Origin of the sequence: Pseudomonas sp. RtIB026, assembly GCF_016861355.2 — a bacterium.
Taxonomy (GTDB): Bacteria; Pseudomonadota; Gammaproteobacteria; order Pseudomonadales; family Pseudomonadaceae; genus Aquipseudomonas; species Aquipseudomonas peradeniyensis.
This window is the reverse complement of the sequence record NZ_AP023348.2, coordinates 3,167,265-3,224,935: the sequence shown is the minus strand read 5'-3', so window position 1 is coordinate 3,224,935 and position 57,671 is coordinate 3,167,265. Positions and strand designations below refer to the sequence as shown.

Below are 57,671 nucleotides of genomic sequence, written 5' to 3'. Positions count from 1 at the left end.
AAGCCCACACCCTGGACGAAAGCCGCCAGGCTGCCGGCTTCGCCGGGCGTGCGCAGGTGCTCCAGGGTCAGCGTCAGGCTCAGGCTGAAGCACGCGCCCAGGCCCAGGCCGATCAGCGCCACCCACAAGCCCATGTCGCTGGCCGGCGCCAGCAGCAGGCCAAGGAAGCCAGCGAGCTGGATCAGCAAGGCCAGCCACAGGCCCGGCCGCCGATCGACCAGTCGCCGCAGCAGCAACGGCAGGCCCAGGGCACCGCAGACCTGGAAGATGGTCATCAGACCAACCAGCTCGCCGCCACCCTGGGCCGTGCCGCCGTGCTCGAGGTGATAGGCTGGCAACCAGGCGACCATGCTCGTGTAGCCACCATTGATCAGCCCGAAGTAAAGCGCCAGCAGCCAGGCCCGGCGGTTGCCGAACCAGTGCCCGCCGCCACCACCGGCCAGGGCCGGTGTGTCCTGGCGCGGACGCAGGACAGTCCACGCCACGATCGCCAGCAGCGCCGGCAACGCCCACAGGCCAAGGCCGAACTGCCAATGGCCAAAATACGCGGTGATCGATGGGCCAAGCACCGCCGCCAGGCCACCGCCGCTCATCAACGCCGCCGAATACAGCCCCATGGTCGCCGCCAGGCGGCCGGGGAACCAGCGGTTGACCAGCCCCGGCATCATGCCCTGCACCACGGCGACACCGAGGCCTGCGACCACCGCGCTTACGATCAGCGCCCAGGCGCTGTCCAGCTGCAGGCGCCACAGGCACGCCAGGGCGATGGCCGCCAGCCCCGCCAGCATGCCGCCATGCTCGCTCAGCCAGCGCCGCAGCCAGGGTTGCAGGAGCGGCACCAGGCCCATGCACAGCACCGGCAATGCGGTCAGCAGCGCCGCCTGCTGGTAGCCCAGGCCAGTGCTCTGGCGCATCGGTTCGAGCAGCGGGCCAATGCTGGTGAGAATCGGCCGCAGGTTCAACGCCAGCAGCACCACCAGCAACAGGTTCAACGCGCCCCTCATGCTTCGCCGGCCTGCTGCCATTCACGGTACAGGCCGCTTTCACCCGCCGGTTTCAGCGGGCGCAGCGGCAGGCTCTGCTGCTGTGGCGGGCGGGCCATCTGCGCATAAACCGCCGCGGTGGACAAACCATAGGGCTCGCCCTCGTCATTGTCGTAGGCAAACCAGGCGCGCTCGATGCCGCACAAGTGCATGGCGGCCAGGCACATCGGGCACGGATGGCCACTGGCGTATATCTCGGCCCCGTCCAGGCGCGCCCGGCCGAGCACCTGGGCGGCCTGGCGGATGGCCTGCATCTCGGCGTGGCTGGTGGGGTCCTGGGTGCTGTGGATCTGGTTGACGGCACGGGCGATTACCTGCCCCTGGTGGACCAGCACGGCGCCAAAGGGGCGGCCACCGGCCTGGATATTGGCGCGGGCAAGCTCGAGGGCCTCGCGCATGAATCGATCTGCGGACATGAAACGGTTCTCAGGTGAAGACCTGCCCATTATCCCGCCTCGGCCGCCCTGGCAGAAATGAAGAGATTGGATGCCTGTCAGTGCGCATCCGAATGGTGGATTGGCCTCCTGGCAAAGCGCGGGATTGGCTATTCGGCGCGGCGCGGCCTGGCGCTAAGGTAGTGCCACTTTCCTCTTGTCGAACTGGAGCCTCACCATGCATGACCGTATCGAATGGGCCAAACACTCGCCGGAAGCCTACAAGGCCATGATCGGCCTCGAGCAGGCGCTGGTCGCCTCGGGCCTGGAGCATTCGCTGCTCGAACTGATCCGCCTGCGCGCCTCGCAGATCAATGGCTGCGCCTACTGCGTGAACATGCACGCCAACGATGCGCGCAAGGCCGGTGAAACCGAGGCGCGCCTGCAGACCCTGAGCGTCTGGCGCGAGACCCGCTACTTCAGCGAGCGCGAGCGAGCCGCCCTGGCCTGGGTCGAAAGCCTGACCCGCCTGCCCGAGCATGGCGCGCCGCAGGACGAATACCAGGCGCTGCTGGAGCACTTCAGTGCCAAGGAGATCGCCAACCTGACCCTGGCCATCGCCACCATCAATGCCTGGAACCGCTTCGGCGTGGGCTTTGCCATGGTGCCGGCATAACCGCTCAGGGCGCCTGCAACAGCACCGCCCGGGCCAACTGCTCACGCAACCACTGATGTGCAGGATCGCGGTGCACCCGCTCCGGCCACAGCATCAGCATCTCGAAGCCCGGCACCGCCAAAGGCGCCTCCACCACCCTGAGGGCCGGATTCCCGGCCACCAGGCGCTGCGGCAGCATGGCCACCAGGTCGCTGTCGACCAGCATCGCCGCAAGCCCCGAGAAGCGCGGTACCGACAGCACCACATTGCGCGCCAGGCCCTGCTTGGCCAGGGCGTCGTCGGTGGGCCCCGTGAAACCTCCACCGTCGGGCGAGACGATGACATGCTCCAGCGCACAGAACTGCTTGAGCGTTGGCCGACGCCTGAGGCGCGGGTGATCGACACGCCCGGCCAGCACGTAGCGGTCGGCGAACAACGGACGCTGGCGCAAACCAGGCGGTGCATCGATGGCGATATGGAAGGCCAGGTCCAGCTCACCCTGCTCGGCCTTGCGCACCAGCGTCGGCGGGTTCATGTCGACGATCGCCAGGCGCGTGCCGGGGGCGGCCGCGCGCAGTGCGCCCAGCGCAGGACGCAGGATGGTCGCTTCGGTGTAGTCGGTCGCGGCCACCCGCCAGGTCAGCTGCGCCAGGGCCGGGTCGAATGGCCGCTCGGCGGCGATGGCCAGGCGCAACGCTTCCAGGGCCTGGCTCAAGGGCTCGCGCAGCACCAGGGCGCGGGCGGTCGGGCGCATGCCGCGAGCCCCCGGCAACAGCAACGGATCGCCCAATGCATCGCGCAGCCGTGCCAGCTGCACGCTGACCGTCGGCTGGGCGAGGTGCAGGCGTTCGGCGGCGCGGGTGACGTTGAGTTCGGCAAGCAGCGCGTCGAGGGTGACCAGCAGGTTCAGGTCCAGACTTCGCAATGAATCATGCATGGCAATACCTGCAATTTCATCTATTCATTTCAACAATATTCCGGGTATCCGCATGCTTTGGCCATCCCCTACTGGAGCCCGACCATGAATATCCTGATCGTCTACGCCCATCCCGAACCCCGCTCGCTCAATGCCGCCCTCAAGGACTTCGCCGTCCGTCATCTCGAAGACCAGGGCCACCATGTCCAGGTCTCGGACCTCTATGCGATGAAGTTCAAGGCCGTGCTGGACGCCGACGACAGCGTCGAACACCCCGCCGATGAACGCTTCAGTCCCTCCGACGCCTCGCGCCGGGCGTTCGCCGACGGCACCCAGGCGGCCGACATCGTCGCCGAACAGGCCAAGCTGCAGTGGGCCGACGCAGTGATCCTGCAGTTTCCGCTGTGGTGGTTCGGCCTGCCGGCGATCCTCAAGGGCTGGGTCGAGCGGGTGTACGCCTATGGCTTCGCCTTCGGTGTCGGCGAGCACTCCGACCGGCACTGGGGGGATCGCTACGGCGAGGGCCGGCTGGCGGGCAAGCGCGCCATGCTGATGGTCAGCATGGGTGGCTGGGCCTCGCACTACAGCGAGCGCGGCATCAACGGGCCGCTCAACGATGTCCTGTTTCCGATCCAGCACGGCATCCTGTTCTACCCGGGGTTCGAGGTGCTGCCGCCGTTTGCGGTGTACCGCACCAGCCGGGTCGATGAGGCGGGCTTTGCGGCGGCGTGCAAGGCGCTGGGCAAGCGGCTCGATGGATTGTGGCGTGATGCGCCCATTCCGTTCCGGCGGCAGAACGGCGGGGATTATGCGATCCCGGCGTTGACCCTGCGGCCAGAGCTTGCGCCTGGCCGGGATGGATTGGGTGTGCATGTTGCCGACTAGGTGCCCGCCACAACCCTTGCAGCGCCTGTGAGATCGAGCGCCGCCCGCGCGGCGCATCGCGGCACAAGGCCGCTCCCACATCTGTTTCGGGCCAGTCAATCCTGTGCCATTACCTGGTCCGCCTTGTGCGTACGACGCGGTTTCAGTGTGGGCACCACTGGCGCCTCACCTGCCTCAAGACATGCACCAAGGCGGGCAACCATGGCCTGACAGGTTCGGCACGTTGCAACAAATGTGGGAGCGGGCTAGTCCCGCGATGCGCCGCGCGGGCGGCGCTCGATCTCATAGGCGCCACAACCCTGTCGGCGGACACCATCGATCACCACTCTGACACAATTATTTTCACCATATTGATTAATGAAATATTTCATGTCATTTTCTTCTCCGTGCCCAGGCCCCTCCCAAACAGGGTCCTGGACGGTACGCCCCACCCACCGGAGTCAAGAACATGAACAAGACAGGACTTCTCGGCGCGCTGGCACTCTGTGCCTGCAGCGTCTTCGCCCAGGCCGACGACGCCAGCCTGCGCCTCGGCATCGAGGCCGCCTACCCGCCCTTCTCCTACCGCACCCCTGAAGGCGAGCTCGCCGGCTTCGACTACGACATCGGCAATGCCCTCTGTGCACAGATGCAGGTCAAGTGCCAGTGGGTGATCCAGGAGTTCGACGGCATGATCCCGTCGCTGAAGGTGCGCAAGATCGACGCGGTGCTGTCGTCGATGTCGATCACCGAGGATCGCTTGAAGTCGGTCGACTTCACCGACAAGTACTACCAGACCCCCGGCAAGTTCGCGATGAAGGCCGGCAGCCGGCTCGACACCCCGGCGGTGGACCTCAAGGGCCGCAAGGTCGGGGTGCAGCGCTCGTCCACCTATGACCGCTTCGCCACCGAGCAACTGGAGCCGGCGGGGGTCGAGATCGTCCGCTACGCCTCGCAGAACGAAGCCTTCCTCGACCTGGTGTCCGGGCGCCTGGATGCCACCCTCGCCGATATCGTCAACACCGAGGAGAGCTTCATCAAGACCCCGGCCGGCCAGGGCTTCGCCCTGGTCGGCCCGGACATCGCCGACCCGCACTACTTCGGCCGCGGCGCCGGCATCGCCGTGCGCAAGGGCGACAGCGCCAACCTGGCGCGGCTCAACGCCGCCATCGCCGCGATCCGCGCCAATGGCACCTACCAGCAGGTGCAGCGCAAGTACTTCCCGTTCGACATCTACGGCCAATAGCGCAGGCTGACGAGGGTTTTCATCATGCTTCACGGCTACGGATCGAGCATTCTCGATGGCGCCTGGCTGAGCATCCACCTGGCCCTGCTGGCGATGGCACTGGCCATCGGCCTGGGCCTGTTCGGTGCGGCCTGTCGCCTGTCCCCCCTGAAATGGCTGGCGGTACCGGGCGAGGTCTACACCACGGTGGTGCGCGGTATTCCCGACCTGGTCCTGATCCTGCTGGTGTTCTATGGCGGCCAGGACCTGGTCAACCGCCTGGCGCTGGCACTGGGTTACGAGCAGTACATCGACATCAATCCCTTCGTCGCCGGGGTCTGCACCTTGGGCTTCATCTTCGGTGCCTACCTCTCGGAGACCTTTCGCGGCGCCTTCCTGGCCATCCCCAAAGGCCAGGCCGAGGCCGGTATGGCCTACGGCATGAGCGCCCTGCAGGTGTTTGTGCGGATCAGCCTGCCACAGATGGTGCGCCTGGCGCTGCCGGGCTTCACCAACAACTGGCTGGTGCTGACCAAGTCCACCGCGCTGATCTCGGTGATAGGCCTGCAGGACATGATGTTCAAGGCCAAGAACGCCGCCGACGCCACCCACCAGCCGTTCACCTTCTTCCTCGCCGTGGCGGCGCTGTACCTGCTGCTGACCAGTGCCTCGCTGCTGCTGTTGCGCGGCGTGGAGAAACGTTACTCGGTCGGCTTCAAAGCCGCCGAGCTCTAGGGGATCTGCCCGATGACACTCGACTATCCGCTGATCTGGCAGAACCTGCCGTTGTACCTCAACGGCATCGCCCTGACCCTCAAGGTGCTGTTGATCTCGCTGGCTTGCGGCCTGGCCCTGGCGATCCCGCTGGGGTTGATGCGGGTCTCGCGCGCGTGCCTGCTGCGCTACCCCGCCTGGCTCTACACCTATGTGATCCGCGGCACGCCGATGCTGGTGCAGCTGTTCCTGATCTACTACGGGCTGGCCCAGTTCGAGGCGGTGCGCCAGAGCCCGTTGTGGCCCTACCTGTCCAGCGCCACGTTCTGCACCTGCCTGGCGTTCGCCATCAACACCAGCGCCTACAGCGCCGAGTTGCTGGCCGGGAGCCTGCGCGCCACGCCGCGTGGCGAGGTGGAGGCGGCCCGCGCCATGGGCATGTCGAGGCTGACGCTGTACCGGCGCATCCTGCTGCCCTCGGCCTTGCGCCGCACCTTGCCGCAGTACGGCAACGAGGTGCTGATGATGCTGCAGACCACCAGCCTGGCCTCGATCGTCACCCTGGTCGACATCACCGGCGCGGCGAAGACCTTCAATGCGCGCTACTACCTGCCGTTCGAGGCGTTCATCACTGCGGGGCTGATCTACCTGGTCCTGACCTTCCTGCTGGTACGCCTGTTCAAACTGGCCGAGCGCCACTGGCTGGCCTACCTCGCCCCCCGCAAGCACTAAGGAGCTTTCATGCAGCACATCGACCATATCCTGCCCTGGAGCGCCTGCGGGACCCAGCGCTCCCTGCGCGTGCTGCGCTTTGGCAGCGGCCCGCGCAAGGCCTACATCCAGGCCTCGCTGCACGCCGACGAGCTGCCGGGGATGCGCGTGGCCATCGAGCTCAAGCGCCGCCTGCTCGAACTCGAGGCGCAAGGTCGGCTGGCAGCAGTGATCGAACTGGTGCCGCTGGCCAACCCGATCGGCATCGGCCAGATGTTCCAGGCCACCCACCAGGGCCGCTTCGAGTTCAACAGCGGCAAGAACTTCAATCGCGACTTCCCGGCGCTGACCGAAGCGCTGGCCGCCCACCTCGAAGGCCGCCTGGGCAGCGATGGCCAGGCCAACGTGACGACTATCCGCCGGGCCATGCTCGAACTGCTCGATGAACTGCCCGCGCCCGACTCGGAGCTCGACGGCCTGCGCCGCCTGCTGCTGCGCCACGCCTGCGACGCCGACCTGGTGCTGGACCTGCACTGCGATTTCGAATCGGTGATGCTGCTGTACGCCATGCCGCAGCACTGGAACCAGCTGCGCCCGCTCGCCGCCCGCCTCGGCGCACAAGTGGCGCTGCTGGCCGAAGGCGCCGGCGGCGATGCCTTCGATGAAGCCTGCGCGGCACCGTGGCTGCACCTGCGCGAGTACTTCCCCGAGGCCGAGATTCCCCTGGCCTGCGTGGCGACCACCATCGAGTTGCGCGGCATGGCCGACACCGAGCGCGAGCAGTGCCAGGCCAGCGCCGAGCAGATCCTCGGCTACCTCGCCGACCAGGGCCTGATCAGCGGGCCGTGGCCGGCCGCGCCGGAGCATTGCTGCCAACCCACGCCCTTCGCCGGCGCGCAGTATGCCTACGCCGAGCACCCGGGGGTGGTCAGCTACCTGCAGCCGCTGGGCGCGCAGGTGCGGGTCGGCGATCCGCTGTTCGAAGTGCTCGATCCGCTCAGCGACCGCCACAGCGTGGTCAGGGCCACCACCGACGGCATCCTCTATGCCCGCGAACGCCTGCGTTTCGCCCAGCCCGGCCTGTGGCTGGCCAAGGTCGCCGGCAGCACCTCCATCCGCCAAGGTCGCTTGCTCAGCGACTGACCCCTGCGAGTACCGACTGATGAACAAACTGCAAATCCACGACCTGCACAAAAGCTACGGCAACCACCAGGTGCTCAAGGGCGTTTCGCTGCAGGCCGACGCCGGTGATGTGATCAGCATCATCGGCTCCAGCGGCTCGGGCAAGAGCACTTTCCTGCGCTGCATCAACCTGCTCGAGCAACCCAATGCCGGGCAGATCCTGGTCAACGGTGAACAGCTCAAGCTGCGCGAGTGCGCCCGCGGCGGGCTGCGCGCGGCAGACCCGCGCCAGCTGCAGCGCCTGCGCGCGCGGTTGAGCATGGTCTTCCAGCACTTCAACCTGTGGTCGCACATGAGCGCCCTGGACAACGTCATGGAAGCCCCGGTGCACGTGCTCGGCATCAACCGCAAGGAGGCCCGGGACAAGGCCGAGCACTACCTGGCCAAGGTCGGCGTCGGCCATCGCCGCGACGCCTACCCCGCGCACATGTCCGGTGGCGAACAGCAACGGGTGGCCATTGCCCGGGCCCTGGCCATGGAGCCCGAGGTGATGCTGTTCGACGAGCCGACCTCGGCGCTCGACCCGGAGCTGGTCGGCGAGGTGCTCAAGGTCATGCAGGACCTGGCCCAGGAGGGCCGCACCATGGTCGTGGTCACCCACGAGATGGGCTTCGCCCGCGAGGTGTCCAACCAGCTGCTGTTCCTCCACCAGGGCCAGGCCGAGGAGCGCGGCGACCCACGCGAAGTGCTGGCCCGGCCGCAGTCCGAACGCCTGCGCCAGTTCCTCGCCGGCAGCCTGAAGTAAGCGCCAGGGCGCTCAACGGCTCCGCCGCCGGGCGCCTTGGGATACACTACCGGCAACTTTCAGGGAGCGTCGCGCCGGATGTCGAGCCATACCAGGAACACCACCGTCTACGCCTCTGCGGTCATGCGCAAGCTGTCGCAGAGCCTGGGCGAACTGCCGCCGTCCCTGCGCAAGGTCGCCGATTACATCCTGCGCCACCCGCTGAAGGCCGCGACCCTGACCATCGAGGAGATGGCCCAGGCCACCGCCACTTCGCCGGCCGCGGTCAACCGCCTGGCCAAGGCCCTGGACCTGGGCGGCTACAGCGGCATGAAAGCCGAGCTGGTGGCGACCCTGCAACAGATGGTTTCGCCGGTGGACAAGCTGCGCAACGAACTGGCCCAGCGCCCGGGTGGCGAGTTCGGCCTGCATGAGCAGATCCAGAGCGCCAGCAGCAACCTGGCGACCACCGCCAGCAACAACCAGGCCGACGCCTTCGAGGCGTTCGTCGGCTGCCTGCTCGAGGCGCGCAAGGTCTATGTGCTGGGGTTCGGCAATAGTGTCTACCTGGCGGGCCTCGCCGCCTCGACCCTGGTGCCGTTCTGCAAGGACACCTGCGCCATCAGCATGGAAGGCGGCAACGAGAACGCCGCCTACCGCCTGGCCGCGATCACCGAACAGGACGTGCTGCTGGCCATCGCCCTGCCACGTTACTCCCAGGACACCCTGCAGCTGTCGCGCTTCGCCCATGAGCGCAAGGCCACCGTGCTGGCCATCACCGACTCCCCGGCCTCGCCGCTGGCGCCGCTGGCCCGTCACGTGCTGTATGCCACCGCCGATCATCCGGTGCTGACCAGCTCCAACATCGCCGTGCTGGCGTTGATCGAGGGCCTGGTGGCCGGGGTCATGGCGCGCAACAAGGAGGCGGTGAAACTGGCCACCGAACTCACCGAAAGCGTGATGTCGTATCTGCATGTGCCAGGTGACAAGTTCAGCAGAAAGTAGGTGCGCCAGACAGCTGGGTAGATCCCCGTGAATTTACTCCGCTCTCCCTGAGCAGCCTTCGGCACTCAATCGGGGCAACAGGTAATCGAGCAACGCCCGTACCTTGGGCAACCCCTCCCGCCTTTTCAGCCAGACCAGATTCATCGGCAATCCCTGCGAGGTGAGCTGCGGCAACACCTCGACCAGCGTGCCACCCTCGATATGCGTTCGGGTCAGCCAGGTCGGCAGCTGGCCGATGCCCAGACCCGCCAGGACCGCGTCGAGCATGCCTTCGCCATCGCCGATGGCCAGGTGTGGCTGGACGATCCTCTGCCTGATCTCGCCCGGCAACCCACCGCCCAGGTACCACGGCGTGACCAGACCTGTGGCCTCGCCATAGCCGATGCACAGGTGGTGCTCCAGGGCCTGCTCGTCCTGTGGCGTGCCGTGTCGCGCCAGGTAGTCGGGCGAGGCGCAGAACGCCAGGCGCTGGGCACCGAAATACCGGTGCCCCAGGGCCGCAGGCCAGGCTTGCGCGCCGCCGATGCGCACCAGGATGTCCACGCCCTCCTGCACCGGGTCGATGTAGCGGTCGGAAAACGACACATGCGGTTGCAACCGCGGATGCGCCTGGGTGAACGCCACGATCAGCGGCAGCACATGCAGTCGGCCAAAGGCGGCCGGCAGATCGATGCGTACCTTGCCGTGGGGGGTGTCGCTTTCGGCGAAGATGGCCTGCTCGGCCTCTTCCAGATCGGCCAGCACGCTGGTGCAGGTCTTGTAGAACAGCGCGCCCGCCTCGGTCAGCGACAGCCTGCGGGTAGTGCGGTTGAACAATCGTGCCCCCAGGCGCGCTTCCAGCCGCGCCACCCCCTTGCTTACCGCCGAGCCACTGAGACTCAGGCGCTCGGCGGCAGCGCTGAAGCTGCCCATCTCGGCCACCGCGACGAAGACGTCGATTCCCTTCAACCGTTCGGATGCGTACATCAGCCACTCCATTGATGACGAAAATTCCGCTACCTGCGGAATTTATCGCCCAGATCAATCCTGGGTTCTCCAATAGGCTACGGCAAAAGCAAGGTGGCCCCAAGCGCCTGCCTGCCCCTTTCACCTGCCCAGGGACCTGGACCATGACCATTGAAACGCAACCTGCACAGCACACGGAAACCGGCCGCTTGCTACCGGTGGCCACCGCGGTGTTCCTCGGCCTGATGACCATGGGCATGCCGCTGGCCAGCGTGCCGCTGTGGGTCCATGGGCAGTTGGGCTACGGCATGCTCATGGTGGGGTGCGTCATGGGCGTCGAGTCGCTGGCCACCCTGCTCACCCGTCATTTCGCCGGGACAGCCGCGGATCGTCGCGGCCCGAAACGGGCGGTGGTTCTGGGTCTGCTGGGCAGCGCGGTCTCCGGCCTCTGCTACCTGCTGGCCGCGCAACTGCAGGACACCCCTGCGGCCAGCCTGGCGGCCGTCATCGCCGGGCGAATCGCCATGGGCTTTGCCCAGAGCCTGCTGTTTACCGGTGGCAGTACCTGGCCGATCGCCCTGTTCGGCGCAGAGCAGGCCGGCAAGGCGCTGTCCTGGATCGGCATCGCCATGTTCGCCGGCATCGCCTGCGGCGCGGCGGTGGCAGCGCAGCTGGGTGAAGTCGCAAGCTTTGCCTGGGTGTCGGCGGTGACGGCGATCATTCCGCTGTTCGGCCTGCTCGTTGCACTGCGCACGCCGGCGGCCCGCCTCGTCCACGCGTCGGGCGCGTCGATGCCCCTGGCGGCGCTGCTGGCCCGAATCTGGCACCCTGGCCTGGTGTTTGCGCTGGCGACCGTGGGCTATGTGTCGGTGTCGTCGTTCATCACCCTGACCTACGCGCACCATCAGTGGAACGGCGCCGGCTATGCCCTCGCGGCGTTCGGCGCCGGTTACGTCTGCGCCCGCCTGTTGTTCGGCGCTCGGGTGGACAACACCGCGGGGCCGGGCATGGCCTTGTCGATGCTGGCCATCGAGGCCATCGGCCAGTTGCTGCTGTGGCTGGCGGCAAGCCCCGCCCAGGCGATGCTGGGGGCGGCACTGAGCGGCTTCGGCGTGTCGATGATCTATCCCTTGCTGGCGCTGGTGGCGCTGCGCGCGGTGCCATTGCACAGCCTGGGGTTGGCCATCGGCTTCTATGACGCCTGCTTCGATATTTCCATCGGCCTGACGGCACCGCTGGCCGGCCTGCTCGCCCGCCAGCAGGGGATACCTGTGGTATTTCTGATCGGCGTGCTGGCCTCGCTGGTGGCGATGCTGGCCGCGCTTTGCGCCTATCGTCACGTGGTCGATGATCCCCGGGCCAGTTGCTCACGCAACCACCCGGGTTGACCCCTCTACTACCACTCGCTGGACAGATCGGGAGGCATTGCAACCTCAGGCGCCGATAGCGGAGGAGAAACGGATTTATCCATGACGCGCCCGGCTTCGCGGGTGCTCGCGGATAAACCCGCTCCTGCAGATCCGCGCCGCTCAGTCCTTGAGCTTCGCCGCCAACTCCCGGACCCGCTCGAGGTCGGCCTTGGCCACCTTGGCCAGGCCGGTGCCGTAGTCCGCATCCGCCTTGTAGAAGAACGACAGCATGATGTAGCGGCTCTGCTCGTCCGCCGTCGCCAGGGCCTGGCCGAGGCTGTTGATCAGGTCGGTCTGGTCCTTCTTGCCGTAGGAACGGAACAGCTCGCCCGCCTGCTTGAAGTTCTGCTCGCGCTGGATCTTCGCCTGCTGGGTGCTGCCGCTCAGCGGGGCCTGCACATAACGCGCGTCGGCCTGCTCGTCACGCGGCTGGCGGCGGCTCGGCTGGTAGTTCACGCCGCTGTCGGTGTGCCCGGCGTTCATCGCGCCATCCTGGTTGACGGTGTTGACCTCGGCCCGCGGGCGGTTCACCGGCAGGCTCAGGCCATTGGCGCCGACCCGGTACATCTGGGTATCGGCGTAGGCGAACAGGCGCCCCTGGAGCAGGCGATCCTCGGACGGCTCGATTCCTGGTACCAGGTTCGACGGCGCCATGGCCACCTGCTCGGTCTCCTGGAAGAAGTTGTCGACGTTGCGCTCGAGCACCATCTGGCCGATCTTGCGCTCCGGCACGTCGGGCCAGATCTTGGTCGCGTCCAGCGGGTCGAAGTCGAACTTGGCCAGCTCCTCGGGCTTGAGCACCTGGATGTACAGGTCCCATTTCGGCAGCTTGCCCTGGTTGATCGCGCTGACCAGGTCGTGGGTCATGTGGCTATAGTCGCGGCCCTGGACCTGGGCGACCTGTTTCGGGTCGAGGTTCTTCTGCCCTTGCAGACTCTTCCAGTGGAACTTCACGTAGTGCACCTGGCCCTTGGCGTTGACCAGCTTGTAGGCGTGCACGCTGTTGCCGTCCATCTCGCGGTAGCTGGCCGGCGTGCCTTCGTTGGAGTACAGCAGGGTCAGGGTGCGGGTGGCTTCCGGTACATGGGAGAAGAAATCGAAGCGGCGCGAATCGTCATCGAGGTTGCTGCGCGGGTCCGGCTTGAAGGCGTGGACCATGTCCGGGAACTTGATCGCGTCGCGGATGAAGAAGGTCGGGAAGTTGTTGCCGACCAGGTCCCAGTTGCCATCAGCAGTGTAGAACTTGGTGGCGAAACCGCGCGGATCACGCAGGGTTTCCGGCGAGTGGTTGCCGTGCACCACCGAGGAAAAGCGCACGAATACCGGGGTCTTCTCGCCGGGGCGGAACACCTTGGCCATGCTCAGGTCGCTGATGTCGGCACTGGCGGTGAACTGGCCATGGGCGCCGGTGCCGCGGGCGTGCACCACGCGCTCGGGGATGCGTTCGCGGTCGAATCGCTGCAGCTTCTGCAGCAGTTGCACGTCCTGCAACAGCACCGAGCCGTTGGGGCCGGCTGTCTGCGAGTTCTGGTTGTCGCCGACCGGCGCGCCGTTGTCACGGGTCAGGGTGGCGGCCTGCACGGATAGCGACAGCAGACTGGCGGCGAGGCTGCCCGCCACCAGCAGGCGACCGGGTTGGAACAGCTTGAGCAAAGGGATCATGGGGTACTCCTAAGGGTTCTTTCAGGCGTCTTGATGCGCCTCGAAAAGGGTAAGGAGCCCGTGACCGATCACTAAATTGATCCTGCTCATCAGTGCAATTGGTAATTTCAATCCTGTTTTTTATTCATGAATGCTATAGGCAAGCATCGCTGCCCTGGCATTGAGTCCTAGAAGTCCACCTTGCCGCGCCCTGCCTTGATCGTCCCACGCCTGGACTTCGAATCGAGGCGGCGGGTCTTTGAACCGAGGGTCGGCTTGGTCGGCCTGCGCTTCTTCTCGACCTTGCCGGCGCCGATGATCAGCTCGGCCAGACGCTCCAGCGCGTCCAGGCGGTTCTGTTCCTGGGTGCGGTACTGCTGGGCCTTGATGATCAGCACGCCGTCAGCGGTAATGCGGCTGTCGCGCAGCGCCAGCAACCGCTCCTTGTAGAACGCGGGCAGCGACGAGGCCGGGATGTCGAAGCGCAGGTGCACGGCGCTGGAGACCTTGTTGACGTTCTGCCCGCCGGCGCCCTGGGCGCGGATGTAGGTCAGTTCGATCTCGGCATCCGGCAGATGCACATTGTTGGAGATAGTCAGCATGGTGCGCCTCTTGTGATAGCGCGGCCATTATCGCATCTCCTTGGCGTCCCGGGGTGTCAGGCCTGCGCCATGCGCCGCCGGTACTGCCTGGCGCGCACGGCGTCGGTCCATTGCTGGCGCAGCAAAGCCCACAATGGAGATACACCGGGCTCGGGCGCCTTGGCCTCGCTCAGCCTGCGCAGCTGGAACTTGACCATGGCCATGTTGCCCAGCGAAGCCAGCGCCTTGTTCTTCCAGGTGATCGGGCGCAGTTCCGGCACCACCGTCTCCCCCGCCTGCCAGGCGCGGGGCAAGGCCGGCGCGATGGCCAGGGCGGTGCCGATGCCGACCATCTCGACGCCGCTCTGCACCACCTGCTCGGCGACCGGTCGACGGCGGATGCCGCCGGTGACCATCACCGGCATCTTCGCCACCGTGCGGATGTCCCGGGCGAACTCCAGGAAGTACGCTTCACGCGCAAGCGTGCGGCCATCCCGGGCCTGGCCCTGCATCGCCGGCGCCTCGTAGCTGCCACCGGACAGTTCCACCAGGTCGACCGCCAGCTCATTGAGCAGGCACACCACCTGCCGGGCATCGTCGGCGCTGAAGCCGCCACGCTGGAAGTCCGCCGAGTTGAGCTTGACCGCCACGGCGAAGCCGGGCGACACCACCGCGCGTACCGCCTTGACGATCTCCAGCAGCAGCCGCGCGCGGTTGTCCAGGGAGCCGCCCCACTGGTCGGTGCGCTGGTTGCTCAGCGGCGAAAGGAACTGGCTGAGCAGGTAGCCATGGGCCGCATGGATCTGCACGCCGCTGAAGCCGGCCTGTTCGGCAAGCCGCGCGGAGCTGGCGAAGCGCCGGATCACCTCGTCGATCACCTCGGCAGGCATCGCCCGCGGGGTGGCGAAATGCCTGGACATGTTGCCCAGGTCCAGCGCCACGGCCGAGGGTGCCCAGGTCTGCTGCCCGAGGCTCGCCGGCATCTGCCGGCCGGGGTGGTTGATCTGCAACCAGAACTGCGCCCCCTTCGAGCGGCCGATGGCGGCCCACTGGCGAAAACGCTCCAGGTGCCGGTCATCTTCCAGCACCACGCCGCCGGGGCCGGTCATGGCGCGCCGGTCGACCATGACGTTGCCGCTGATGAGCAGACCGGCGCCGCCCTGCGCCCAGGCCTGGTACAGGCGCATCAGCCGGTCCGAAGGTGCATGGTCGGCATCGGCCATGTTTTCCTCCATGGCGGCCTTGGCGATGCGGTTGGGGACGACCGCGCCATTGGGCAGGGTAAGGGGGGAGAACACGTCCATCGGCAATACCTCGAAAAGTGGTGTGCCGCAGACGTTAGCCTTGAAGTCAACTTTAAGGTCAAGCCCTGGGTTGGCGAAAATTTGATCATTGACTCTCAAGTTGGGTTGAACGTTAGGGTGATTGCGCAGCGACAGCCCTTACCCCCCTGGAGATACCGCACCGTGAAACTCGCAAGCGCAACCGCCTTGGCCGGCGCCCTGCTGATGCCCGTCACCCACGCCGCCAATGGCCTCCCTGAACACGCCGAAACCACGCAGATCGACATCGCAGGGCTCTCGGTGCCAGTGCTCAAGGGCGGGCTGTACGACCGTTACCGTTCCAACCCGCCGCTGGCCGTGATCCAGGCCGAGGCGCCGGGCATCGACCTGAGCTGGTTCAAGGGCCTGGAGAAGACCCGGGTCGACATGGGCTTTACCTCCTACTCGCCGAACTTCTACTACAGGAACAGCCGCGTCACCGCCGTCTATACCGCCGACCTCGACCGCCTGCGCGCCCTGATGCCCGCCGAAGTGCTGGAACAAGTGCAACCGTTGCAGGTGTGGCCGGGGCGCGGGCTGGTGGCGTTTACCGCCTACACCTACGACTACTGCGACAACGACAGCTACAACGAGATCGCCCTGTCGATCATTACCAGCAAGCCCGGCAAGGCTAATCTCGGGCCTTTCTCCCTGGTCGGCCAGTCGATGGCCAAGGATTTCTGGGGTTATGTACTCAAGCTGCCGGTCAATACCGAGCTGGCGCGGGTGCGCGGCGTGGTGGGCTACAACCTGCCCAAGTGGCTGACCGCGATCGACCGCCGCGAGGATGCGCGGGCCGTGACCTACGACATCGGCGACGCGCAGAGCGGCAAGGTGGATGTGATCTTCAGGGCGAAGAAGCTCGAGGGGCTGTCCGCTGAACCAGGCCTGGTGACCAACAGTTTCACCAACCTCGACCACCAGGGCCGGCTGGCCTACGGCTACGCCACCTCGCGCCAGACCCTGCATGCCTCGAGCATGAGCGGGGATTCGGCGCAGCTGGTGCTTGGGGATGGCGAGCTGTCGCGCTATATCCGCGATCTGCAGCTGGGACGGATGGTCAAGTACGAGTATGTGCCTGAGTTCCAGAGCGCGCTGTATGCACCCAGGCCGCTGGCGGCGCTGGGCTCGAGCGACTGAGACGGAACTGACGGTGCTCGATTCCTGTAGGAGCGGGCTTGCCCCGCGATGAGGCCGGCCATGACTATGCAGTGGCATGGCACCGGCCGAGGCCGGTGTTCGCGGGGCAAGCCCGCTCCTACAAGTCAGTAGCTTGCCGGGCCTTGTCCTGGGCAAGCTCCTCGCGCAACCGCTCCAGCACCCGCTGCGAGTTGTCCACGCAGGGCATGCCTTCAGGCTTGCTCTCGATCCCCTCGATCACCAGCAGCAACTGCGCCTTATTGCGCGCCAGGCGCTCCTGCAGTCGCTCGATCTCCTCGACCTTGCGCCTGAGCCCGCCGAGCAGTTCGTCATGCTGCCAGCCCTTGCTCTTGGCAGGCAGCAACTGGCGGATCTCCTCCAGCGAGAACCCGGCAGCCTGGGCGTTGGTGATCATTTCCAGCACCCATACCGCGTCGGCATCGTAGTCGCGATAGCCATTGGCCTTGCGTTCGACCGAGCTGATCAGCCCGCTGGCTTCGTAGAAGCGGATACGCGACGCGGCCAGCCCGGTAAGTTTGGCCAACTCTCCTATTCTCATCCGGCACCTTTGAAATTGCATTGACCTTCAAGCGCACTTTAATCCTAGTGTTGTCCGGTGGCCAGTGAACCATCACCGGCCTGCCCGCTCCACACCCTAGAGACAGGAGAAGCGAAATGGGATACGTCACAAGCAAAGACGGTGTCGAAATCTTCTACAAGGACTGGGGACCCCGTAACGCCCAGGTGATCTTCTTCCACCACGGCTGGCCACTGAGCGCCGACGACTGGGATGCCCAGCTGCTGTTCTTCGTCGCCGAAGGCTATCGCGTGGTCGCCCATGACCGCCGTGGCCACGGTCGTTCGAGCCAGGTCTGGGATGGCCACGACATGGACCACTACGCCGACGATGTGGCCGCCGTGGTCAAGCACCTGGGCGTCGAGGGTGCGGTCCATGTCGGCCACTCCACCGGCGGTGGCGAGGTGATCCACTACATGGCCCGCCATCCCGAAGACAAGGTGCCCAAGGCCGCGATCATCGCCGCGGTTCCGCCGCTGATGGTCAAGACCGACGGCAACCCCGGCGGGCTGCCCAAGTCGGTGTTCGATGATCTGCAGGCCCAGCTGAAAGCCAACCGGGCGCAGTTCTACCACGATATCCCGGCGGGGCCGTTCTACGGTTACAACCGCCCCGGGGCCAAGGCGGACCAGGGGGTGATCCTCAACTGGTGGCGCCAGGGCATGATGGGCGGCGCCCAGGCACACTACGACGGAATCGTCGCGTTCTCCCAGACCGACTTCACCGAGTCGCTGAAGAAAGTGACCGTCCCGGTGCTGGTGATGCATGGCGACGACGACCAGATCGTGCCCTACGAGAACTCGGGGCCGCTGTCGGCCAAGCTGCTGCCCAAGGGCATCCTGAAGACCTACAAGGGCTACCCCCACGGCATGCCGACCACCCACGCCGACGTGATCAACAAGGACCTGCTGGCATTCTTGCGCAGTTGAGATACCCGTCGGGGGCCGCCGCGCCCCCGACGAGTACTTGATCGAGTAACAACTTTAAAACTTTTTACATATTGGCTACGTGCACTTACAGCTGTTCAACACCCATTAAAATACTTTCACCAAAAACCTCCATATCGGCCACAACTGTTAATTGAATTAACAGGCCATGGGCCAGACAATTAAATACCCCTGCCCCTGGTAACGTCCCGCGTTACCTGGGCATGGTGGTTTCAAACCAACCAGGTACGGCTGCCTTCTCTTGACTCAAGAGTGCGTATGGCTGTGCGCCTGAAACTGCTGTTCGGCCCAACTTTCACACGACTTCTACACCCCGTCACGGGGTGTAAGCCGGGCCCGTCATTGACCGAGGAAACCTATGAACACCCCTGCCACCGTCGCGCTCGACGCTGTCCCTTCAACCCAGGAACGTATCCTGCTGACCGGCGCCACAGGTTTTCTCGGAGGCGCCGTCGCCGCCCGGATGATCGCCGAAAGCCATGCCGGCGCCCTGTGCTTCCTGGTCCGCGCCGACAACCCGGCCCAGGGCCTGCAACGCCTGCGCGACAACCTGAGCCAGCATGGCGTCGATGAGCGCCAGGGCCTGGCGCTGAGCGAGGCGCAGATCATCTGCGGCGACTTCCTCGACACCGCCTGGCTGGCCCGCGAGACCCCGCGGCTGATGCAGGTCGACAGGGTAATCAACTGCGCCGCCGTGGCGTCGTTCTCGAAGAACCCCAATATCTGGCCGGTGAACGTCGAGGGCACCTTCGCCTTTGCCCAGGTGCTGAGCCGCTCCGCGCGCCTGAAGCGCTTCCTGCACGTGGGCACCGCCATGTGCTGCGGCCCGCAGCGCGAGTCGCCAATCAGCGAGTCCTGGGAATTCCCCGAGGCCGCCCAACAGCTGGTGGACTACACCGCCTCGAAGGCTGAGGTTGAACGACGTCTGCGTGAGGAGCTGCCCGCCCTGCCCCTGGTGGTGGCGCGGCCGTCCATCGTGGTCGGCCACCGCAGCCTGGGTTGCCAGGCGTCGGGCAGCATCTTCTGGGTGTTCCGCATGGGCTTCGCCCTGGAAAGCTTCACCTGCGGCCTGGACGAACAGATCGATGTGATCCCGGTGGACTATTGCGCCGAGGCGCTGATCGGCCTGACCCTCAAGCCGCGCCTGAGTCACGACCTGTACCACATCTCCGCCGGCCATCACTCGGCCTGCACCTTCGCCGAGATCGACGAAGCCTTCGCCCTGGCCAATGGCGCGCAACCAGTGGGCGAGCGCTATCGCAAGGTCGATGTCGACGACCTGAAGTCGCTGGCCAGCCGCTTCGAAGCCCGCATCGGCCCGGCCAACCCGCGCCTGGTGCTGCGCGCACTGCGCCTGTACAGCGGCTTCGCCGACCTCAACTACCTGTTCGACAACAGCCGGCTGCTGGAAGAAGGCATCGCCGTGCCGCCACGCTTCACCGACTATCTGGACGTGTGCGTCAGGTCGTCCAGCGGTGTGAGCATCGCCACGCAGATGCAGTGGGATTTCAAGTAAAAGCCATTCGCCATCCCTGTAGGAGCGGCCTCGTGCCGCGAAAGGGCCGCGCAGCGGCCCCAGCGAATTCTGCCTCTACGCTGAGATCCTGGGGCCGCTGCGCAGCCCTTTCGCGGCACAAGGCCACTCCTACAGGGAGTGCAGCCGCTGGCGGTGATTTACTTAACATGTTCATGAGGCGCATGATCACCACACCTCCTGTGGAGGTCATGCTGTCGCCGTACGCCCTCAGAGATGGACACACTTGGCAGCCTGAAGCAAAACCCTGGCAGCCCCAGGCAAGACACCTACCTGTCGTTAGGTGCTCAATGCCTGCAACCGCCAGCGCTTGTGCAAGCCCTGCTGTCCAACAATTCCAACTGTCCAGGCTGCGCCATGATCAACATCGAAACGCCCACGTACTACACCGCCACCAAGAAGTACAACCTGAGCTTCCCCACCCTGGAAAGCGACATCGACGCCGATGTCGTGGTGATCGGCGGCGGCTTCTCGGGCATCAACACCGCCCTGGAACTGGCCGAGAAAGGCATCACCAACGTCGTCGTGCTCGAAGCCCGCTACCTGGGCTTCGGCGGCACCGGCCGCAATGGCGGGCAGATCATGGCCGGCATCGGCCACGACCTGGAGAAGATCAAGGGCAGCGTCGGCGAGAAAGGCCTGCGCGAGATCTTCGAGATCAGCGAACTGGGCGCCGGCATCATCAAGGAGCGCATCGCCCGCTACCAGATCGACGCCGACTTCTGCCACGGCTACGGCTACATGGGCTTCAACGCCCGCCAGGAAAAGACCCTGCGCGCCTGGGAAAAAGACTTCAAGGCGATCAACGGCAAGGATGAGATCCGCTTCCTCGGCGGCTCGGAGGTCAAGCAGATCATCGGCTCCGACGCCTACAGCAGCGCGCTGCTGCACATGGGCGGCGGCCACGTGCATTCGCTGAACCTGCTGCTCGGCGAAGCCCAGGCCCTGGTCGGCCACGGCGCGCGGATCTTCGAGCACAGCCCGGCCCTGGAGGTGCACTACGGCGAGCGGATCACCGTGCGCACCGGACGCGGCTCGGTCAAGGCCAACAAACTGCTGTGGGCCTGTGACAGTTTCCTCAACAAGCTCGAACCCGAGCTGCATGCGCGCACCGTCAACACCTACGCCTTCCAGCTGATGACCGAACCGCTGTCGGACGAGCAGATCCTGCGCATCAGCCCGATCCGCGGTGCCTACAGCGACATCCGCCCGGTGATCGACTACTACCGCGTCACCCGCGAGAACCGTCTGCTGTTCGGCGCCGCCACCCCGTTCGTGGAGCACATCCCGAAGGACCTGAAGGCCTGGAACCGCAACCTGATGCTGAAGATCTTCCCCTACCTCAAGGACGTGCGCATCGACCTGGCCTGGGGCGGACCGATGGCCACCAGCGCCAACCTGTTCCCGCAGATCGGCACCTTGAGTAACCGTCCCAACGCCTTCTACGTGCAGGGCTATTCGGGCTTCGGCGTCACCCCCAGCCACATCATTTGCAAGATCCTCGCCGAAGGCATGAGCGAAGGCTCCAGCCGCTACGAGCTGATCAGCTCGGTCAAGCATGCGCGCATCCTCGGCAAGGACCACATCCGCCCGCTGCTGCTGACCGCCGGCAAGACCGTGCATCAGCTGTCGGGCTTCTTCAACGGCCGCCGTTGATTCCTTTTGAACAACACCAGGAGAACCACCATGACCCTTACCGCCGTCCGCCAGGGTGTGCAACTGTCCGAACTCGACGCCTGGGGCACCGTTGCCGACCTGGGCTCGACCATCCTCGAAGGCGAGGTCAAGTGCTACGGCAAGATGACCCACGGCGCCCCCACCGACCCGGTCAGCAGCGCCTACTTCGGTACCACCCAGGGCAAGTTCCGCATGGTCTACCCGTTCAGCGAGCAGGCGGTGATCGTGACCGGCGAGATCCAGCTGACCGATGAATCCACCGGTCAGGTGACTCGGTACAAGACAGGCGATGCCTGGTTCGTGACCAAGGGCACGCCGGTGCTGTGGGAAGTGCTGAGCGAGACCTTCGTCAAGCATTACCTGGCGATCGCCTGACGAAACGCCCCCGCGATAGCGGCCGCCGATACATCCTCGTCAGGCAGATTAATACTATCGCGGGGCAAGTCGCATCGGCGCACCGCCGCTCCCACGGGTTCGATGAGTACCTTGTGGGAGCGGCGGTGCGCCGATGCGACTTGCCCCGCGATGACCATTACCGCCCCGGCATCAGGGCCATGGCCCGGAAATCCTTCGGCGACTGCTCGAAATGCTTCTTGAATGCCCGGCTGAAGTGCGCCGAGTCGGTGAACCCCCACTTGTAGGCGATCGAGGTGATCGACTCGCGCTTGAGGAACGGGTTGGACAGGTCGTCCGCGCTGCGCTTCAGGCGTGAGCGCTGGATGTAGCGGCAGACGCTGTCGCCCTCCTCCTCGAACAGGCGGTACAGGTGGCGTACCGAGATGCTCAGGCGTTCGGCCAGGTTGGCCGGGGTCAGGCCCGGCTGGCCCAGCGACTCGTCGATGACCTTCTGCACGTAGCCGCGCAGGCTGGCGCCGCTGAGCCCGGCGAGCGACCCGGGATTGTCGTCGCCGCGCTCGAACCCCGGCTCCAGCAAGGCGATGAACGCCGCCTGCAGCGCCTCGCCCTGGGTTGCCCCGGCCTCGTCGCCCTCGCGGCACAACTGGTCCATCAGCAGGTGCAGCATGCGCCCGCAGGCGTTAGTCGAGGAAATCTTGCCGAAGGTCGCGCCCTGCCCGGTCACGTGCTTGCGCACCTGCTCGCGGGACAGCGACAGCGAGACATGCTCGATCAGGCCGAACGGGGTGATCTCGCACGGGCCTACCGAATCCATCAGCAGCAGCTCGCCCGGTGACAGCTGGATACTCACGCCGTCCTGGGTGATCTGCGAGTAGCCCATGCGTTGGCTGACCAAAAAGCAATGCTGGTCGTCGTCGCGGTCGGGGTTGTCGCCAAAGCGGCGGATGGTGCCGGCGTTGGTACGCAGGTTGGCCAGGGCCAGGCCGGCGCGGTTGTAGGTCGAGATCTCGCCGATGAACAGCGAGCGGTTGAAGGCCAGTTCGGTCTGGAACCGGCCGCAGACCTTCTGCATGGCCGTGGTCCAGCGCTCCAGGCCGTCCAGGGCGGGTCTGGCGTTGCACTGAGTGACGGGTTGGGGCATGGCAACCTCCACACGCGGGCGTTGTTGTTATGCGCTAATTGTTAACATGTTATCAATGAGCGTACAACTGTCATCGTTCGCGGGGGGCTTTAGGACGGTGGGAGCGCTTCGCGGCACAAGGCCGCTCCTACACAAGGATGCGATCGTCTGTAGGAGCGGCCTTGTGCCGCGAAAGGGGCGCGAAGCGGCCCCAGGTTCAAAGATCGCGAAGCATGCGCTCCAACGCATCAAATACCTGCCAGAGGTGCTTGCGCTGTTCAGCGTCGAGGGGAATGTAGCGGCGCAAGGCGGGCATCCGGTTGACCACCTCGCTGGCGCCCATGTGCTCCAGGGTGACCTGCCACAGGCCGTCCTGGCAATCGATGGCCAGGCGCTTGAAATCCAGGGGCATCAGGACGGTGTGAACCGCTGCGAGGCGCGCGTCGAGGCGCTCGAACAAGGCCTGGTCGCCGCCCCGCCGTCGGCAGGCAACACCACTGCGGCGCAGCACGCCGGTGTGGTGCAGTTCCGCCCGCAGCCTGCCCTGGTCGCGGGCAGGCACGCGCAGGATGAACTCGCACATCACCAGGTGCATCAGCAGGTGGCTTTCGGTACGCTCACGCACTTCGATCCGAGGGCCATCCTCGCGGTAGGTAAACGATGTTGCGGATTGCAAATCCGTCAATCCCAGGTTTCGCCCCACCCGCTGCAAGGTCGCCCCAGGCCGGTATCCAGCCGGGGCGCGCGGGCCGGTCAGGTGTTCAAGCCAGCTTGCCGACATGCTGCACCTGCTCGTTGTGAGAATGACCGGGCTCGGCGGCGAACTCCTTCTCCAGCACGTCCTCGACCCGCGCCGGGCGGAACGGGTTGACCTTCTGCACGCACAGCGTCCAGAACAACGCATAGGCCGCAGTGGCGCCGAGCATCACGGCGAACGGCAGGTAGACATCGGCCGGGTTCATCCCCGGCGGGGTGATGAACCACATTCCCAGCAGGATGCCGATGCTGGAGACGATCTGCGGCAGCGGGAACAGCGGCGAACGGTAGGCCCGCGGCAGGTCCGGGCGGCGGATGCGCAGGATCACCACCGACAGGGTCACCAGCAGGTACGCGGTGCTCCAGGCGCATACCGCCGCCAGCACCAGGTGCAGGATGTTGTCGGTGTTGCCGCCCAGGTACCAGGCGTGCAGGCACGGGATCAGCGCCACCACCAGGATGCACAGCAACGGCGTCTTGAAGCGCGGGTGCAGGTAGGTGAACACCTTGGGCAGCGCCCCGTCCACCGCCATGCCGTAGAGAATCCGCGGCACCCCGGCCATCAGCGTGTTGATGGTGGCGGCGCCGGCGAAGAGGAAGCCGATGCCCAGCCACACCGGGCCGATATCGCCCATCACCTGCTCGGCGAAACGCGGGATGGCCATGGGCGTGTCCAGCAGGTGCACGCCGCTGGCGGCGTCGAGCACGACGTTCTCCACCTGGCGCTTCATCGCCGCGCCGTAGATGAACATGCAGCTGGCCACGCCGAACAGGCCCAGGGCCATGGCCTTGGGCATGACCCAGGCCGAGCGGCGCAGTTCCGGCGCCAGCGGGGTGACGAATTCGCAGCCGACGAACATGAACATGGCCATGCCCACCAGCGACAGGATGGTCATCAGGTCGGTGCCAACCAGCGACACGCCGAACGGCCCGTCCAGCTCCACCGCCGGCGCGGCGATCAGGCCAAGCACGCCGAACGCCATCAGCGTGGTCCACATGCCGAAGGTCAGCACCACTTCGGCGCGGCCAAAGGCGCTCACACCAAAAGCGTTGAGCACACCGAACACCAGCACGAAGCCCACTCCCAGCAACCACGAACCACCCGCCGACTCGGCCAGGGTGTTGAGGTGCTCGAAGTTCACCAGGGCCATGACCCCGGAGAGGATGGTCTCGGCGGTGCCGGCGAACACATGCACGATCAGGTACGCCGAGAGGGTGCCGGTGATGGCGAAGAAACGACCCAGGCCGCAGTTGATGTAGTCGTAGACGGAGCCGGTGGTCGGCAGGATCGCCGCCGCCTCGGCGAAGGTGGTCGACTGCGCCAGCATCATCACCGCGGCGATCACCATGGCCACGGCGAAGGCGCTGCCGCCAATGCCGAAACCCATGGTCGCGGTGAGGATCACGGGGCTGGCCATGATCAGGCCAACGGTGCTGGCCAGCGCGGTGGGGAAGCCGACGCTGCCACGGTTGAGGTGCTCGGTGAGCTTATTGTTTATTGTCATGGGTAGGCCCTGGGTGGACGAGGGAAAGATGATCGCTTGCCCGGCGCGCCGCAAGTGCTGGCGAACGCCGGGCCTGCCCCGCGATGAGCTTGACACCCATTGCCGGCATTACCCCTTCACTTTGCGGCCTCCTCCCAGGCGGGGTCTTGCCACAGCCTGCCGCCGATCTTGCCGCTCCCTGCCAGCCCTGCTGCATGCCCTGGGGCCTGCGTGCCGACGATTGAACCTCGACGCGATCCTCGCCGGCCCTATTCCACCGCCTCGAATGGCAGCCCCACATAGTTCTCGGCAATATTGGCAAGGCCGACCGACGAGCCCAGGTAATACTCACGATCCGCCTCCTGCATCTTGCGCTCCCAATCATCCTGGTGCTCGCCAAAATCGTGCAGCAGCCGGGTCATGAACCAACTGAATCGCTCGCCCTTCCATACCCGTCGCAAGGCCATCGGCGAATACTCGGCCAGCAGGTCGGTGCGACCCTCGCGGTACACCTTGACCAGGATCCGGTACAGATAGTTGACGTCCGACGCCGCCAGGTTCAGGCCCTTGGCACCGGTGGGCGGGACGATATGGGCAGCGTCGCCGACCAGGAACAGGCGGCCATGCTGCATGGGCTCGAGCACATGGCTGCGCAGCGGCGCGATGCTCTTCTCCAGCGCCGGCCCCGTGACCAGCTGCGCGGCCACCTCCGCCGGCAGGCGTGCCTTGAGCTCTTCCCAGAAGCGCGCGTCGGACCAGTCCTCCACCCGCTCCTGCAAGGGCACCTGCAGGTAGTAGCGGCTGCGGGTCTGGGAGCGCTGGCTGCACAGCACGAAGCCACGTTCATGGTGGGCGTAGATCAGCTCGTGGTTGACCGGCGGGGTGTCGGCCAGCAGCCCCAGCCAGCCGAACGGGTAGACCCGCTCGTACACCTTCAGCACATCGGCCGGAATGCTCTGGCGCGCCACACCGTGGAAGCCGTCGCAGCCGGCGATGTAGTCGCAGTCGACCCGGTGCTGGCGACCGTCCTTGTCGAAGGTGAGGTAGGGACGCTCACCGTCGATGGCATGGGGCCGGACATTGTCCGCCGAATAGATGATCGGCGCCCCGCTGGCCTGGCGCGCCTGCATCAGGTCGCGGGTGACCTCGGTCTGGCCGTACACCATCACCGTCTTGCCGCCGGTCAGCGCCTTCAGGTCGAGGCGCTGGCGACGGCCATTGACCAGCAGTTCGACGCCTTCATGCACCAGCCCCTCACGGTCCATGCGCTCGGCCACCCCGGCTTCGCGCAGCAGGTCGACCGTGCCTTGCTCGAGCACGCCGGCGCGGATGCGCCCCAACACATAGTCCGGGGCCTGGCGTTCGACGATCAGCGTGTCGATGCCCGCACGGTGCAGCAGCTGGCCCAGCAGCAGGCCAGAGGGGCCGGCGCCGATGATTGCAACCTGAGTCTTCATTGTTGTTGTCTCGCGATGACGATGCCGGCCGGTACTGGCAATGGCCGTACACCTGCTGTTAGGGTTTGCACCTGTATTTTTACTGGCTAACCTGGCGCGAAACGTGTGATATCTGCGCTAAAAACTGCACTTTTACAAAATTCGTTCGATTAACGGACAGCCTTTCATGAACACCCCGCTCCCCGGTATCCCGCTGTTCCAGCTGTACGGCGAACACCACGCCTGGCCGGACACCGACCTGCTGCACTGCGAGTCGATCCCGGCGCGCAGCCGCCTGCACCATTGGGAAATCAAGCCGCACCGGCATGCCGAACTGTTCCAGCTTCTTTATGTGCAACGGGGCGAGGCCCAGGTGGAGATCGAGGGTGAGCGCCGGGTGATTCGCGAGGCGGCGATCCAGGTGGTGCCGCCGCTCACCGTGCATGGCTTTCGCTTCAGCGCCGATATCCAGGGGCATGTGCTGACCTTCGGCACGGCCCTGGTGGTCGACCTGGAGCAGCGCCTCGGTGCGCCCTTGAGCGTACTGGCGGCCCCCCGCTGTTACCCGCTGGGCCAGGACCGTGTGCGCCTGCACGGGCTGATCGACACGCTGCAGCAGGAGTACCAGGGCAGCGCACCAGCGCGAGGGCCCATGCTGCAGGCGCTGGTCACCGCGTTGATGGTCTGGATTCATCGCCAGCAGCGCGCCCTGCCGGCGCGCAATCAGGACGAACGGGACCAGCAACTGCTGGGGCGTTACCTGCGCCTGGTCGAGGCGCATTACCGCGAGCACTTGGCCGTGGACGTATTCGCCGGTCGGCTGGGCATCACCAGCCTGCAGTTGAACCAGCTGTGCCGCACGCTGGCCGGGCAATCGGCGTTGCAGGTGATCCACCAGCGCCTGCTGCTCGAGGCGCGGCGCAACCTGGCGTATACCCGCATGAGCATCGGCCAGTTGTCCGACAGCCTGGGGTTCAGCGATCCGACCTACTTTGCGCGGTTCTTCAAGCGGCTCGATGGCCAGACGCCCAAGGAATATCGCAGGTCGCTCCATCCCTGAACTTGCGCAGTCCCGGTAGGAGCGGCCTTGTGCCGCGAAAAGGGCCGCAGAGCGGCCCCGGCGATCTTTACTTAAAAGCTGAATCCTGGGGCCGCTCAGCGGCCCTTTCGCGGCACAAGGCCGCTCCTACAGAGAGCCAAATCCCTTGGCAGCCTGCTTGACGTATACGTCAACCTGGCATTAGGTTACTCGCATTCCCTCCCCCGAGCCCAAGCATGAGCAGCCAGACCTACAGCATCTCCGACCTGTCCCGCGAGCTGGACATCACCACCCGCGCCATCCGCTTCTACGAGGAACAGGGCCTGCTCAGCCCCGAGCGCCGTGGCCTGGAGCGCATCTACTCGGCACGCGACAAGGTCACCCTCAAGCTGATCCTGCGGGGCAAGCGCATCGGCTTCTCGCTGGCCGAGTGCCGGGAGCTGATCGAACTCTACGACCCCACCAGCGGCAACCAGAAGCAGCTCACCAGCATGCTGGCCAAGATCGCCGAACGCCGTGCCCAGCTCGAACAGCAGATGCTCGACATCCAGCAGATGCACCTGGAGCTGGACACCGCCCAGGAGCGCTGCGAGCAGGCCCTGGCCGCCACCCTGAACCCGTCGCACCCCCACCGTTGATCCGCCACAGGAAGCCCGCCATGTCATTGCCCAAGAATGTCCGCCTGGTCGAAGTCGGCCCGCGCGACGGCCTGCAGAACGAAGCCCAGCCCATCAGCGTCGCCGACAAGGTGCGGCTGGTGGACGACCTCACCGACGCCGGTCTCGGCTATATCGAAGTGGGCAGTTTCGTCTCGCCCAAGTGGGTGCCGCAGATGGCCGGCTCCGCCGAGGTGTTCGCCGGTATCTACCAGCGCAAAGGGGTCACCTATGCGGCCCTGGCACCCAACCTGCGCGGTTTCGAGGATGCCCTGGCCGCCGGGGTGAAGGAAGTGGCGGTGTTCGCGGCGGCCTCGGAAGCCTTCTCGCAGCGCAACATCAACTGCTCGATCAGTGACAGCCTCAAGCGCTTCGAGCCGATCATGGACGCCGCCCGCAGCCAGGGTGTGCGGGTGCGCGGCTATGTGTCCTGCGTGCTCGGCTGCCCCTACGAGGGGCGTATCAGCGCCGAGCAGGTCGCGCCGGTGGCCCGCGCCCTGCACGACATGGGCTGCTATGAGGTGTCGCTGGGCGACACCATCGGCACCGGCACCGCCGGTGACACCCGCCGCCTGTTCGAGGTGGTCGCGGCCCAGGTACCCCGCGAGCAACTGGCCGGGCACTTCCACGATACCTATGGCCAGGCCCTGGCCAATGTCTACGCCAGCCTGCTGGAAGGCATCAGCGTATTCGACAGCTCGGTGGCGGGCCTGGGCGGTTGCCCGTACGCCAAGGGTGCCACCGGTAACGTCGCCAGCGAGGACGTGGTGTACCTGATGCAGGGGCTGGGCATCGAGACCGGGATCGACCTGGACAAGCTGATCGCCGCCGGCCTGCGCATCAGCGAAGTGCTGGGGCGCGCCACTGGTTCACGGGTGGCGCGGGCACGTGGCGTGCGCTGAGTCATACGCCTGTCACACAGGTGTGGGCGGAGTGTTACCGCCTACACGCTTTGCAGAAAAAAATCGGGTAACAGGGAAACAATTCGACAGAATTTCACGTGCCAGCTTTCCCTCAAAAATCATCAAATCATTGATTTTAAAGGACTTTAAAAAGTTGGCACGCCACCTGCTATATCTTTTGGCATAACAAGAACAAAAAACGCGATACCCAATAAAAACAACAGTAAACGGCTCTGACATAACAAGAACAACACGGCAGAGGCGTAGCAAGCAGATTTTTTTGGAGTCGACGTGCTTTCCAGGGGTTTCGGCCCCGCAGCCTGACACAGAACAATAAAACTACCTCCAAGGTAGCGGCAGTCAAGGTTGGATCACGTTGCATGAACGCAGGTCAGCGCTCAAAAAAATACGTTTGCTCTTGGCCCCGGTTGGGGGCCCCGCAATGCAGAGACAAGCGCCGACAAAAACAACAACAGGCCCGTCTCCAATAATAAGAAAAGAGCAGGCAACAACGCTTATGAGGGGAGCTTCGGCTCCCCTCAGTGCTTCCTGCCCTCCTCGTCTTCCTCGCCTTTCTTTTCCCTCGCCTCGCCCTCGACCTTGTCCACCAGCAGCGGCATGCTGGCCAGTACCAGCAGCGCCAGCACGGTGCTCACCAGTGCCGTGGCCTCGCGCCCCATACCTGCGGCCGTACCGATGGCGGCAGTCATCCACAGCCCGGCGGCGGTGGTCAGGCCCTTGACGTGGCTGGTGTCCTGGCCGTTACCCTTGAGAATCGTGCCCGCCCCGAGAAAACCGATGCCGGCGACGATACCCTGGATCACCCGGCTCAACGCCTGCTCGTCGGCGCCGGCCATGCTCGGCGCCAGCACGAACAACGCCGCCCCCATCGACACCAGCATGTGCGTGCGCACTCCGGCCGCCTTGCCCTTGCTCTCGCGCTCGAAGCCCAGCACCGCCCCCAGCAGGGCCGCCATCAGCAGGCGGATCAGGATGCGGGCGACCTCGCGCTCGTCGGTGACATCGGCGAACTCGGTCTGCAAGGCCTCGAGCATCGATTGCCAGAATGTGTCCATCGCTTGCCTCCGGTGTCCCCGATCCTTGTGGAAGATCGCCTGTCGCGCAGTTCGCGCCCCTGTGGGAGTGGGTTTATCGGACCGCCGCGAACACCGGCGCAGCCGGTGCCATCCACCTCTTTGGATTCTTCGCGGGTAAACCCGCTTCCACAGGGTGTGCTTCCCTGTGCGATCTCCTACAGATGACCGCGACACAAGCACCTCGTGCCTTGCACCCCGCCCAACGGCCCCAAGCACGCTGCGACGAAGGTGCGGTGGATAGCCGCAGGCATCTGCAACCAATTGCTCAAGGCTGCTAAATCCAAGGCCTGAGCAAATCAACCCATCATCTGATATGGTTTTTCTCTCAATACCTGGGCCTGTGCTGAAAACAGATCGGGGGCCATAGTGCCCTGGCCTGATCGAGGCCTGATGAGCGATGAACCATGAGCGATAGAATCCCCTTCCGAGTCATCGAGATTGCCCCCGCCGCCAACAAGAGCAAAAGCCAGGTGGCCGATGGCATCCACACCCGCAGCTTCACCGGCTTCTACCGCAACCTGCGGATTGCCTTCGCCGGGTTGCTGTTCGTACTGTTCTTTGGCACCGCCTGGTTGCAATGGGGCGACCGTCAGGCCGTGCTCTGGGACCTGGCCGAAAGCAAGTTCCACATCTTTGGCGCAACCTTCTGGCCGCAGGACTTCATCCTGCTGTCGGCGCTGCTGATCATCTGCGCCTTCGGCCTGTTCGCCATCACGGTGTTCGCCGGGCGTGTCTGGTGCGGCTACAGCTGCCCGCAGAGCACCTGGACCTGGCTGTTCATGTGGTGCGAGAAGATCACCGAAGGCGACCGCAACCAGCGCATCAAGCTGGCCGCCGCACCCTGGGGCGTCGAGAAGATCGCCCGGCGCGGCCTCAAGCACGGCCTGTGGCTGGCCATCGGTCTGCTCACCGGCCTGACCTTCGTCGGCTACTTCACCCCGATCCGCCCACTGGCCGCCGAGCTGTTCAGCTTCGAGCTGGGCGGCGTTGCGCTGTTCTGGATCCTGTTCTTCACCGGCGCCACCTACCTCAACGCCGGCTGGCTGCGCGAGGCGGTGTGCATGCACATGTGCCCCTATGCGCGGTTCCAGAGCGTGATGTTCGACAAGGACACCCTGGCGGTGGCCTACGACCCCAGCCGCGGCGAAGCCCGTGGCCCGCGCAAGAAAGGCAGCGACCCGCGCAGCCAGGGCCTGGGCGACTGCATCGACTGCACCCTGTGCGTGCAGGTCTGCCCCACCGGCATCGATATCCGCGAGGGTCTGCAGATGGCCTGCATCGGCTGCGCCGCCTGCATCGACGCCTGCGACGGGGTGATGGACAAGATGAACTACGCCCGCGGCCTGATCGGCTACAAGTCCGAGCACAACCTGCAAGGCGGCAAGACCCACTGGCTGCGCCCTCGCCTGCTGGGCTACGCCGCCGCGCTGACGGTGATGATCGGCGCCCTGGTGGTCGCCCTGCAGATGCGTCCGATGGTGTCGATGGACGTGATCAAGGACCGTGGCCTGTTCCGCGAGAACGCCCTGGGCCAGATCGAGAACATCTACCTGCTCAAGATCATCAACAAGACCCAGGAACCGCAGCACTATCGCCTGCGCCTGGTGGACGCCGACGGTTTCGAACTGCACGGGCGCAACGAGTTCACCATCGCCGCTGGCGAGATGAGCGAGCTGCCGGTGTCGGTGGCGATGCTCGCCGACCGCCCGAGCAGCAGCTCCCAGGAGCTGACGTTCGAGATCCAGGACAGCGACCAGCCGGGCATCCGCAGCACCGCGCACAGCCGTTTCGTCGCGCCGATGAATCGCTGATCCCTTAAACTGACCACCACCTTGCCTGCCCAGACCATAATGAAACGCTACGAACGATTCGCCGACGACATTGCCGAACTGATCCGCTCCGGGGTGCTTGGCCCCGGCCAGCGGGTGCCTTCGGTACGCTACGCCAGCCAGACCCACGGGGTCAGCCCGTCCACGGTGTTCCAGGCTTATTACCTGCTGGAGCGGCGCGGCCTCATCCGCGCCCGGCCGCGCTCCGGCTACTTCGTCAACGCCCATGCGCCGCGCCCATTCAGCGAGCCGCAGCCCCAGGCGCCGGCCAGCGAGTCCACCGATGTCGATGTCAGCGGCCTGGTGTTCTCGATCCTCGACTCGATCAAGGATCCGCACACCGTGCCGTTCGGTTCGGCCTTCCCCAGCCCGACCCTGTTCCCCCTGCAGCGCCTGTCACGCTCGCTGGCCAGTGCCAGCCGGGCCATGGACCCGCGCATGGTGGTCACCGACCTGTCGCCGGGCAACCCGCAACTGCGCCGGCAGATCGCCCTGCGCTACATGGTCGCCGGGTTGATGCTGCCGATGGAGGAATTGCTGATCACCAACGGCGCCCTGGAAGCGCTGAACCTGTGCCTGCAGGCCGTCACCCAGCCCGGCGACCTGGTGGCCATCGAGGCACCGGCCTTCTACGCCTGCCTGCAGGTGCTCGAGCGCCTCAAGCTCAAGGCAGTGGAGATCCCGGTGCACCCGCGCGAGGGCATGGACCTCGGCGTGCTGGCCCAGACCCTGGAGAAACACCCGGTCAAAGCCGTGTGGTGCATGACCAACTTCCAGAACCCGGTGGGTGCCAGCATGCCGGAGACCAAGAAGCAGGAACTGGTCGAGCTGCTGCGGCGCCACCAGGTGCCACTGATCGAGGACGACGTCTACGCCGAGCTTTACTACTCGCAGCAGGCACCGAAACCGGCCAAGGCCTTCGACACCGAAGGCCTGGTGATGCACTGCGGCTCGTTCGCCAAAAGCCTGGCCCCCGGCTACCGGATCGGCTGGGTGGCGGCCGGACGCTTCGCGCAGAAGATCGAGCGGCTCAAGCTGATGACCTCGCTGTGCGCCTCGATGCCGGCCCAGGCGGCGATTGCCGACTACCTGCAACATGGCGGCTACGATCGCCACCTGCGCAAGCTGCGCTACGCCCTCGAGGGCCAACAGGCCAACATGCTGGCCGCCATCGCCCGCCACTTCCCGGCGCAGACCCGGGTCAGCCAACCCTCCGGGGGCTACTTCCTGTGGCTGGAGCTGCCCGAGCAGATGGACGCCCTGAAGCTGTTCCACATGGCTTTGGCCCAGGGCATCAGCATCGCGCCGGGGCCGATCTTCTCGCCGACCCGGCGCTTCGGCAACTGCATCCGCCTGAACTACGGCAGCCCCTGGGGGGATGGCGCGGAACAGGCCATGGAGACCCTGGGGCGGATCGTGCGGTCGTTTTGATGACTTGATGGCTGGGAGCATGGACCACAACTATAGTGTTAGGGTCCATCGGATGGATCCAGCCTATGCCAGCCCCGTTGCCGCCTTCAGAGCAGTTGCAGGCCCGTATCCAGACCCTCGAGACGCAGGTGGCGAGGCATGAGCTGGAGTTGGTTTGTTTCGAGTTGTTACGCTCCTGCATGGCCGAAGGCTTCTGTGTCCTGGAACTGCTTGATGGCCCCCAAGGGCCATTGAGCGACTACCGCTACATCCTCAGCAACGACGCCTGCCTGCGCCATACAGGCCATGACAAGCGGATGGGGCAGACCGTACGCGAGCTGATCCCGGACGAAGCCGATGCCTGGGTGCCGCGCTTTGCCGAGGTACTGCGCAGCGGCCAGCCGGTACGCTTCGAACAGCGCCTGGACATCACCGACCGTTTGCTCGACGTCTGCGCCTATCGATTGGGGCCGGCCAGTGACAGACGAGTGGCCGTACTGTTTACCGGTGTCCCGGCCAGCGAACAGGCGCGCCAGCTGCTGCACGAGCAAACGGAAGAGCGCATGGACAAGGCCGAAACCAACAACAGGTTGCTTGGCGAGCTGGTGGACCACAGCCTGGCCAATGTGTTCGCCGCAGACTGCAACTTACGCCTGGTGGCGATCAACCGCACGGCGCGCGAAACCTTCGAGCGCCTGCATGGCATTTCGCCCAAGGTTGGCGACCATGTCCATGACATCCTGGCAGGTCTGCCACAGATCATGGAGAAGCTCCAACCGATCTGGCCCCGCCTTATCACCGGGGAGTCTTTCGTCGAGATGGTCAGCCTGGGCATGCCTGAGCAGCCCCGACATTACGAAATGCGCTACAACCCACTGCGCGACGGCAAAGGCCAAATCCGTGGCGGCTATCTGTTCGCCTACGACATCACCGCCCGCGTGCAGGAACAGGAGCGCTTGAGGCAGGCCGAGGAAGCCTTGCGCCAGTCGCAGAAGATGGAAGCCATCGGCCAATTGACCGGCGGCATCGCCCATGACTTCAACAACCTGCTCGGCAGTATTCTCGGCGCGCTGGAGCTGGCCGACAAGCGCCTGACGCAGGGGCGTCAGCAGGACAGCAGGCATCTGCTCGACATTGCCCGGCAGAACACTTCGCGCGCGGCTTCTCTGGTCCAGCGCCTGCTGGCTTTCGCCCGCCAGCAGGCGCTGACGCCACAGCCGCTGGATGTGCACCACCTGGTCGCCGGTATGCGCGAACTGATCCGCAGTTCCCTTGACACCCATATAACGTTCGTCGATGCCACCCGCGCCGGCCAATGGCTGGTCTGCGTCGATCCATCGCAGCTGGAAAGCACTCTGCTCAACCTGTGCATCAACGCCCGGGACGCGATGGCGCGGGGCGGCACCCTGCGCATCAGCTCCGACAACTACCAGCTGGATGCCGCGCAGGCTGCAGCCCTTCAGCTCGAAACCGGACAGTATCTGCACATTCAGGTCGAAGATACCGGCTGTGGCATGACCCAGCAGATCAGCGAGCGTGCCGCCGAACCTTTCTTCACCACCAAGCCCCTGGGGCAAGGCACCGGGCTGGGCCTGTCCATGGCTTATGGCTTCGTGCGCCAGTCAACCGGCCAACTGAACATCGACAGCTCACCAGAGCGCGGCACCTGCATCCACATGTATTTACCACGTGCTCATGCAGGCAGTGCAGCGCAAGCAGACGATATGCCGCAGGCGATCACGCAAGCAAGGCCCAGGCAACCACTCATCCTGCTGGTAGAAGATCAAGCGACACTGCGCCTGGTGATACGGGAAATCCTCGAGGAACAGGGCTTGCAGGTTCAGGACTTCGAGAATGGCCGCACGACCCTGTGCGCCTTGGACGAAGGCGCTCGCCCAGACTTGCTGGTGGTGGATATCGGGCTGCCGGGGGATATCGACGGATACCAGGTCGCCAATGCCTGCTGGGCTATCGAAGAGCATCTGCCCACCCTGTTCATCACCGGCTACGATGGTGCCATCGATACCCGCCGGATCAAGGGCTCGCCGCCCATGACCCTGTTGCACAAACCCTTCGAACTGACACTGCTGACCAGCAGCGTGGAGCAACTGCTGAACGCCGCGCGAAGCAAGCCCCGCGCAAGGCCTTGAGCCGCGCGACTGGACAGGCACACCGACAGGCGATTAGCGTATCTGACCTCACATCGACGGATGCCCGCATGCCCTCGCGCGAACTGCAGTCCCTGCGCCTGGAAGTTGAACGCCTACGCCAGCGCAACGCCTTGCTGGAGGCCGAACTGGCCAATCCACCACGGCATGATCCCGACCTGTTCCGCTTTCTCTTCGACACGATGGACGAAGGGTTCTGCGTCATCGAATTCTTCGACGGCCCGCACGGCCCGCTGAGCGACTACATCCATATCCTCGCCAACGCCGCCTATGCCCGCCACGCGGGGATTCCCAACGTGGTGGGGCAGAAGCTGCGCGAGATGGTGCCGGACGAGGCCGACGACTGGGTGGCCCGCTATGGCCAGGTGCTACGCACCGGTGAGCCTCTGCAGTTCGAGCAGGAATTGATTGCCACTGGCCGGGTGCTGTCGGTCACCACCTTCCGGATCGAGCCCGCCGGGAAACACCAGGTGGCGGTGCTGTTCAAGGATGTCACCGAACGACGCCGCGCAGAAACCGCCTTGCAACAACTCAACGACCAGCTCGAGCAACGGGTCACCGCAGCCCTGGCCGAGCGCAGCCTGTTTGCCGAGCTGGTCGAACACAGTGTCGCCCGGGTGCAGGTGGTGGACACCGCGTTGCGCTTGCTCGCGATCAATGCCCGTGCAGTCAAGGATTTCGAGTACCTGTTCGGACGCAGGATCAAGGCGGGCGACAGCCTGCTCGAAGGCCTGGAGGGATTCCCCGAGGAATGCGAACGATCAGTGGCGCTATGGCGCAGGGCATTGTCCGGTGAAAGCTATACCGAAGTGATCGAATACGGTCGCGGCAATGACAGGCGGCATTTCGAACTGCGCTTCACCCCCTTGCGTGACCACACCGGCGGGATTGTCGGTGCCTATCTGTTCGTCTACGACATCACCCGCCAGGTCAGCGAGCAGAAGCGGCTGCTCGAGGCCGAGGAGGCCCTGCGCCAGGTCCAGAAGATGGAGGCCGTAGGCCAGCTCACCGGCGGCATCGCCCATGACTTCAACAACCTGCTTGGCGGCATGCTCGGCGCCCAGGAGTTGATACGTCAGCGGCTGCAGAAGGCCCGTTACGCCGAAATAACGCCATTGTTGAACAGTGCCTGTGAATCCGCGCAACGGGCCGCCACGCTGGTGCAACGCCTGCTGGCGTTCTCCCGCCGCCAGACCCTGCTGCCCCAGGCCACCCGCCTGAGCACACTGGTAGGGGGCATGGAAGACCTGATCAGCCGCAGCGTCGGCCCGGCCATCGAGGTGAGCAGCGATTTCGAGCAGGAAAACGGCACGGTGTTCATCGATCCACCGCAACTGGAAAGCGCCCTGCTCAACCTGTGCATCAATGCCCGCGACGCCATGCCTGCCGGCGGTCGCATCGACATCCGCTGCGTCGCGCTGGAGGTGACGCAGGTTACAGCCCAATCACTGGACCTGCCTTCCGGGCCCTACCTGCGCTTGAGCGTCAGCGACACCGGACGCGGCATGCCAGCGGAGGTGATCGATCGCGCGATCGAACCCTTCTTCACCACCAAGCCCATGGGGCAAAGCACCGGAGTGGGCCTTTCCATGGTCTATGGCTTCGTCCGTCAGTCAGGTGGGCAACTGCAGATCTGCTCCCAGCCGGGCGAAGGGACCTGCATCCACCTCTACCTGCCCAGGCATGACACCGTTGCCCAGCCTGCGCCTGCAAAAGCTGCGTCACTGCTGTCCGCTCGCGGGCCCGGAAAGCGGGTACTGCTGGTCGAAGACCAGGCCGCGTTGCGCCTGGTGATCGCTGAAGTGCTCGAGGAGCTGGGCCACCAGGTCGATGGCTACGCCACCGGACCTGCGGCACTCGAGGCAGACCTGGGGTTCGACCTGCTGATCACCGACATCGGCCTGCCCGGCGGCATGAACGGCCGCCAGGTCGCCCAGGCCATGCGCGGGCGACTGCCTTCGATCCCGGTGCTGTTCATCACCGGCTACGATGCCAACGCGGTGCTTGAGGATGGGCCCCTGCCGCAAGGCATGCGTGTACTGACCAAGCCCTTCGACCTCGAAAAGCTGGTGGATCAGGTCGATCTGTTGCTGCGCGACTGACGAGCCTAGGGTCTGTACGAAATGTGTCTGCGCGAAGGCCAGACAAGGCGAAACGGGGGGAGGAACGGCCGGGGTCGCGCCCGACTGTACTGGAGTACATGAGCATTCCGAGCCCCGTTTCAACGCAGTATGGGCGAGTGCAGATACATTTCGTACAGAGCCTAACGTCCGCCACTCAGGTCGATGAAGGTGCCGGTCGCGTAGGACGCCTTTTCCGACAGCAACCACAGGATCGCCTCGGCCACTTCCTCGGGCTGGCCACCGCGCCCCATCGGCAAGCCCGGCTCGAGCTTGCTGACGCGGTCCGGGTCGCCGCTCAGGGCATGGAAGCCGGTGTGTATGTAGCCCGGCCGCACGCCGTTGACCCGCACACCCTCGCCGGCTACTTCCCTGGCCAGGCCCACCGTGAAGGTGTCCAGGGCGCCCTTGGAGGCGGCATAGTCGACGTACTCATTGGGCGAGCCCAGCCGCGCGGCCATCGACGACACGTTGACAATCGCCCCGCCCTGGCCGCCATGGCGGCGGGCCATGCGCAGCAAGGCGTGCTTGGCGCAGAGGATCGGGCCGACCACATTGGTCTTCATCACCTTGAGCAGGCGGAACTCGGACATGTCCTCGACGCGACTCTGCTGGCCGATGGTGCCGGCATTGTTGACCAGCGCGGTAACCGGCCCGAGCTCCTGGTCGACGCAGCGGAACAGCCGCACCACTTCGTCCTCGACGCTGGCGTCGGCGCGCACAGCAATGGCCTCGGCGCCCAGCGCACGGACCTGCGCCAGCATCGCCTCGGCGGCCTGGTCGTCAGCGTGGTAGTTGATGCAGATGCGGTAACCCTGTTGCGCCGCCAGCAATGCGGTGGCGGCGCCGATGCCCCGGCTGGCGCCGGTGATGACGATGACCTTGTCCATGAGTCTGCCAAGTAGCCAGGTAAAGGCCTACAAGAGTAGGGGAAATGCCATCATTTGAAAACGGGGCAGGTGCTGCATGGACAGGATCATTGGTTCAATGCCCCGCCGAAGCCGGCCCGGCCTTGGCGGTAAAGGGCGGCTTGGCCAGCCATACCAGCAGGATCAACCCGGCGAACACCCAGGTGAGCAAGGTGAAGTAGTCCACCGTCGACATCATGTAGGCCTGGCTGTTGAGGATCTGTTCCAGCTTCGCGTAACTCTGCGGAGTGGCCCCGCCCAGCTGCTCCAGGGTCTGCCGGGTGGCCGGATCGAAGCTGCTGATGTGCTCGCTCAGGTAGGCGTGGTGCTGGTCGGCCCGGCGAATCCAGATCCAGGTGGTCAGCGACGCGGCAAAGCTGCCGCCCAGGGTGCGCAGGAAGGTGGCCAGCCCGGAACCGTCGGCGATCTGGTGCGGCGGCAGGTCCGACAGCAGGATGCCCAGGGTCGGCATGAAGAACAGCGCCACGCCGATGCCCATGAACAACTGCACCAGGGCGATGTGCAGGAAGTCCACCTCGTTGGTGAAGCCGGCACGCATGTAGCAACTGGTACCGATCGCCAGGAAGGCGATGCCGGCCAGCAAGCGCAGGTCGAAGCGATGGGCGTACTGGCCGATGAAGGGCGACATGAGCACCGGCAGCAGGCCGATCGGCGCCACCGCAAGGCCTGCCCAGGTGGCGGTGTAGCCCATCTGGGTCTGCAGCCATTGCGGCAGGATCAGGTTGATGCCGAAGAACCCCGCGTAGCCGCCCACCAGCACCAGGGTGCCGATGCGGAAGTTGCGGTGCACGAACAAACGCAGGTTGACCACCGGATGGCGATCGGTCAGCTCCCAGATGACGAACACCGCCAGGAACACCACCGAGATCAGCGTGCCAATCACGATGAACGACGACTCGAACCAGTCCAGGTCGTTGCCCTTGTCCAACACCACCTGCAACGCGCCGACACCGATGATCAGGGTCAGCAGGCCGATGTAGTCCATCGGCTGGCGACTGGTGACTACCGGCCGCGCACGCATCTGCTGGCGCACCACGGCGGCGGCGAACAGGCCGATCGGCACGTTGATGAAGAAGATCCACGGCCAGCTGTAGCTGTCGGTGATCCAGCCACCGAGGATCGGCCCGGCAATCGGCGCGACCACCGTGACCATCGCCAGCAGCGCCAGGGCCATCCCCCTTTTCGCCGGCGGGTACACGGCGATCAGCAGGGTCTGGGTCATCGGGTACAGCGGGCCGGCCACAACGCCCTGGATCACGCGGAACAACACCAGCTCGGGCATCGACTGGGCGACGCCGCACAGGAACGAGGCCAGCACGAACAGCAACGTGGCCCAGATGAACAGCTTCACCTCGCCGAAGCGTCGGCTGAGCCAGCCGGTCAACGGCAGGGCAATGGCGTTGCTCACCGCGAACGAGGTGATCACCCAGGTGCCCTGCTCCGAACTCACGCCGAGGTTGCCGGAAATGGTCGGCAACGCCACGTTGGCGATGGTGGTGTCGAGCACCTGCATGAAGGTCGCCAACGACAGGCCGATGGTGGTCAGCAGCAGGCTCGGCGGGGTGAACTGCGCGGGGGCCTGCTGGCTCATCGCTGAGCCGTCTTGCCGGTGGCGCTATTCTCGTGGATCAGCCGGGCGATCAGGTCGTCGGCCTCGACCAGCTGACGGTCATACACCTGGGTGGTGTAGCTGGCCTGCTGCGGTGGCTGCTGGGCCAGGGCCGGGCCGCTCTGGTCGTGCAGGTCGACCTCGGTGACGGTGGACAGGCCGATGCGCAGCGGGTGCTTCTTCAGTTGCTCGGGATCAAGGTGGATGCGCACCGGTACGCGCTGGACAATCTTGATCCAGTTGCCGGTGGCGTTCTGTGCCGGCAACAGGGCAAAGGCGCTGCCCGTGCCCGCGCCGAGGCTGTCGACGGTGCCGGTGTACCTGACTTCGCTGCCGTACAGGTCGGCGGTGATCTCGACCGGCTGGCCAATGCGCATGTCGCGCAGCTGGGTTTCCTTGAAGTTGGCGTCGATCCACACCTCGTCCAGCGGGATCACCGCCATGGTTGTCGTGCCCGGTTGCAGGCGCTGGCCCAGTTGCACGGTGCGTTTGGCGACATAGCCGGTCACCGGCGCCACCAGCGTGGTGCGGGCATGGTCGAGGTAGGCCTGGCGCAGGTCTGCTGCGGCGGCCATCACTTCCGGATGCGAGGACACCACGGTGTCGTCGACCAGCGCGGTGCTGGTGTTGAGCTGTTGGCGAGCGCTGTTGACGGCGGCCTGGGCCACGGTCAGGTCATCGCGGGAGTGGGCGACTTCCTCGGCGGCAATGGCGCCGCTGTCGGCCAGCACCTTGCGTCGGTTGTAGTCCTGCTGGGCCTTCTGCAACTCGGCCTGGCGGGTCTGCAGTTGCGCCTTGAGCGAGTCGACATTGCTGTACAGCCCGCGCACCTGGCGCACGGTACGCGCCAGCTTGGCCTCGGCCGACTGCAGGGCGACCTCGCTGTCGGCCGGGTCGAATTGCAGCAGTACCTGGCCGGCATGGACCAGGTCGCCGTCATCGGCGCCGATGCTGGTGACGGTGCCGGTCACCAGCGGGGTGATCTCCACGACATTGCCGTTGACGTAGGCGTCGTCGGTGCTTTCGTACCAGCGCCCGACCAGGCTGTACCAGGCCCAGGTGCCTGCACCGGCAAGGACCAGTATCAGCAACAGGGCGAGCAGCCAGACCTTGCGCTTGCGTGTGTTGTCAGGCGCGGGGGCCGGGGTGGAGGTGTCAGCGGGAGTGGCCATGACAATACCTTGGAAGATGCGTGACAGGGATCAACGATCGCCGAAGCGGCGGATCGTCAGGGGGTCGCCGGCGTTGATCAGGACCTTGGCGAGCAGTTGCTCGAGGGTCTTGAGTTCCTCGGGCTGCAGCACGCCGACCAGTTCGTTCATCGCCGCCGCGCCGACCTGCGGGAGGCGGTCGGCCAGGCGCTGGCCATCGGCGGTGAGGGCCAGGCGCACCTGGCGGCGGTCGTCGGGGCAGCGGTTGCGCAGGATCAGGCCCTTCTGCTCGAGGCGATCGAGCATGCGGGTCATCGAGCCGCTGTCCAGGCCCAGGTAGCGGCACAGTTCGGCCGGGGTGTCGACCTGGTACTGGGTGACGATGATCAGCACCTTGAACTGGGCGGCGGTGACGCCGTCGGCTTCCAGGTGCCAGTCGAGGATGCGGTCCTTGAGGAGTGCGGCGCGGCCGAGCAGCATGCCTATGGCGCAGGTCTGGAAGGTTTCCGGGGTGAAGTGGGACATCGGGGTCTGCTCGGGGAATTGTGTAAAAATATTACTGCTTAGGCAGTTAATGTCAAAGCTTTGATTAGGGGGCTAAAGGAATTTTTTTGTTTGGAGTCAGGATTGGATGTGATTGTTTTGAGTTTTGCATACATATTCTTTGAATATGTCGACATCTAGTCACCTTTTCGCCTTTACGGCGACCTACTTTTGCTCTTGGGCAAAAGTAGGCAAAAACCGCTGGCTCCATTCATACGGCCCCTGCGCTGCGCTCCGGGGTTCCCTCGCTCCGTTCTTGCTCCCGGGAGGACCGCGCTGAACGCCCCATCCTGGGGCGCAGCGCTTGACGGCCATCCATGGCCGTCACCTCCCTCCGCAAGAACTCCGCTCGGCCTCCTGAAGTCGCAATTGGCGGCGCCTGAACTACCGCGCGCTTAGAAGCAAGAGCAAGAGCAAGAGCAAGAGCAAGAGCAAGAGCAAGAGCAAGAAAGGCGAAGTTGGCTGTTTGAAAATTAGTTATATATTGGCTGTTCCGGCCTATCGCGGGGCAAGCCCGCTCCCACGCTATTCCCGCACCAAGCTGAATAATCTGCGTGGGAGCGGGCTTGCCCCGCGATTTAATCGAGAGATTAATTAAGCTCCAACTAGCGACAGCTGCGCCAGTCTAGGCGCCGCTCGTAACTTCGCGACTTCAGGAGGCCGAACGCAGGCCTTGCGGAGGGAGGTGACGGGCATGGATGCCCGTCAAGCGCTGGGGCCCAGGATGGGCCCTGCAGCGCGGTCCTCCCGGGAGCAAGGCCGGAGTGAGGGGACCCGGAGCGAAGCGCAGGGCCGGATGAATGGAGCGAGGCGGCTTTGGTTACTTTGGCCAAGATGTAGAGACCGGACACATCGCTGACACATGTGCGCAGACATGGTTGACACATTATGGTCCGTAATCAGGTTTATTCACGTCGATGGTGCGCAGGCGTTGATGGCAGAAATAGACATCGAACATGTCCCCACCGTCTCGCCCAGGGCGTATCGCTATGGTCTGCCCGACCAACCCTTTTGCGATGCTGAAATAGCGTTTCTGGAAGCGGAAGCGACTGTGATAAACCTTGGCCAGGATATCGTCTGGCCCATATTCAAATTCCTCAAGCTGGTTGGGGTAGGCCCACGGGCTGGGGTGATATCTGGCCATCGGCACTTGATACCCCAAAGCCTGATGAGGGCGCTGTAAGTTGTAAATTTCCCGCCATCGGTCAAACGCCATCTGGGCTTGCATCAAGGTCGAGAACTGCCGCCCATCGAGTACTTCAGCCTTCAAGGAGCGGTGGAAACGCTCAATTTTGCCATTCGTTTGAGGGTGATATGGGCGACTGAAACTTATCTGTATCCCTAGTCGAATCAACCAGATACTCAGTTCTGTAACCTCTCCAGGATTACGCGGTGAGCCCCAGGGAGCACCATTATCGACGTTGATTCGGACCGGTAGGCCGTAGCGCTGGAAGACCTCAGTCATCTTCTCCTTGACCGTCGTTCCTCGCTCGTTATCGCAAGCGTGAATAGCCAAATTGAAGCGGGAGTGGTCGTCAAGAATGGTCAGCGGATGACACCGGCCTTGCTGCAGGGCGAAGTGCCCTTTGAAGTCCATCTGCCAGAGATCGTTGGGTGCATCGTGCTCAAACCTAAGCCGCGCCTCTCGCGCCTTCTCAGGGCTCTGGATCAGTTCATGGCGGTGCAACACGTTGGTGACGGTGCTGGGGGCAATACGCTTGCTCAGCAGGCTGCTGATTGTTCGTCCGCCCCAGGCCGGGTGCTCCTGTCGAAGTGCAACGACTTCTGCTTCCAACGCAGCCTCGGTCAAGCGAGGGCTACTAGCCGGCCTCCGAGATCGTTCCTGTAGAGCGGCCGAGCCACCTTGTTCAAAACGGCGCAGCCACTTGTATCCGGTTTGAGGACTGATGCTGAAACGTCGGCATAACTCTCGAATATTGGCATCCGGTTGTCTCGCCAGGGATACGAACTCTTCTTTCAGGCTCATGGCGTTTCTCACGTTCCAAGGCATGGCGAAAATCCTGGCAAAGGGGGCTGCCAGGAAGTGTCAACCATGTCTCCGTACACGTGTCCACCATGTGTCCGGTCTCTACACCAAGACCAAAGTAACCCGCCGTAAGGGCGGAAAGGTGAATAAGCGTCGACATCACAAATGAATGCGCATACAACTTCCAACACCAACCCAACCCAACCCAACCCAAAACATTTTAATCCCGAGCCAGCGCCTCAATAGGATCCAACCGCGCCGCATTCCGAGCCGGCACAAACCCAAACACAATCCCAATCAACGTAGAACAAACAAACGCCGTAACAACCGACCCCAACGAAAACACCATCTCCCACTGCTTGACGAACAAGGCAAACAGATACCCGATCCCATAGGACAACCCGATCCCGATCACCCCACCGATCAGACAGACCATCACCGCCTCCACCAGAAACTGCTGCCGGATATCGGACTGCCGCGCCCCCACCGCCATGCGAATGCCGATCTCCCGGGTCCGCTCGGTGACCGACACCAGCATGATGTTCATCACCCCGATCCCCCCCACCACCAGCGAAATCACCGCGATCAGCGACAACAGCAGGGTCAACGAGCGGCTGGTCTTCTGCACGGTCTGCATGATGCTGTCGAGGTTGTTGGTGAAGAAGTCCTTGGTCCCATGCCGCTGCAGCATCAGCTTGTTGACCTCCTCCTCGACCCGCTTGCTCGGCATGCCATCCTTGATCCGCACGCTGATGCTGTCCAGGTGGCGCTGGCCGAGCACCCGCCCGGCGGCGGTCTCGTAGGGCATCCACACGTTCAGCGTGTTGCCGGCGACGAACAGGTTCTTGTTCTCGGCGGTCACGCCGATCACCGTGCACGGCAGCTTGCCGACCAGGATCACCTGCCCCAGCGGGTTGACCCCGTCGCCGAACAGGCGCTTGCGCGTGTTGTGGTCGATCACCACCACCTGCGCCTGGCGCCGGGCGTCGTCGGCGCTGAACACGATCCCCGAGGCCAGCGGAATGTTGCGCACCTGGAAATACTGCTCGCTGACGCCGTTGAGCTGCACGTCGGCGTCGATGTTGCGGTAGCGCACCAGCGAGCTCTGGCCGATCACCGGGGTCGCGCTGTCGACGTAGTAGAGCGCGTTGAGCGCCGTCACATCCGCCGGCATCAAGGTCTCGATAGCCTTGGCCCGGCTGTCGCCGAAACTGGTGCCCGAATAGATGTCGATGGTGTTGCTGCCGATCGCCTGGATGTCCTTGAGCACGTAGCCCTTGGCGCCCTCGCCGATGGCCGAGATCGACACCACCGAGGTGATGCCGATGATGATCCCGAGCATGGTCAGCAAGGTGCGCATGCGGTGCGAGACCAGGGCGATCCAGGCCATCTTGAAGGCCTCGCGGAACAGGCCCAGGCTGGCCACCAGCCGCCGCGGCGCCTGCTCGACAGCCGGCGTGGCCTCGGCGGCTGGCGCCGGTGTCTCGGGTCGGGTGCGGCGGTCGCTGACGATCTGCCCGTCACTGACCTCGATGATCCGCTCGGCATGGGCGGCGACCTTGGGGTCGTGGGTCACCAGGATTACCGTGTGCCCGGCAGCGTGCAGCTCGAGCAGGATATTCATCACCTCCTTGCCGCTGGCGGTGTCGAGGGCGCCGGTGGGTTCGTCGGCGAGGATCACCTCGCCGCCGTTCATCAGCGCCCGGCAGATGCTCACCCGCTGCTGCTGGCCGCCGGACAGCTGGCTCGGGCGGTGGGCCAGATGGGTGCCCAGGCCCAAACGCCCCAGCAGTTCACGGGCACGGGCATGGCGTCCGGCCTGGGGCACGCCGGCATACACCGCCGGAATTTCCACATTGCGCAGGGCATCCAGGTGCGGCAACAGGTGGTAGCGCTGGAAGATGAAGCCGAAATGGTCGCGGCGCAGCGCAGCCAGGGCGTCGTCGTCCAGGTCGCGGGTTTCCTGGCCGCTGACCTGGTAGCTGCCGGCGCTGGCATGGTCCAGGCAGCCGAGGATGTTCATCAGGGTCGACTTGCCCGAGCCCGAGGCGCCGATGATCGCCACCAGCTCACCGGCATGGATCTGCAGGTCGATACCCTTGAGCGCCAGGAACTCACGGTCGCCGGCCATGAAGCTGCGGCTGACCCCTTGCAGGCGCAGCAACGGCTGCTTCTGGTCAGCAGGCCGCGCCAGGTGCGGTGAAAGCTCGACGGTCATGTTCATGCTCACGCCCCCGCCTCGCCCGACACCGGCTCGCCGATCACCACCCGATCGCCTTCGGCCAGGCCATCCTTGACCTGCACCTTGACGTTGTTGTTGATCCCCGCCTGGACCTTGCGCACCTGGGCGAAGCCCTTGCCGTCGATCACCCGTACCGGGAAACTGCCGTCGGCGTCGCGCGGCCCCAGCGCCGCCACCGGCACGGTGAGCACGCCCTGGGCGGTGTCGAGGACGATGCGCACCTGGGCGGTCATCGAGATGCGCAGGCGGTGCTCGGGGTTGGGTACCTCGAACAGTGCGTTGTAGAACACCGCGCTGGCCTGCTTGGCCGCGCCGCTGTTCTTGTCGCTGCTTTCCAGGTAGTTCTGCGGCGCAGGCTCCGTGCCGCGCAGCTTGGCGTAATAGCGCTGGTCATCGCCGAGGATGGTGAAGTACACCTGCTGGCCGGGGCTGATGTGGATCACGTCGGCCTCGGACACCTGGGCCTTGATGGTCATGGTGTCGAGATCGGCCAGCTTGAGGATCACCGGCGCCAACTGGTTGGAGATCACCGTCTGGCCTTCCTGGGTGACGATGCCCACCACATGGCCGTTGATCGGCGCGACGATGCGGGTGTAGCCGAGGTTGACCCTGGCGGTGTCGATCTGCACCCGGGCGCTCTTGATCTGCGCGTCCAGCGAGCGCAGGTTGGCCTGCTGCACCTCGAACTCGGACTCGGCGCTCTCGAAATCCTGGCGCGAGATCGACTCGTCGTCCTGCAGCACCTCGTACCGCTCGTAGACCCGCTTGGCCTGCTTGAGCTTGGCCTGCACCGAGCGCCGCTCGGCCTGCAGCTTCTCCTCGTCGACCTCGGCCTGGCGCAGGGTGTTCTGCGGCACCAGCGGGTCGATCTCGGCCAGCCACTGGCCCTCGCTGACCTTGTCACCGAGCTTGACCTTCAGCGACTTGAGCTGCCCGGAAACCTGGGCGCCAACGTCTACCTGGCGGATGCCCTCCAGGGTGCCGGTGGCCAGTACCGCGTTCTCGATGTCGCCACGCTCGACCGTGGCGGTGATGTACTGCGGCGGCTTGGCCGGGGCCTGCACCGCGTACAGCACGATGCCGGCGACCAGGGCCGCGGCGACCCCAAGGGTGATCTTGCGAAACTTCGTCTTTTCCATAAAACCGTTCTTCCAGAATCCGATGAGGTCCCGTGGGCGCGGGCATGCCCCGCGCCCACGACGGTGTTACTGCTTCACCCTGCCGTGATGCAGGGCCTGCCCGTCATGCCACCACGCCGCCAGGCTGAACACATCCGGCACCTTGAGGATGCTGAAATGGTTACCCGGCCCCTGCCACACCTCCAGTTGCGGCAGCCAATCGCGCCAGCCCTCCTCCATGGCCTGCTGCTCGCGCTGGTTGCCGGCGACGTCCAGACTCGGATCAGCCACCAGCACCAGCCGCGCCAGGCCGTTGAACCCACCCTCGGGACGGTACACCGTGCGCAGGGCCGTGGCGAAGGTCCGCACCACGCCCTCGAGTGCCTGCGCCGAAGAGCGCGACGGCATCAGACCGACCCGCACCATGGCCGCGTGCAACTGGCGCAGTTGCTCCTGATCGTCGGCTTCGGCGAAGGCCGCAGGTTCGATGCCCAACGACTTGCCGGTGGACAGTTGCAACGACTCGATCAGCCGCTGCAGAGCCTGGGTAAAGGTGTACGGCTTGCCGCAACTGCCCCCCGCGCCCGGCGCCTCGCTGTCGACCAGGGTCAGGGAGCGCACTTCGCGCCCTTTGGCCTGCAAGCGTGCCGCCATGGCGTGGGCCACCCAGCCACCGAACGAATGCCCGACCAGGTTCAACGGGCCTTCGGGGTACAGCGCCTCGATGGCCCGGACATGGCAGTCGGCGGCGGCCTCCACTGTGCTGTGCGGCACCTCGCCCGCGGCCAGGCCCCGGGCCTGCAGGCCATGCACCGGCCAATCCGGCCCCAGCGCCTCGGCCAGGCCGATAAAGCTGGTCACGCTGTCGCCGGCCCCCGGTACGCAGAACACCGGGACATGGGACGGCGTGCCGCTCTGGATCGCCAGCATTGGCTGGTGCGTCGGCGGCACGCCGCCTGCTGAGGCCTGCAAGGCCTGCGCGATGGCCTGGCCCAGCACCGCCGCCTGCGGATCCTGCACCATGCTCTGGTGATCGCCCGGCACGCTCAGGCAATACAACGCCTGCCCCGGCAAGGCCTCGGCCCAGCCCAGGGTCGGGCTGTCGGTGACGATGCCGGCGCTGCGCTGCTCGGCCACGAACAGATGCAGCGGCACCGGCAACGGTGCCAGCCGGTAGTGGGCCAGGGCATGCCCATGGGCCAGGTGACGCTCGAAGAAGTGGCGCAATTGCCCGTCGCTGGCCTGGACCAGGCCGGGCACCAGGAGCTGGCGATCACGGCAGTGGGCGAGCAGTGCTTCGAACGCCAGCGCCCCGGGCTGCAATGCCTCGATCTCGGCCAACTGCGCCGCCCCCGCCTCGCCCTGGGCCTGCCAATGCACCCGGCAATGCAGCAACAGCTGCCCTTGCAGCAGGTGCGGCCCTTGCCAGCGCGCCTTGCCCTGGTCGCTCAGGCGCGGCACGTAGGTGTCGATCAGACCGACGAAGGCCACCGGCTCGTCCGCGCCCAGCAACTGCGCGGCCACCTCATAGGCCAGCACGCCGCCAAACGACCAGCCCGCCAGCCGATACGGCCCGTGCGGCTGCACGGCGCGGATCCGCCGTACCAGGCGTGCCGCCAGGCACTCCATGGTATTCAGCTGCGCCTCCCCAGGGGCGACGCCAGCCAGGCCGTAGACGGGGAAATCACCTTCGATATGCCGCCCCAGGACCGGGAAGTACAGGTCCAGGCCACTGAACTCGTGGATCAGGAACAAGGCAGGCTGGCTGCCTGCGGCGCGCACCGTGACCAGGCCTTCGTCCTCGTCCGCACCCTCGCCCAGGCGCGGTGCCAGGGTGGCGATGGTCGGGTGCTGGAACAGCTCCGCCAGGGTCGTGTGCAGACCGGCCTGGCGCATCTCGCCTACCAGGCGGATCGCCGACAGCGAATGCCCGCCCAGTTCGAAGAAGCTGTCATGCCGCCCCACCCGCTCGACCTCCAGCACCTGCGCCCACAGCGCGGCCAATGCCTGTTCCACCGGTGTTGCAGCGGCCTCGAACACCGCCACGGCCAGGTCCTGCGCGCCCGGCAGCGGCAGCGCCCGGCGGTCGACCTTGCCATTGTTGGTCAACGGCAACGCCTCGAGCGCGACGAACGCCGTCGGCACCATGTACTCCGGCAGCCGTTCGCGCAGGAAACCGCGCAACGCCACGCCGTCGAGGGTCGCGTCGGTACGGGTGTACCAGGCCACCAGGCGCAGCGGTCCCTGCTCCAGGCGCAGGGCCATGACCACGACCTCGTCCACGCCCGGGCACTGGGCCAGGTGCTGCTCGATCTCGCCCAGCTCGATACGGAAACCACGGATCTTCACCTGGTCGTCGGTGCGCCCCAGACACTCCAGCTGGCCGTCATCACGCCAGCGGGCCAGGTCGCCGGTGCGGTACAACCTCGCGCCGGGCCCAGCACCGAACGGGTCGTCGAGGAAACGCTCGGCGGTCAGTTGCGGGCGATTCAGGTAGCCCAGGGCGACGCCATCGCCGCCGATGTACAGCTCGCCGGTCACGCCTTCGGGCAGCAGGCGCCCGTGCGCATCGAGGACATAGGCCGTGGTGTTGCCGATCGGGCCGCCGATCGGCACATGCTCGGCGCCGTCGGCCACGGCCCGCACGGTGCAGGCGGTGGCAAAGGTGGTGGTCTCGGTGGGCCCGTAGCAGTGCACCAGGCGCAGGTTCGGCGCCCGCGCCAGCAACGCCCGGAAGCTGGCGGGCTCGCCGCGCTCGCCGCCGCACAGCAGGACCCGCAGCCCGGCCAGGGCCTCGGGGATCAGCTGCACATACTGGTTGAACAGCGCCGTGGTGACGAACATCACGCTGGCGCCACCCTGGCGCAACGCGGTGGCGAACTGCGTTGGCTCGACCAGGGTCTGGTGATCGATCACCAGCACCTGGCCACCGTTGAGCAGGCCGCCCCAGACATCCAGGGTGGCGGCGTCGAACGCCGGATTGGAGACGAAGGCGAAACGGTCGCTGGCATCGAAGTCGGCATAGCCGTTGTTCAGCACCAGCCGGGTGATGCCGCGGTGGCTCACCCGCACCCCCTTCGGCGTGCCGGTGGAGCCCGAGGTGTACATCACATAGGCCACCGCGTCGGCGTCCTGCGCCAGGTTCGGGTTGTGCGCCGGCTGGTCGTCGAGGGCCAGGCAGTCCAGGTCGATGCGCCGCGCCTCGCATTCCGCCGCCAGGCTGCCGAGGGTCAGCAGCGCCACGGCCTGGCAGTCCTGGACCATGAACGCCTGGCGTTCGGCCGGGGCGTTGATGTCCAGCGGCACATAGATGGCCGCGCACTTGAGCACGGCCAGTTGCGCCACCAGCAAGGGCAACGAACGCGGCAGCAGGATCGCCACCGGGTCACCTGCCGCCACGCCCTCGCCGATCAGCCAATGGGCCAGGCGGTTGGCCTGCTCGTTGAGCTCGCCATAGGTGAGCTGGCGTTCATCGTGGCGCGCCGCCAGCGCCAGCGGGTGCCGCGCCACCTGCTGCTCGAACAGGCGCTGCACCGGCAACGCTCGCGGGTAATCACGTTGCGTGGCGTTAAAGCCCACCAGGAGCCGCCGGCGTTCCTCGGCCGGCACGATCTCCAGCCGTTCCAGGCCTCGTTCGGGATCCTGAGTCAGGGCCTCGACCAGGTTTTCCAGGGTCTGTTGCAGATAACCGCACAGGCGTCGCGCATCCAGGCCCGGCGCACACTGCGCGGTCAGGCCGAAGCCTTCGCCCAGGTCGTCGATGCTCAGGGCCAGCGGGTAGTTGCTGCGTTCCTCGGCATGCAGCAGCTCGATGCCTTCCCAGGCGCGCCCGGCAGCACCGTCACGGACCAGGGCCGTGGCACTGTGGCGGTAGTTGAGCAAGGCGCTGAACAGCGGCGCGCCGGCCGGCAGCGCGCTGCAACGCTGGGCCAGGGCCAGTTGCGCATGCTCGTGCACCAGCAGCCCGGTAAGCCGGCGGTGGGTGTCGAGCAGCGCCTCGCGCACCGGCAGGCGGCCCACCTCCAGGCGCAGCGGCAAGGTGTTGATGAACACGCCCAAGGCGCGTTCCACGCCTTCGCCACCCTGCAGGCGACCGAGCAGCACGGTGCCGAACACCACGCTGTCGCGCCCCGACAACTGCCCCAGCACCATCCCCCAGGCCAGGTGCATCAGGCTGGCGGCGCTGACGCCCAGCAGCCGCGCCTGCTCGCGCAGGTGTCGCGCCAGGCCGTCGTCCAGCAGTATCCGGGCTTCGGCCTCGGCGCCCTGATGAGCCAGCGGATGCGGGCCATAGGGCAAGGTCGGCTCGTCGATGTCGCCCAGCTGTTCGCGGAAGAACGCCTCGTGCTCGGCCTCGCCCGCGCCTTGCAGCACCTGGGCGATGTAGTTGCGGTACGGCACCGGCGCGGGCAACTGGCGCTGCTCGCCGAGCAGGCAGGCCTGCAGTTCGGCGCGCAGCACATCCTGGGCCACGTGGTCCATGACCAGGTGATGGAACAGCAGGGTCGCGGTGATGCGCCCGCTGGCCGGGTCCTGGCTGTGCAGCAAGCGCAGCATGGGTGCGCGGGTCAGGTCCAGGCGCAAGACCTGCGGCGCCCCCGGCGACACCTCCTGTACCGGCAGCGATGCCTGGCGCCACACCACCTGCACGGGTTCGGCGAGGCCGTCCCAGTACAGCGAGGAACGCAGGATATCGTGACGGGCGATCACTTGGTCCAAGGCCCGCTGCAGCGCCTCCAGCCGCGCGCGGTCGGCCACGGCGAAACGCGCCTGCAACAGGTACGGATCATCCCCCTCGCTGGCCAGGTGGTGGTAGAGAATCCCCGCCTGCAACGGCCCCAGCGGGTAGATGTCCTGCACGTTGGCGACGCCGCCCGGGACCTGGGCGACGATGCGGTCGATGGCCGCCTGCTCCAGCGCCACCAGCGCCAGCAGGTCCGGTGTGATGCGGCGGCAGTCGACGCCAATACGGTTGGCCGGCACCCGGGTCCCGCCATGCTGGCCCAAGGTCGCGGCCAGGGCGGCCAGGGTCGGCTCGGCGAACAGCACGCGGATGTCCGCCTCCAGGCCTTCGGCACGCAGGCGGGCGATCAGGGTCACCGCCAGCAGCGAGTGGCCACCCAGTTCGAAGAAGTGGTCCTGGCGCCCTACCCTCGGCACGTTCAGCAGCTCGGCCCACAGTGCCGCCAGATGGGTTTCGGCTTCCCCTTGCGGCGCCTCGTAGGCACGGCTGAGCACGGCCTCGGCGCCGGGCTCGGGCAGCGCCTGGCGGTCGAGCTTGCCATTGGCGGTCAGCGGCATGGCCGGCATCGCCACATAGGCCGACGGCACCATGTAGTCTGGCAGCTGCGCCAGGGCATGCCGACGCAACGCCTCGATCCCGGGCGCGTCGTCGTGGGCGGTGAACCAGGCGACCAACCGCTCGCCACGCAGCAGCACCGCAACTTCACGAATCGCGGGATGACTGGCCAGGCAGGCCTCGATCTCGCCCAGTTCGATACGCAGGCCATGCAGCTTGACCTGGAAGTCGTCGCGGCCGAGGAACTCCAGCTCGCCGTCGGCGCGGCGGCGCACCAGGTCGCCGCTGCGGTACAGGCGCTCGCCGACCACGAACGGGCTGTCGCCGAAGCGCTCGGCGTCCAGTTCCGGCAGGCCCAGGTAGCCACGGGCCACGCCGACGCCGCCGATGTGCAGCTCGCCCACCACGCCACGGGGCACCGGCAGGCCGTTGCGATCAAGCACGTACAGCCGGGTATTGGCGATCGGCCGGCCGATCGGTGGCGCGCTTTCAGGCAGCGGTTGCCCGGGCTCCAGGGTCCAGACGCTGCAATCGACGGTGGCCTCGGTCGGGCCATAGACGTTGTGCAGGCGTACCTGCGGCAGGCGCTCGCGCACCTGTTGCAGCAACGCCGTGGTCAGCTCGCCGCCACCACAGACGATATCGGTGAGGCTGTCACAGGCCGCGCTGGCCTCAAGGGCGAGGAACTGCTGCAGCAGCGCCGGCACGAACTGCACCACGTTGACCCGCTGTTGCTGGATCAGCGCCGCCAGGTAGGCCGGGTCGCGCTGGCCGTCCGGGCGCGCCAGCACCAGGCGCAGGCCGGCGCACAGCGGCCAGAACAATTCCCACACCGAGGCGTCGAAGCTCACCGGGGTCTTGTGCAGCAGCGCGCCCTCGACGGTCGGGGCGATCAGCCGCGAGCTCCAATGCACCAGGTTGCACAGGCTGCGGTGCTCGACCATCACCCCTTTCGGCGTGCCGGTGGAGCCGGAGGTGTAGATCACGTAGGCCAGGTGGCGGGCACCCAGGCCGCTCACCTGCGGATTGTCCGGCGACTGGCCGGTCCAGGTCGGCTGGTCAAGGTCCAGGCGTGGCACGGCACTGTCGATAAAGCGCCCGCGGCTGCCGGCATCCACCAGCAACGCCAGCGGCGCGCTGTCGGCAAGCATGTAGGCCAGGCGCTCGTCGGGGTAGCCCGGGTCCAGCGGCACGTAGGCGCCGCCGGCCTTGAGCACCGCCAGCAGCCCGACCAGCAGTTGCGGCCCACGGGCCAGGCACACCGCGACCCGGCTGTCGGCGACCACGCCCTGGGCGATCAGCTGATGGGCCAGGCGGTTGGCCGCCTCGTTCAGTTGCCGGTAGCTCATCTGGCCGTCCTCGGCCTGCAGCGCCAACGCCTGCGGCATACGCGCCACCTGCGCCTCGAACAACGCCTGCACCGGTTGCTGCAAGCCGCCGACCAATTCGCTGGCATTGCAGGTCACCAGCTCCTGGCGACGCTCGGCGGCGCCCAGCAGTTCGACCTTCGCCGGCACCGCCTGGTCGCTGCCGGCCATCGCCCACAGCAGTTGCTCCAGGTAGCCGACATGGCGTTCGATGGTCGCCCGGTCAAACAGTGCCGTGGCGAACTCCAGGGCGCCGCCGTAGCCGTCGGCGGTCTCGCCCAGGCTCAGGGTCAGGTCGAACTTGGCGAAGATCTGCGCGCCGCCCAGCGCCTCCAGTTGCAGGTCGCCCAGTTGCAAGGCCTCGCCCGGCACGCCGTTCCAGGCCAGCGACACCTGGTACAGCGGGGTATGGGCCAGGCTGCGCGGCGGGTGCAGCAGTTCCACCACCTGTTCGAACGGCAGGTCCTGATGGTCTTGGGCCTGGCTGACGCAGGCCTTGACCCGGTCCAGCAGCGCGCCGACGTCGGGCAGTCCGGCGGTATCGATGCGCAGGGCCAGGGAGTTGACGAACAAGCCGATCAGCCCTTCGACCTCGGCCTGCCGACGGTTGGCCACCGGCGTGCCGATCACCACCTCGGCCTGGCCGGACAGGCGCGCCAGCAGCACCGCCCAGGCGGCGCCGAACAGCATGAACGGGGTGACCCCGTGGCGCAGGCACAGCGCCCTGAGGTCTTCGCTCAGACGCCGGTCCAAACGTATCTCGACCCGGTCACCGCGGTAGTCCTGGCGGGCCGGCCGTGGCCGGTCGGTGGGCAGGGTCAGCAGCACCGGCGCGCCGGCCAGGGCCTGTTGCCAGTATTCGCCCTGGCGCTGCAGCGCGTCGCCGGCCAGCCAGCGGCGCTGCCACAGGGCATAGTCGCCATACTGGATCGCCAGCGCCGGCAGCGGGTCGTCGCACCCTTCGCTGAAGGCCTGGTACAGCGCCGCCAGCTCCTGGGTGAACACGCCCATCGACCAGCCGTCGGCGACGATATGGTGCAAGGTCAGCAGCAGCACGTGATGCTCTGCCGCCAGGCACAGCAGGCGGCCACGCACCGGCAACTGGTGCGCCAGGTCGAAGGGCAGCAGCGCCTCGGCCTGCATCAGTTCGGGCAACTGCTGCGCGGCGCCGCGCAGGTCGTGCCAGGCCAGGGCGAAGCCGCCGCGGCCCGGGGCCACGCGTACCCTTGCCTCGGCGCCTTCCTGGGTGAAGTGGCTGCGCAGGCTCTCGTGACGCTCGACGATGCGCGCCAGTGCCTGCTCCAGCGCCGCGCGGTCCAGCGGGCCGTGCAAGGCCAGGCCCAGGGGAATATGGTAGGCGGCGCTGGCATCGTCCATCTGCGCCAGGAACCACAGGCGCTGCTGGGCGAACGACAGCGGCAGGGACTGGCCACGGGGCGTCGGCTCGATGGCCGGCAGCACCTCGCCACCGCGCTCGGCCAGGGTCGCCGCCACCGCCAGCAGGCGGTCGTCGCCGAACAGCTCGCCCAGCGACAGCTCCCGACCCAGGCGCACCCGCACCTGGCCGACCATGCGCATGGCCAGCAGCGAATGGCCGCCCAGTTCGAAGAAGCGGTCCTGGCGCCCTACCCGTTCCAGCTGCAGCAGCTCGCACCACAGTTCGGCCAGGGCCGTTTCCAGCGCGCCCTCGGCAGCCTCGTGGACCTGGCTGGCCGACGCCTCGCGCTCGGGCAACGGCAGCGCGCGACGATCAACCTTGCCGTTGGCGGTCAATGGCCAGGCATCCAGGCGCACCAGGGCCGTCGGCACCATGTAGCCCGGCAAGCGCTGTTGCAGGGCGGCGCGCAGGGCGCCGACCGGCTGCGCCTCAGGGCCGGCGATGTAGTAGGCCACCAGGCGCGGCTGGCCGGGCTTATCCTCGCGGGCCAGCACCAGCGCTTCGGCGACGCCAGGCAAGGCCAGCAACTGCGCCTCGATCTCCCCCAGCTCGATGCGCAGGCCGCGCACCTTCACCTGGTCGTCGTTGCGGCCCAGGTAGTCCAGGGTGCCGTCAGCGTTCCAGCAGGCCAGGTCGCCAGTGCGGTACATGCGTGCGCCAGGCTGCTCGCTGAACGGGTCGTCGAGGAAGCGCTCGGCCGTCAGATGCGCACGGTTCAGGTAGCCCCGCGCCACCCCGACACCGCCCACGTAGAGCTCGCCGGTCACGCCACACGGTACCAGTTGCCGCGCCTCGTCCAGCAGGTAGACCCGGGCATTGGCGATAGGCCGGCCGATGTCCAGCGCGCCGCCCGGCAGCACCAGGCCGGAGGTGGCGACCACCGTCGCCTCGGTGGGGCCATAGTTGTTGACCACGACGCAGCCGGGGTCGCGGGTGAACTGGCGCAGGCGGTCGCCACCGATCAGCAGGGTGCGCAGGGTCGGATGGCGCAGCCCCTGGGTGAAGGCATATTCGGCGACCGGTGTCGGCAGGAAGGCCACCTTCAGCGGTTGCTCCAGCCACCAGGCCAACAGGCCGTCGAGCTGCTCGTTGCCCAGCTCGGCCGGTGGCAGGTGCAGCACCGCGCCGGCGCACAGGGCCGGCCAGACCTCCCAGGCCATGGCATCAAAGCCGAAGCCGGCGACGCTGGCAGTGTGCTCGCCGGCGCCCAGCTCGAAGGCCTTGCAGTGCCAGTGCACCAGGTTGGCCAAGGTACGGTGCTCGACCATCACGCCCTTGGGCTGCCCGGTGGAGCCAGAGGTGTAGATCACGTAGGCCAGGTGGCTGGCCAGCAGGCCGGGCAGCTCGGGATTGTCCGTGCGCGCCGGCCAGTCCGGCCGGTCCAGGGCCAGCACAGGCACGGCCAACCCGTCCAGGCGTGCCAGCAACGCCTGCTGGGCCAGGACCACCACGGGGGCGCTGTCCTCGAGCAGGTAGCGCAGGCGCTCATCCGGATGCGCCGGGTCCACCGGTACATAGGCGCCACCGGCCTTGAGCACCGCCAGCAGCGCCACCAGGGTATCCAGGCCGCGCCGGGCGACCACCGCGACCCGGTCATCGGGCCCTACGCCGCGTTCGATCAGGTGATAGGCCAGGGCGTTGGCGCGCTGGTTCAGCTCGCCGTAGCTCAGGCGTGCATCGCCGGCCACGGCGGCCAGCGCCTGCGGGGCACGGGCCGCCTGGGCCTCGATCAGGGCCGGCAGGGTCTGGCCGACCGGGAATGTCCGGGCACTGTTGTTGAAGGTGTGCAGCAGGCGTCGGCGTTCGGCGCCGCCGACCAACTCCACCTCGGCCAGAGGCGCCTGGTCGTTGGCGACCATGGCCCGCAGCAGGCGCTCGAAGTAACCGGCGAAACGGCACACGCTGCTTTCATCGAACAATGCCGTGGCGTACTCGAGGCTGCCGACCAACGCCTCGCCCTGCTCGCCCATGCTCAGCGACAGGTCGAACTTGGCCACCTGGTTGGCCTGGGCCACGCCCTCCAGGCGCAAACCCGCCAGGCTCGGCGCGACGCCCTCGGTGGCCAGCCAGTTGAGGGTGGTCTGGAACAACGGCGTGTGGCCGAGGCTACGCGCCGGGCGGACGATCTCCACCACCTGCTCGAACGGCAGGTCCTGGTGCGCCTGGGCGTCGAGCAGGCGTGCCTTCACCTGGGCCAGCAGGCGCTCGCTGCTCGGCGCGCCCGACGTGTCGATGCGCAGCGCCAGGGTGTTGACGAACAGCCCCACCAGCGGCTCCAGCTCGGCATGGCCGCGTCCGGCCACCGGGCAGCCGACCACCACCTCTGTCTGCCCGGACAGGCGCGCCAGGGTCGCGGCCCAGGCACTGAGCAGCACCATGTATAGAGTTGCCTGATGCCGCTGGGCCAGGGCCCGCAGGCCGGCCCCCA

Annotated in this window: 42 protein-coding genes (2 of these 42 cut by a window edge); 21 read left to right on the top strand and 21 right to left on the bottom strand. The window is 66.0% G+C overall.

What is annotated here, in order from left to right; translation table 11 throughout:
• Both PRtIB026_RS14320 and PRtIB026_RS14315 read right to left on the bottom strand, forming a co-directional pair.
• A protein-coding gene (locus PRtIB026_RS14320; RefSeq protein WP_203646963.1) for a cyanate transporter crosses the window boundary here: on the bottom strand, positions 1-1,004 show its 5' portion. It extends 190 nt beyond the left edge of the window; 1,004 of the gene's 1,194 nt are visible here — the first part of the coding sequence; the start codon lies at positions 1,002-1,004; its stop codon lies beyond the left edge, outside the window.
• Positions 1,001-1,459 (bottom strand): nucleoside deaminase, encoded by a 459-nt coding sequence (locus tag PRtIB026_RS14315; RefSeq protein WP_198743857.1) that lies wholly within the window; start codon positions 1,457-1,459, stop codon positions 1,001-1,003. The genes PRtIB026_RS14320 and PRtIB026_RS14315 overlap by 4 nt, the downstream gene beginning before the upstream one ends.
• A gap of 196 nt (positions 1,460-1,655) precedes the next feature.
• On the opposite strand from PRtIB026_RS14315, the gene PRtIB026_RS14310 reads away from it, so the two are divergent.
• Positions 1,656-2,093: a carboxymuconolactone decarboxylase family protein gene (locus tag PRtIB026_RS14310; RefSeq protein WP_203646964.1), complete on the top strand. Its 438-nt coding sequence runs from the start codon at positions 1,656-1,658 to the stop codon at positions 2,091-2,093.
• Between the two features lie 4 nt (positions 2,094-2,097).
• Here the strand turns inward: PRtIB026_RS14310 and PRtIB026_RS14305 are convergent, their stop codons facing one another.
• Positions 2,098-3,009 (bottom strand): LysR family transcriptional regulator, encoded by a 912-nt coding sequence (locus tag PRtIB026_RS14305; RefSeq protein WP_186714586.1) that lies wholly within the window; start codon positions 3,007-3,009, stop codon positions 2,098-2,100.
• Positions 3,010-3,093: 84 nt separating this feature from the next.
• On the opposite strand from PRtIB026_RS14305, the gene PRtIB026_RS14300 reads away from it, so the two are divergent.
• The 7 genes from PRtIB026_RS14300 to PRtIB026_RS14270 all read left to right on the top strand — a co-directional run bounded on the left by PRtIB026_RS14300 (position 3,094) and on the right by PRtIB026_RS14270 (position 9,413).
• Positions 3,094-3,873, top strand: coding sequence for an NAD(P)H-dependent oxidoreductase (locus tag PRtIB026_RS14300; protein WP_267812254.1), 780 nt, complete (start codon positions 3,094-3,096; stop codon positions 3,871-3,873).
• Positions 3,874-4,321: 448 nt separating this feature from the next.
• Positions 4,322-5,098, top strand: coding sequence for an ABC transporter substrate-binding protein (locus PRtIB026_RS14295; RefSeq protein WP_203646965.1), 777 nt, complete (start codon positions 4,322-4,324; stop codon positions 5,096-5,098).
• Between the two features lie 24 nt (positions 5,099-5,122).
• A complete protein-coding gene (locus PRtIB026_RS14290; RefSeq protein ID WP_186735854.1) occupies positions 5,123-5,812 on the top strand; it encodes an ABC transporter permease in 690 nt (229 codons plus the stop codon).
• Between the two features lie 12 nt (positions 5,813-5,824).
• Positions 5,825-6,523, top strand: a complete 699-nt coding sequence (locus tag PRtIB026_RS14285) for an ABC transporter permease (RefSeq protein WP_186714582.1) — start codon at positions 5,825-5,827, stop codon at positions 6,521-6,523.
• A 9-nt stretch (positions 6,524-6,532) separates the two neighbouring features.
• Entirely contained in the window at positions 6,533-7,645 is a 1,113-nt protein-coding gene (locus tag PRtIB026_RS14280; RefSeq protein ID WP_203646967.1) for a succinylglutamate desuccinylase/aspartoacylase family protein, read from the top strand.
• A 19-nt stretch (positions 7,646-7,664) separates the two neighbouring features.
• Positions 7,665-8,429, top strand: coding sequence for an ABC transporter ATP-binding protein (locus tag PRtIB026_RS14275; RefSeq protein WP_203646969.1), 765 nt, complete (start codon positions 7,665-7,667; stop codon positions 8,427-8,429).
• A 78-nt stretch (positions 8,430-8,507) separates the two neighbouring features.
• The gene (locus PRtIB026_RS14270; protein WP_203646970.1) at positions 8,508-9,413 is read left to right on the top strand and encodes a MurR/RpiR family transcriptional regulator; all 906 of its coding nucleotides are present in this window, start codon (positions 8,508-8,510) and stop codon (positions 9,411-9,413) included.
• Positions 9,414-9,446: 33 nt separating this feature from the next.
• Here PRtIB026_RS14270 and PRtIB026_RS14265 read toward each other — a convergent pair whose 3' ends face one another.
• Positions 9,447-10,379, bottom strand: coding sequence for a LysR family transcriptional regulator (locus PRtIB026_RS14265; protein ID WP_203646971.1), 933 nt, complete (start codon positions 10,377-10,379; stop codon positions 9,447-9,449).
• Between the two features lie 143 nt (positions 10,380-10,522).
• On the opposite strand from PRtIB026_RS14265, the gene PRtIB026_RS14260 reads away from it, so the two are divergent.
• Positions 10,523-11,746 carry an MFS transporter gene (locus PRtIB026_RS14260; RefSeq protein ID WP_267812247.1) on the top strand — a complete coding sequence of 408 codons (1,224 nt, stop codon included), beginning with the start codon at positions 10,523-10,525 and terminating at the stop codon, positions 11,744-11,746.
• 141 nt (positions 11,747-11,887) lie between these two features.
• Here PRtIB026_RS14260 and katB read toward each other — a convergent pair whose 3' ends face one another.
• The 3 genes from katB to PRtIB026_RS14245 form a co-directional block, all read right to left on the bottom strand.
• A complete protein-coding gene (gene katB / locus PRtIB026_RS14255; protein WP_203646974.1) occupies positions 11,888-13,429 on the bottom strand; it encodes a catalase in 1,542 nt (513 codons plus the stop codon).
• Between the two features lie 167 nt (positions 13,430-13,596).
• On the bottom strand, positions 13,597-14,010 hold the full coding sequence (arfB, locus tag PRtIB026_RS14250) for an alternative ribosome rescue aminoacyl-tRNA hydrolase ArfB (protein WP_203646975.1): 414 nt from the start codon (positions 14,008-14,010) through the stop codon (positions 13,597-13,599).
• A 56-nt stretch (positions 14,011-14,066) separates the two neighbouring features.
• Entirely contained in the window at positions 14,067-15,293 is a 1,227-nt protein-coding gene (locus PRtIB026_RS14245; protein ID WP_267812245.1) for an NADH:flavin oxidoreductase/NADH oxidase family protein, read from the bottom strand.
• Between the two features lie 204 nt (positions 15,294-15,497).
• On the opposite strand from PRtIB026_RS14245, the gene PRtIB026_RS14240 reads away from it, so the two are divergent.
• A complete protein-coding gene (locus tag PRtIB026_RS14240) occupies positions 15,498-16,451 on the top strand; it encodes an acetoacetate decarboxylase (ADC) (protein ID WP_203652663.1) in 954 nt (317 codons plus the stop codon).
• 118 nt (positions 16,452-16,569) lie between these two features.
• On the opposite strand, the gene PRtIB026_RS14235 is transcribed toward PRtIB026_RS14240, so the two are convergent.
• Positions 16,570-17,010, bottom strand: a complete 441-nt coding sequence (locus PRtIB026_RS14235) for a MerR family transcriptional regulator (RefSeq protein WP_203646976.1) — start codon at positions 17,008-17,010, stop codon at positions 16,570-16,572.
• A gap of 116 nt (positions 17,011-17,126) precedes the next feature.
• On the opposite strand from PRtIB026_RS14235, the gene PRtIB026_RS14230 reads away from it, so the two are divergent.
• The 4 genes from PRtIB026_RS14230 (at position 17,127) to PRtIB026_RS14215 (ending at position 21,561) form a co-directional block, all read left to right on the top strand.
• On the top strand, positions 17,127-17,957 hold the full coding sequence (locus PRtIB026_RS14230; RefSeq protein ID WP_203646978.1) for an alpha/beta fold hydrolase: 831 nt from the start codon (positions 17,127-17,129) through the stop codon (positions 17,955-17,957).
• A gap of 376 nt (positions 17,958-18,333) precedes the next feature.
• Positions 18,334-19,491, top strand: coding sequence for an SDR family oxidoreductase (gene cprA / locus PRtIB026_RS14225; RefSeq protein ID WP_203646980.1), 1,158 nt, complete (start codon positions 18,334-18,336; stop codon positions 19,489-19,491).
• 375 nt (positions 19,492-19,866) lie between these two features.
• Positions 19,867-21,165, top strand: coding sequence for an NAD(P)/FAD-dependent oxidoreductase (locus PRtIB026_RS14220; RefSeq protein WP_203646981.1), 1,299 nt, complete (start codon positions 19,867-19,869; stop codon positions 21,163-21,165).
• Positions 21,166-21,195: 30 nt separating this feature from the next.
• Positions 21,196-21,561 (top strand): cupin domain-containing protein, encoded by a 366-nt coding sequence (locus tag PRtIB026_RS14215; protein ID WP_203646982.1) that lies wholly within the window; start codon positions 21,196-21,198, stop codon positions 21,559-21,561.
• Positions 21,562-21,718: 157 nt separating this feature from the next.
• On the opposite strand, the gene feaR is transcribed toward PRtIB026_RS14215, so the two are convergent.
• The 4 genes from feaR to pobA all read right to left on the bottom strand — a co-directional run bounded on the left by feaR (position 21,719) and on the right by pobA (position 26,360).
• Positions 21,719-22,684, bottom strand: coding sequence for a transcriptional regulator FeaR (gene feaR / locus PRtIB026_RS14210; protein WP_203646983.1), 966 nt, complete (start codon positions 22,682-22,684; stop codon positions 21,719-21,721).
• 196 nt (positions 22,685-22,880) lie between these two features.
• Entirely contained in the window at positions 22,881-23,444 is a 564-nt protein-coding gene (locus tag PRtIB026_RS14205) for a DUF3156 family protein (protein ID WP_203646984.1), read from the bottom strand.
• Positions 23,425-24,924, bottom strand: a complete 1,500-nt coding sequence (locus PRtIB026_RS14200) for an APC family permease (protein ID WP_203646985.1) — start codon at positions 24,922-24,924, stop codon at positions 23,425-23,427. The genes PRtIB026_RS14205 and PRtIB026_RS14200 overlap by 20 nt, the downstream gene beginning before the upstream one ends.
• A gap of 248 nt (positions 24,925-25,172) precedes the next feature.
• Positions 25,173-26,360 (bottom strand): 4-hydroxybenzoate 3-monooxygenase, encoded by a 1,188-nt coding sequence (pobA, locus tag PRtIB026_RS14195; protein WP_267812227.1) that lies wholly within the window; start codon positions 26,358-26,360, stop codon positions 25,173-25,175.
• 166 nt (positions 26,361-26,526) lie between these two features.
• Between pobA and PRtIB026_RS14190 the strand changes: the two genes are divergently transcribed.
• The 3 genes from PRtIB026_RS14190 to PRtIB026_RS14180 all read left to right on the top strand — a co-directional run bounded on the left by PRtIB026_RS14190 (position 26,527) and on the right by PRtIB026_RS14180 (position 28,936).
• Positions 26,527-27,399, top strand: coding sequence for a helix-turn-helix domain-containing protein (locus PRtIB026_RS14190; RefSeq protein ID WP_267812225.1), 873 nt, complete (start codon positions 26,527-26,529; stop codon positions 27,397-27,399).
• 215 nt (positions 27,400-27,614) lie between these two features.
• Positions 27,615-28,016 (top strand): MerR family transcriptional regulator, encoded by a 402-nt coding sequence (locus PRtIB026_RS14185; RefSeq protein ID WP_028692177.1) that lies wholly within the window; start codon positions 27,615-27,617, stop codon positions 28,014-28,016.
• A 20-nt stretch (positions 28,017-28,036) separates the two neighbouring features.
• Positions 28,037-28,936, top strand: a complete 900-nt coding sequence (locus PRtIB026_RS14180) for a hydroxymethylglutaryl-CoA lyase (RefSeq protein ID WP_267812219.1) — start codon at positions 28,037-28,039, stop codon at positions 28,934-28,936.
• A 539-nt stretch (positions 28,937-29,475) separates the two neighbouring features.
• Here PRtIB026_RS14180 and PRtIB026_RS14175 read toward each other — a convergent pair.
• A complete protein-coding gene (locus PRtIB026_RS14175; RefSeq protein WP_203646987.1) occupies positions 29,476-30,012 on the bottom strand; it encodes an MgtC/SapB family protein in 537 nt (178 codons plus the stop codon).
• Positions 30,013-30,437: 425 nt separating this feature from the next.
• Here PRtIB026_RS14175 and ccoG point away from each other — a divergent pair, with 425 nt between their 5' ends.
• The 4 genes from ccoG (at position 30,438) to PRtIB026_RS14155 (ending at position 37,542) form a co-directional block, all read left to right on the top strand.
• Positions 30,438-31,844, top strand: a complete 1,407-nt coding sequence (gene ccoG, locus PRtIB026_RS14170) for a cytochrome c oxidase accessory protein CcoG (RefSeq protein WP_203646988.1) — start codon at positions 30,438-30,440, stop codon at positions 31,842-31,844.
• Between the two features lie 39 nt (positions 31,845-31,883).
• Positions 31,884-33,293: a GntR family transcriptional regulator MpaR gene (mapR, locus tag PRtIB026_RS14165; protein ID WP_267812217.1), complete on the top strand. Its 1,410-nt coding sequence runs from the start codon at positions 31,884-31,886 to the stop codon at positions 33,291-33,293.
• 65 nt (positions 33,294-33,358) lie between these two features.
• Complete coding sequence (locus PRtIB026_RS14160) at positions 33,359-35,422, top strand: PAS domain-containing sensor histidine kinase (protein WP_203646989.1); 2,064 nt, start codon at positions 33,359-33,361, stop codon at positions 35,420-35,422.
• 68 nt (positions 35,423-35,490) lie between these two features.
• Positions 35,491-37,542, top strand: a complete 2,052-nt coding sequence (locus tag PRtIB026_RS14155; protein WP_203646990.1) for a hybrid sensor histidine kinase/response regulator — start codon at positions 35,491-35,493, stop codon at positions 37,540-37,542.
• A gap of 161 nt (positions 37,543-37,703) precedes the next feature.
• On the opposite strand, the gene PRtIB026_RS14150 is transcribed toward PRtIB026_RS14155, so the two are convergent.
• From PRtIB026_RS14150 to PRtIB026_RS14115, 8 genes are all read right to left on the bottom strand, one after another.
• A complete protein-coding gene (locus PRtIB026_RS14150) occupies positions 37,704-38,450 on the bottom strand; it encodes an SDR family oxidoreductase (protein WP_203646991.1) in 747 nt (248 codons plus the stop codon).
• 94 nt (positions 38,451-38,544) lie between these two features.
• Positions 38,545-40,080, bottom strand: coding sequence for a DHA2 family efflux MFS transporter permease subunit (locus tag PRtIB026_RS14145; RefSeq protein WP_203646992.1), 1,536 nt, complete (start codon positions 40,078-40,080; stop codon positions 38,545-38,547).
• Complete coding sequence (locus PRtIB026_RS14140) at positions 40,077-41,270, bottom strand: HlyD family efflux transporter periplasmic adaptor subunit (RefSeq protein WP_203646993.1); 1,194 nt, start codon at positions 41,268-41,270, stop codon at positions 40,077-40,079. The genes PRtIB026_RS14145 and PRtIB026_RS14140 overlap by 4 nt, the downstream gene beginning before the upstream one ends.
• A 30-nt stretch (positions 41,271-41,300) precedes the next feature.
• Positions 41,301-41,774: a MarR family winged helix-turn-helix transcriptional regulator gene (locus PRtIB026_RS14135; RefSeq protein ID WP_203646995.1), complete on the bottom strand. Its 474-nt coding sequence runs from the start codon at positions 41,772-41,774 to the stop codon at positions 41,301-41,303.
• Positions 41,775-42,678: 904 nt separating this feature from the next.
• Positions 42,679-43,803, bottom strand: a complete 1,125-nt coding sequence (locus PRtIB026_RS14130; protein ID WP_203646997.1) for an IS481 family transposase — start codon at positions 43,801-43,803, stop codon at positions 42,679-42,681.
• Positions 43,804-43,999: 196 nt separating this feature from the next.
• A complete protein-coding gene (locus tag PRtIB026_RS14125; RefSeq protein ID WP_203646999.1) occupies positions 44,000-46,003 on the bottom strand; it encodes a MacB family efflux pump subunit in 2,004 nt (667 codons plus the stop codon).
• Between the two features lie 2 nt (positions 46,004-46,005).
• Entirely contained in the window at positions 46,006-47,160 is a 1,155-nt protein-coding gene (gene macA, locus PRtIB026_RS14120; RefSeq protein ID WP_198745913.1) for a macrolide transporter subunit MacA, read from the bottom strand.
• Between the two features lie 66 nt (positions 47,161-47,226).
• A protein-coding gene (locus tag PRtIB026_RS14115; RefSeq protein WP_267812210.1) for a non-ribosomal peptide synthetase crosses the window boundary here: on the bottom strand, positions 47,227-57,671 show its 3' portion. Its footprint extends 4,081 nt past the window's final position; the window shows 10,445 of its 14,526 coding nt (coding positions 4,082-14,526); the start codon falls outside the window, past its right edge — the gene reads right to left on this strand; the stop codon is at positions 47,227-47,229.

Bases quoted from the DNA above. Each gene is read 5' to 3' on its own strand.
- PRtIB026_RS14130 (WP_203646997.1), bottom strand. From the start codon at position 43,803: ATGCCTTGGAACGTGAGAAACGCCATGAGCCTGAAAGAAGAGTTCGTA.
- PRtIB026_RS14185 (WP_028692177.1), top strand. From the start codon at position 27,615: ATGAGCAGCCAGACCTACAGCATCTCCGACCTGTCCCGCGAGCTGGAC.
- PRtIB026_RS14270 (WP_203646970.1), top strand. From the start codon at position 8,508: ATGTCGAGCCATACCAGGAACACCACCGTCTACGCCTCTGCGGTCATG.
- PRtIB026_RS14305 (WP_186714586.1), bottom strand. From the start codon at position 3,009: ATGCATGATTCATTGCGAAGTCTGGACCTGAACCTGCTGGTCACCCTC.
- PRtIB026_RS14295 (WP_203646965.1), top strand. From the start codon at position 4,322: ATGAACAAGACAGGACTTCTCGGCGCGCTGGCACTCTGTGCCTGCAGC.
- PRtIB026_RS14290 (WP_186735854.1), top strand. From the start codon at position 5,123: ATGCTTCACGGCTACGGATCGAGCATTCTCGATGGCGCCTGGCTGAGC.
- PRtIB026_RS14220 (WP_203646981.1), top strand. From the start codon at position 19,867: ATGATCAACATCGAAACGCCCACGTACTACACCGCCACCAAGAAGTAC.
- PRtIB026_RS14190 (WP_267812225.1), top strand. From the start codon at position 26,527: ATGAACACCCCGCTCCCCGGTATCCCGCTGTTCCAGCTGTACGGCGAA.
- pobA (WP_267812227.1), bottom strand. From the start codon at position 26,360: ATGAAGACTCAGGTTGCAATCATCGGCGCCGGCCCCTCTGGCCTGCTG.
- PRtIB026_RS14230 (WP_203646978.1), top strand. From the start codon at position 17,127: ATGGGATACGTCACAAGCAAAGACGGTGTCGAAATCTTCTACAAGGAC.
- mapR (WP_267812217.1), top strand. From the start codon at position 31,884: ATGAAACGCTACGAACGATTCGCCGACGACATTGCCGAACTGATCCGC.
- PRtIB026_RS14280 (WP_203646967.1), top strand. From the start codon at position 6,533: ATGCAGCACATCGACCATATCCTGCCCTGGAGCGCCTGCGGGACCCAG.
- PRtIB026_RS14205 (WP_203646984.1), bottom strand. From the start codon at position 23,444: ATGTCGGCAAGCTGGCTTGAACACCTGACCGGCCCGCGCGCCCCGGCT.
- PRtIB026_RS14180 (WP_267812219.1), top strand. From the start codon at position 28,037: ATGTCATTGCCCAAGAATGTCCGCCTGGTCGAAGTCGGCCCGCGCGAC.
- arfB (WP_203646975.1), bottom strand. From the start codon at position 14,010: ATGCTGACTATCTCCAACAATGTGCATCTGCCGGATGCCGAGATCGAA.
- PRtIB026_RS14215 (WP_203646982.1), top strand. From the start codon at position 21,196: ATGACCCTTACCGCCGTCCGCCAGGGTGTGCAACTGTCCGAACTCGAC.
- PRtIB026_RS14160 (WP_203646989.1), top strand. From the start codon at position 33,359: ATGCCAGCCCCGTTGCCGCCTTCAGAGCAGTTGCAGGCCCGTATCCAG.
- macA (WP_198745913.1), bottom strand. From the start codon at position 47,160: ATGGAAAAGACGAAGTTTCGCAAGATCACCCTTGGGGTCGCCGCGGCC.
- PRtIB026_RS14140 (WP_203646993.1), bottom strand. From the start codon at position 41,270: ATGGCCACTCCCGCTGACACCTCCACCCCGGCCCCCGCGCCTGACAAC.
- PRtIB026_RS14310 (WP_203646964.1), top strand. From the start codon at position 1,656: ATGCATGACCGTATCGAATGGGCCAAACACTCGCCGGAAGCCTACAAG.
- PRtIB026_RS14260 (WP_267812247.1), top strand. From the start codon at position 10,523: ATGACCATTGAAACGCAACCTGCACAGCACACGGAAACCGGCCGCTTG.
- PRtIB026_RS14200 (WP_203646985.1), bottom strand. From the start codon at position 24,924: ATGACAATAAACAATAAGCTCACCGAGCACCTCAACCGTGGCAGCGTC.
- PRtIB026_RS14245 (WP_267812245.1), bottom strand. From the start codon at position 15,293: ATGGACGTGTTCTCCCCCCTTACCCTGCCCAATGGCGCGGTCGTCCCC.
- PRtIB026_RS14300 (WP_267812254.1), top strand. From the start codon at position 3,094: ATGAATATCCTGATCGTCTACGCCCATCCCGAACCCCGCTCGCTCAAT.
- PRtIB026_RS14285 (WP_186714582.1), top strand. From the start codon at position 5,825: ATGACACTCGACTATCCGCTGATCTGGCAGAACCTGCCGTTGTACCTC.
- PRtIB026_RS14145 (WP_203646992.1), bottom strand. From the start codon at position 40,080: ATGAGCCAGCAGGCCCCCGCGCAGTTCACCCCGCCGAGCCTGCTGCTG.
- feaR (WP_203646983.1), bottom strand. From the start codon at position 22,684: ATGCCCCAACCCGTCACTCAGTGCAACGCCAGACCCGCCCTGGACGGC.
- PRtIB026_RS14150 (WP_203646991.1), bottom strand. From the start codon at position 38,450: ATGGACAAGGTCATCGTCATCACCGGCGCCAGCCGGGGCATCGGCGCC.
- cprA (WP_203646980.1), top strand. From the start codon at position 18,334: ATGAACACCCCTGCCACCGTCGCGCTCGACGCTGTCCCTTCAACCCAG.
- ccoG (WP_203646988.1), top strand. From the start codon at position 30,438: ATGAGCGATAGAATCCCCTTCCGAGTCATCGAGATTGCCCCCGCCGCC.
- PRtIB026_RS14315 (WP_198743857.1), bottom strand. From the start codon at position 1,459: ATGTCCGCAGATCGATTCATGCGCGAGGCCCTCGAGCTTGCCCGCGCC.
- PRtIB026_RS14135 (WP_203646995.1), bottom strand. From the start codon at position 41,774: ATGTCCCACTTCACCCCGGAAACCTTCCAGACCTGCGCCATAGGCATG.
- PRtIB026_RS14125 (WP_203646999.1), bottom strand. From the start codon at position 46,003: ATGAACATGACCGTCGAGCTTTCACCGCACCTGGCGCGGCCTGCTGAC.
- PRtIB026_RS14155 (WP_203646990.1), top strand. From the start codon at position 35,491: ATGCCCTCGCGCGAACTGCAGTCCCTGCGCCTGGAAGTTGAACGCCTA.
- PRtIB026_RS14265 (WP_203646971.1), bottom strand. From the start codon at position 10,379: ATGTACGCATCCGAACGGTTGAAGGGAATCGACGTCTTCGTCGCGGTG.
- PRtIB026_RS14235 (WP_203646976.1), bottom strand. From the start codon at position 17,010: ATGAGAATAGGAGAGTTGGCCAAACTTACCGGGCTGGCCGCGTCGCGT.
- katB (WP_203646974.1), bottom strand. From the start codon at position 13,429: ATGATCCCTTTGCTCAAGCTGTTCCAACCCGGTCGCCTGCTGGTGGCG.
- PRtIB026_RS14275 (WP_203646969.1), top strand. From the start codon at position 7,665: ATGAACAAACTGCAAATCCACGACCTGCACAAAAGCTACGGCAACCAC.
- PRtIB026_RS14175 (WP_203646987.1), bottom strand. From the start codon at position 30,012: ATGGACACATTCTGGCAATCGATGCTCGAGGCCTTGCAGACCGAGTTC.
- PRtIB026_RS14240 (WP_203652663.1), top strand. From the start codon at position 15,498: ATGCCCGTCACCCACGCCGCCAATGGCCTCCCTGAACACGCCGAAACC.